The sequence below is a fragment of the Microbacterium sp. CFBP9023 genome (assembly GCF_034045055.1).
GTDB lineage: Bacteria > Actinomycetota > Actinomycetes > Actinomycetales > Microbacteriaceae > Microbacterium.
In genome coordinates this window covers 2,037,509-2,094,001 of the sequence record NZ_JAXCWI010000001.1, presented here as the reverse complement: position 1 = coordinate 2,094,001, position 56,493 = coordinate 2,037,509, and the positions used below count along the sequence as shown (strand labels likewise).

Below are 56,493 nucleotides of genomic sequence, written 5' to 3'. Positions count from 1 at the left end.
GATGCCGTCGTCGCCACGCACGGGATGTCGTCGAACGACATGCTGTACCTCGGCGACTCGAGGGACTCGGTCGAGGTGTCCAGCGCACAGGGAGCGCTGCTGTTCCTCATCGGCGGCGAGCCCTTCGAGGACGAGATCGTGATGTGGTGGAACTTCGCCGGACGCACGCACGAGGAGATCGTCGAGGCTCGCACCGAATGGGAGGCGGCCTCCGCTCGGTTCGGTGTCGTCGAAGGGCACGACGTCCGCATCCCCGCTCCGCCTCTTCCCGACGTGCGGCTGATGCCGCGCGGCCGCAAGATCTGACGGCTCTGACTGCGACACCGCGCCCTGCGCGCGACGCGACGCGGCCTCGACGCGGCCTCGACGATGCGGCGACCGCACGCGACGGCGCCCCGCGCTCCGAAGAGCACGGGGCGCCGGCGCTGATCGCTACTGCGCGTCGACCGTCACGATCGTGCGCACGGCGGACTCGCCGTACTGCACGAGACCGAGGTACCGGGTGCCGGCGGTGAGGCCGGTCCAGCTCAGCTCGTAGCTCGTCGCCTGGCCGCGGACGGCCTCGATCGGGTTCGGGGTCGCGGTGAACGCCCCTTCGCCCTCGGGCTGCACGTTGGCGTAGGTCATGTCCCACGTCATCGGGGCCGAGGTCGAGTAGACGTTCGCGACCACCAGGTAGGTGCCCGCCGTCGGAGCCGGGAGTGTGACCTGCTCATCCGCCGAACCGGTCGCCGACTGCCAGCGCTCGTAGTAGCGCAGGTCGTCGGCGCTCACGACCCGGTAGACGGTCAGGTCGAGGTCGCTGCCCGCGTCATCCGACGAGTCGAGATCGAAGCGCGAGAGCGTCGTGCCCGCCGGCACGTCGACGATCCACGACACGTCCTTGTTCTCGTCGCCCGACGCCTCATCGCCCGAGTGTCCGACGACACGGCCGTCGGGGTCCTCCAGCAGGCTGAACGGCGTGAGTCCCGAGAGCCCGAGCGCCAGAGCGCCGTCGACGCCGGGGGTGATCTCGACCGTGGTCGCCCCCTCGACTCCGGTGCCCTCGACCTCGGCCGGCGCGTCGGCCGTCACGGGGAAGACCGCGATCGGCGAGCGCACCGAGTTGCTCTTGCTCGTCCAGGTGAGCGACCCGGTCGCCCACTGCTCGACGGGAGCGCTCTGGTTGTCGAACGTGACCGTGTAGGTCGCGGTCTGGCCGGGCTTGGTGAACTTCAGCGTCGAGGGCTCGACGGTCACGTCGACGCCGGGCAGATCGACGGATGCCGTGAACGTGCCCTTCTCGGTCGCCGTCACCGTGCGGGTGACGCTCTGCGCGCTCGCGAGCGATCCGATCGAGAACGATGCGATGTTCAGGTCGCTGCCGTCGATCAGCTCGACGCCGTCGAACTCCGCCAGACCCTTGCCCTCGAGGAACGCGGCCCAGTCGGGCACGTCGTTCAGGTAGAGCAGGCCCGGGTTGAAGTAGCGCTTCGGGTCGACCTGGCCCGCACCCTGCTGGAACGGGTCCTTGTTGGCCGAGCCGTCGGGGTTCACCGTGTCGTAGGCGGTCGTCATCATGGCCGACTTGACCTCAGCCGGCTTCGCGTTGGGACGCTCGCCGAGATACAGCGCCGCGAGACCGGCGATGTGCGGTGACGCCATCGACGTGCCCGACAGGATGCCGAAGGTCGGCGCCTCTCCGGGCCCGTTCTGCGTGGCCGCGAGGATCGCGACGCCGGGGGCTGCGATGTCGGGCTTCATGATGTCGCTGCCGTCGGCGAGCATCGGGCCACGGCTCGAGAAGCCGGCGATCTGCGGCACCGGGGTCACGACACCGGTCGTGTTCTCGCCGACGAGCGTGATCGGGCGATCGGCGCCGCCCTGCACATAGGCGAGCACGGCTGCGCGATGCACGGACGAGAGGTGCACGGTGGGCACCGCGTGGAAGTCGTTGTCGAGCGAGTCCGCACCCCCGGGCACGTTCACGAGCACGACGCCCATGCCGCCGGCATCCTTCACGACCTGCGACTTCTCGGCGCGGGCGTTGCCCCCGCGGTCGCAGACCACGATGTGACCCGTGACCTTCGCCGCATCCAGCGTGCCCGGAAGGCACAGCGCGGCATCGGCGGCAGCCTGTCCGGCAGCCGGCGCGTCACCCGCGTAGATCGACGGCCCGGTGACGGTCGTGCCGAACGGCACGCTCACCGATGCGCCGGCCTGGGCGAAGCCGTCGAACTGCACGGTGCCCTCCCACGTCGGGATCGTCGATGCCGCGACCGTGGTGTACCAGGGGGAGGCGTGGTCGGCGGTGACGGAGTCGGGACCGTCGTTGCCGGCGCTCGTGGCGACGAAGACGCCGGCTGCCGCCGCGTTGAAGAACGCGATGTCCTCGGGGGCGAGCACGGTGGATGCCGCTCCGCCGCCGATCGAGTAGTTGATCACGTCGACGCCGTCGGCGACCGCCTGGTCGATGGCGGCGATCAGGTCGCTGCCCGCGCAGATGTCATCGGTGGTGACGGCCTCATCGGGCCCGACGTAGCAGGCCTTGTAGGCGGCGACCTTGGCTCCGGGGGCGACCCCCGAGATCTTGCCGAAGTCGACGTCCTCGATCGAGGCCTTCACGCCGAAGTTGCCGGCCGCCGTGCTCGCGGTGTGCGAACCGTGGCCGTCGCCGTCGCGCGGCGAGAGGTAGTCGTACTGGAAGTCGAATCCGGCCGCCTCGGCGCCGGTGTAGAAGTACTGGGCTCCGATGAGCTTCGACGAGTAGTCGCCCTTGTCCCACTCCTGAGCCTCGACCATCGTGCTCTGGAACTGGCCGCCATCGGACTTGTCGAAGTAGACGAAGGTGCCGTCGGTGTACGGCTGACCGCCCTTGTGGCGCTTGTCGTTCTTCGGCTGCTTCTTGAGCTTCTTGCCCTCGAAGGAGGGGTGCTCGGGAGCGATGCCCGTGTCGATGACACCCACGACCACGCCCTCGCCGGCCTTGTCGACGCCGCCGGTCTGCTGCCAGACGCCGCCACGCCCCTTCTTGTCATCGCCGAGACCGAGGAAGTCCGTCGAGGTCTGCGCGTCGGGGTGACGGATGAAGTCGGGGTAGACGTCGTACACGTCCTTCGACGCACGCAGCTTGTCGACCTGCGCGCCCGTGAGCTCGGCGCTGAAGCCGTTGAGCACGACCTGGTAGCTGATCTCGGGAGTGACTCCCGCCTCCTGCGCGACCGTCTGCTGCTCGGCCTCGAGGTGCTGCACGTAGCGCTGCGAATCCTGCGACTGCGTCTCGAGCTGCTCGCCTTCGGCGGGCTTGGTGGCCTTGAGCCCGTTGACGTCGCCGGTGTAGCTCGCGAGCGGATCGGACTTCAGCACGACGATGTAGTGACCGGGCGTGCCGTCGACCGGAGTGGGGTTTGTCACCTCCTCCGTGCCTGCGTAGCCTGCGGTTGCCGTCGATGCGATGAACAGCGTTGCCAGGGTGGTGGCCGCTGCCATCCGGAGGGGTGTTCGACCCATGTGCTTCTCCCGATGATCACGGTGCGACTGCGGTGCCGCACCGCCGTTCAAGCTACGCCCGGCTTCCGTCCACACACCAGGGTCGGGGATTATTCCTGGACGAACGGCCAGCCGTGTCGCCAATGGTCGACAGTAGGCTGGAGGGGTGGCCCCCTCCCCCGTTCTGACGACCCGCGTGCTGCTGGTCTGCGCCGCGATCGGCGTCGCCACGGGCATCCTCGGGGGGATCGCGGGGCTCATCACGCCGGTCGTCATCGTGGGCGCTCCGTATCTCTACGGACTCGTGCTCGGCTCGCACGTGCTGCCGGGGATCATCGCTCAGGAGGTGCTGCGCCGCCCCTTCGTGGCCCTCGTCACGCACGTGTTCGCCGCCCTCATCTCGAGCGCGTTCAATCCCGCCTGGACGCTGCGCTTCATCGGCACCGCGCTGCTGTTCGGGGCGATCCAGGAGGGCATCGCCGCGCTCACCCGCTACCGCTCCTGGGGCCCTTGGCGCTTCTTCATCTCCGCAGCGATCATCGGGGTCATCGTGGCCGTCGTGGTGTTCTTCGCCGTCGACCTCGCGACCTTCCCGCTGTGGGCGGAGATCTCCTACCTCGTGATCGCGGTGCTCGGTCCGATCGCGTGGACCGCAGCAGGACTCGCGATCGGATCTTCTCTCAGCCGCGCAGGCGTCGCTCGGCGCTGATCACGGCGTCCGACCCTTCCGAGCCGTCCGGCCTGTGCAGATCAGGTAAGGCTCAGCTAAGTTAGAACGGTACCGATCCGCTGAAACCGGGGTTATGCCGTGCGCTCATCTGCGCCTCTCCTCCGCGTGCGTGACCTCTCGATCACCCACGCCGATGCTGTGCACCCCTCGCCGCGGGACGTCACCTTCGACATCGATGCCGGCGAGGTGGTGCTGCTGCTCGGCCCTTCGGGTTCGGGCAAGTCGACGCTCACGCTCGCGCTCAACGGACTGATCCCGCACGCCGTGCCCGCGACCATGACGGGATCGGTCGAGGCCGGCGGAGTCAGCACCGCGGATGCCGACACCGCATCGCTGAGCACCCACGTCGCGATGGTCTTCCAGGACCCGGACGCCCAGATCGTCACCGGCACGGTCTACGACGAGGTCGCCTTCGGCCCCGAGAACCTGCTGCTGTCGCTCGACGAGGTGCGCACGAGAACCGAAGACGCACTGCGCCGTGTCGGCCTGTGGGAGCGGCGCGATGAGAACCCCGATCGCCTGTCCGGCGGCGGGCGTCAGCGTCTCGCGATCGCGTGCGCGCTGGCGATGGGGTCGCCCCTGATCGTGCTCGACGAGCCGACCGCGAACCTCGATCCGCAGGGCATCGACGACGTCTACGCCGCACTGACCGACGTCATCGCAGCGGGCGACCGCGGCATCCTGCTCGTCGAGCACAATCTCGACGCCGCGATGGGGTTCCTGACCCGCACGATCGTGCTCGACCGCGCAGGGCGGGTCGTCTTCGACGGACCGCCGGCCCGGATCATCCGGGAGCACGCGGCGGAGCTCGTCGAGATGGGTGTCTGGCTGCCTGCGGCGACACTCGCGGCGCTGCGGATGCGGGATGCCGGAACACTGCATCTCGACGACCTTCCATTGACACCCGAGGAGCTCGCCGCAGCGCTGGCTGCGGCATCCGCCACTCCTGACCCGTCCGGTGTGCAGGACCACGGCACGGATGCAGGACCGGATACCGCTGTCTCCTCCGGCATCCGTGCGTCGGTCCTGCAGACGCACGAGGGAATGACGGATGCGGCAGACCGTGCAGCCACTCCGATCGTCCGCGCCCGCGGGCTGACGGTTCGTCGTCACCGCACGGAGATCCTGCACGGCATCGACCTCGACATCGAGGCGGGAACCCTGACGGCGATCGTCGGGACCAACGGCGCCGGAAAGACCACCCTTCTGCAGGCGCTCGCCGGTGTCGTCCCGCCGCCCCGGCGGCAGGTCACGGTCGACGGCATGGACCCCGGGTCGGCCTCGCCGCGCGAGCTCTCGAGCCGCATCGGGTTCGTGTTCCAGAACCCGGAGCACCAGTTCATCGCGCACACCGTGTTCGATGAGCTCGCGCACGGACTTCGGCTGCGGCACACCCCGGATGCCGAGACGCGCGAGCGCGTCGACGCCATGCTGATGCGCTTCGGCCTCGAGGCCAAGGCCGATGTGCATCCGTTCCTGCTCTCGGGCGGCGAGAAGCGCCGCCTCTCGGTCGGCACGGCCCTGATCACCCGCCCGCGGGTGCTCGCCCTCGACGAACCGACCTTCGGCCAGGATCGTGCACGGGCGTCCGAGCTCCTCACTCTGCTGCACGACCTGCGTGACGAGGGGACGACGATCGTCATCGTGACCCATGACCTGCAGCTCGTCGCCGAGCACACGTCGCACACGGTGATCCTGAAAGACGGTCGCGTGCACGCCGCCGATCGCACCGACGCGCTCTTCGCCGACGAGACGCCGTTCGTCGAGGCAGGGCTCCGCCTTCCGGCGCTGCAGCGCGTGCTCGCCGCAGCGGGACGGGCGATCGCATGACCGCCCACGCCTTCGACCCGTATGCCGCGATGTCGGCATCGTCTCGGCGCCAGTTCCTGTATGCGCTCAATCCGCTGGCGAAGGTCGCGGGAGTCGCCCCGGCCATGGTGCTGCTGATCTTCGTGCGCGACCTCGCCACGCCCGCCGCCTTCCTGGCACTGTCGCTCGCGCTGATCGTCCTCGGATCGCGGGTGACCTGGCGCATCGCCGCGGTGCTGTTCCTCGCACTCCCGATCGGCATGATCGCCATCGGGCTCGGGTTCTCGCTGTGGGTCGACGCCGAGATCGTCCGCGACACCGCTGCCGTGGTGCAGCTCGGCGACTGGACGCTGCGCGAGGGCGCCCTCGCGATCGGCTTCGCCACGGCTCTGCGGCTCGGCGCGATCGTCTCGCTCGCACTCATCGGCGGCCTGACCACCACCGGCCCCGACCTCGTGCGCGCCAGCGTGCAGCAGCTGCGGGTGCCCTACCGCATCGGCTACACGGCCCTGGCCGCGTTCCGCTTCGTGCCGCGCTTCGGGCACGAGCTCGCGGTGATCAGAGCCGCGCATCGCGTGCGAGGGCACCATGGGGGCAGCAGTCCGTTCGCGCGCATCGCTCGCGGCTGGGGATACATCGTTCCGCTGCTCGCGGGTGCGATCCGCCACGCCGAGCGCGTGGCCCTGGCCATGGACTCGCGGGCCTTCGGCGCGCACTCGACGCGCACCGAGAGGCACCTCGTGCCGTTCCGCATCCGAGACACCGTCTTCATCGTCGCCTCGATCGCCGCATCCGCCGCGATCTTCATGCTCTTCTTCCCCTGGCAGCTGCCCTGAAAGGCGCCCGCATGGCATACAGCAGACTGGTCAAGCCCGAGACCGCCGAACTCCTCCATCTCAGCGTGCTGCGCACCGAGCGCCTCTCCGAGCACTGGATGAGGGTCACGCTCGGAGGCGGTGAGATCGAGAAGTTCCGCCCGATGGGCTTCGACCAGTGGTTCCGCCTGTTCCTGCCGATCGGCGGCGATGCGGGGCTCGACCGCGTTCCCGCGAAGGCGAACAAGATGTTCGGATACCTCAGGTTCCTGCGGATCCCCGACGGCGAGCGCCCGGTCATGCGCAACTACAGCGTGCGCGCGTACCGGGCGGCCACCGCCGAGTCGGGCGCCGAGATCGACGTCGACTTCGTGCTGCACGGGTCTGCGGCCGACGGCACGGCCGGCCCCGCGTCACGCTGGGCGGAGACCTGCGAACCCGGCGAGCACGTGCTCATCATCGACGAGGGCCTCACGTTCAACCCGCAGCGCGGAACGGATCGCGTGGTGCTGGTCGGCGATGAGACGGCGCTCCCCGCGATCGCCTCGATCTGCGCGTCACTGCCTGCGGACGCGACGGGAACGGCGATCATCGAGGTGCCGTCCGAGGCCGACGCTCTGGAGTTCCCGCACCCCGCCGGCGTCGAGATCATCTGGCTCGCGCGGCCGCACGAGTTCGACCCCGGGTCGTTCGCCCTCGCCCGGCTGCGCGAGCTGACACTGCCGGCAGCGCCGTTCCACGCGTACGCCGCGGGCGAGCAGTCGCTGGCCTCGGGTGCACGCAAGCATCTCGTCGGCGAGCGCGGTGTCGACAAGAACGACGTGAGCTTCTGCGGCTACTGGAAGATCGGCGCGGCCTCGCCCACCTCGAAGGCGGCCCGCGAGGCTGCGGCGGAGCCCCTCGCATGAACGGCGCGGATGCTGTGAACGGTGCGGGGTCGGAAACGCACCGCGAATCGGCTTCCGAGGTGCAGAATCGACCCCGCACCGGCGGCGGACGCTCGCGATTCCGCATCCCGACGGCGATCCTGCTGACGTGCGCGGCACTCGGAGTCGCCGGTGGCGCGCTCCTCGCCCCGGCGAACTGGATCTCGACGATCCTCTTCCCCGGGCTGCCCTTCGTGAGCGTGGCGCTGGCCGGCCTCTGGCTGCTCCCCTCGGTGATCGCCCTCCGCCTGCTGCGGCGCCCACTCGTCGGCCTGCTGGTGGGCCTGCTGACCGGTCTCGTGATCGTGCCGTTCTCGGGCTACGGCTTCAGCAGCGTGGCCACCAACCTCTGGTGGGCGGCGTTCACCGAGCTGCCGTTCCTGTTCGTCCTCTGGCGCTACTGGGGAACCTGGCTGCACTACCTCGGGGCACTGATCGTCGGCATCGTCTACCCGATCCTCGCCTGGGCCTCGTTCGATCTCGGCAGCTTCGGGCTTCCCCTTCAGATCACCTTCTTCGCCGTGACCCTCGGCAGCTGCCTCGGCGCCACCGCACTCGGCATCCTCATCGCCGATCGGCTGCGCAAGGCCGGCGTCGGTGGCCGACTGCCCCGCTGACCCGTTGGCTCGTGCCCGCCTGCGCGCCTGCAGGCCCGTTTCCTGCGGTCAGCCGTGCCATCGACAGGAGAAGGGCCCCGGATGCCGGCATCCGGGGCCCTTCTCTGAGATGTTCGTCAGCGCTTGCCGACGATCTGGCGGCCGACGAGGTCGCGCATGATCTCGTTCGTGCCGCCGTAGATGCGGTGCACACGGGCGTCGGTGAAGGCGCGGGCGATCGGGTACTCCATGATGTAGCCGTAGCCGCCGTGCAGCTGCACACCCGTGTCGAGCACCTCCCACTCGCGCTCGGTCGCCCAGAACTTGACCTTCGCAGCGTCCTCGGCGGTGAGGGTGCTGTTCTTGTAGGCGAGCAGCGCACGGTCGATGTACGCCCACATCGCGTCGGTGGTCGCCGCCATGTCGGCGAGCCGGAAGCGGGTGTTCTGGAAGTCGGCGATGCGCTCGCCGAACGCCTCACGATCCTTCGTGTAGGCGACGGTCCAGTCGAGGGCGGCCTGGGCGGCAGCGGCCGCGGCCACGCCGATCGACAGCCGCTCGAGCGGCAGGTTCAGCATCAGCTGGATGAAGCCCTGCCCCTCCTTGCCGCTGATGAGGTTCTCGTCGGGGATGAACACGTCGGTGAAGCTGAGCTCGGCCGTGTCCCAGCCGTGGAAGCCCATCTTGCTGAGCTTCTTGCCCTGATCGAAGCCCTCCATGCCCTTCTCGACGAGCAGCAGGCTGAACGCGTCGGGACGGTTGCCCTCACCGGTCTTGACGAAGGTCACCACGACGTCGGCCGTCGAGCCCGACGAGATGAACGTCTTGGCGCCGTTGAGGATGTAGCCCCCGTCGACCTTCTTCGCGTTGGTCTTGATGCCGCGCAGGTCAGAGCCCGCGCCGGGGTCGGTCATGGCGAGCGCACCGAGCACCTCGCCCGTGGCCATGCGGGGCAGCCACTTCTCCTTCTGCTCCTGCGTGCCCATGTGCACGAGGTAGGGCACGGCGAGGTCGTCCTGGATGCCGAACGCACCGGCGAGCGACCCTGCTCCGGAAGCGATGACCTCCTCCATGACGATGGTGCGGAAGCGGTAGTCCTGCAGCATGCCGGCACCGCCGAACTCCTCGGGGACGGACAGTCCGATCAGACCGGCCTCGCCCGCGGCCAGCATCGTCGCCCGGTCGATCTCACCCGCGGCATCCCACCGCTCGATGGCCTCGTTGTTCACGTGGCGCTTGACGAAGTCCTTGACGAGGTCGCGGAAGGCCTCGTGATCCTCTTCGTAGATGTCGCGTTCCATTGCGTCCTCCCGAACGTTCGTGCGTCATTGCTCCGGCGATTCTATGCCGGGTCGCCGACACCGCGACAGCTCGTTGTGAGAATGCATCCCACAATCCGTGAGACTCGGTACCGCGATTGTCGGATGCCGCAATGCGGTCGCACACGCGCCGCTGTCACTGCGCTCAGTGGGCGTAATCAGGGGCCGCGGGGAGCCCGAAGAACTCCTCCAGCGTGTGATACCCGCCGTGGTGATACGCCGCCGCGAGCTCGCGTCCGAGATATCGCAGGTGCCAGGGCTCGGGCTTGTATCCGGTGATGCCGGAGCCGACCTGCTCGTAGCGCACGATGAAGCCGTACTCCCAGGCGTTCGCCGCGATCCACTGCCCCTGCACCGTCGCGCCGAACGACTCGATGGCTCCGCACGACGAATCGCACGCCACGAGATCGAGCGCCAGCCCCGTCTGATGTTCGCTGTGACCGGCACGCGCCGACGAGGCGTCCGCACCCGCCTGCCCGCTGTTGCGCACATGGGAGGCGTGGGTCACGACCTGCAGCTCATACGATCGGTAGCCGTTGTTCGCTCCGATGCGCCCCGCGCCCTCTGCGGCCGCCGCATCCGCCATCTCTCCGACCGCCGCGGCGACGTCCGTCCGCGCCTGACCGGAGCGGGTGGTCATCTGCAGCGGAAGGTCGGCGAGCGACGACGGCGCGAAGGGGACCGGAGCGAGCGGACGCGCCTTGTTGACGACGACCCAGACGTGAGCCGGGTCGTCGAGCGCGATGCAGGGTGCGTTGCCCGCCACGACAGCGGAACGGAAGCTCTCGCCACCCCCGAAGCCTGCGATGATCGCCGCATCGTCGGCGACGGCTATCGCCTCGAGCACGCTCGGCTCCGAACACGGATCGGCAGCGGTGGTCGCACCGACCTCGACCGCCGGCACCTCCTGCACGACGGACGGCTGCGGCATCGCCAGCTCGTCGGTCGTCTCGGCCACCGGCGCACCGGCCAGCGACAGCAGCACGCCGATCGCCGTCGCCGCGAGACCGATGGGCAGCGCGGGACCGCGGATCGGGGAGCGCGGCGCCGCATGCTGAGGCTGCGGCGGGAAGAACATGCTTCCATTGTCCCTCATGTCCATTCGAACAGAATTCACACGCTCGGTTGACGGAGTATCGTCTTTATGTTCGAATGGAGGACATGCGGTGGCAAGGACAGAAACTCGGTGACGTCGACGCCGCTGCGCTGCCCGGCCTCGAAGATCGCTCCAGCGTGCTCCGCACGGTGACCACGCCGGAGTTCGCAGGCATGACGTTCCATGAGGTGCTGTCGAAGTCGGCCCTCAACCATGTGCCCGGTGCATCGCGCATGCCGTTCGCCTGGACCATCAACCCGTACCGCGGGTGCAGCCATGCCTGCGTCTACTGCTTCGCCCGAGGAACGCACGAGTATCTCGATCTCGACGGCGGATCGGACTTCGATTCGCAGATCGTCGTGAAGGTCAACGTCGTCGAGGTGCTGCAGAAGGAGCTGCGTCGCGGCAGCTGGGAGCACGAGACGGTCGCTCTGGGCACGAACACCGATCCGTATCAGCGCGCCGAGGGCCGGTACAAGCTGATGCCGGGGATCATCGACGCCCTCGCGACGTCGGGCACGCCGATGTCGATCCTCACCAAAGGCACCCTGATCAGGCGCGACATCCCGCTGCTGGTGCGGGCGGCGCAGCGCGTTCCCGTCGACATCCAGATGTCCATCGCGATGTACGACGACGATCTGCAGAAGGCGATCGAACCCGGGACTCCGACGACCCAGGCACGGCTCGACACGGTACGCGCACTGCGGGATGCCGGCTTCCGCGTCACCGTCTTCCTGATGCCGATCATGCCCCACATGACCGACTCGGTCGAGGCGATCGACACCGCCCTGCGGCGCATCAAGGAGGCCGGAGCGAGCCGCGTGATCTACGGCGCCCTGCACCTGCGCGCCGGAGTGAAGCCCTGGTTCATGCAGTGGCTCGAGGGTTTCCGCCCCGACCTCGTGTCGTCGTATCGCGGGTTGTACCCCGGAGTCTCCGCCGAGGCGCCGAAGGGCTACCGCCAATGGCTCGCGAAGCGCGCACGGCCGCTGATCAGACTGCACGGACTCGATGGGCAGCACGAGGACGACTACCCCGTGCGCGGCATCCGGGCTTCTGCACCGCACGGGAGGCCGGCGCCCGCATTCACGCCAGCGCCCGCCCCCGCACAGCCGATGCTGTTCTGAACGCCGGTCCGGTGGAGCGTCGGAGGTCGGGAAGCCACCCCCGGGGCGCGTAGGCTCGAGCGTTATGGCTACCGGCTCCACGATGCACACGTTCGACGTCCAGTTGGCCGACATGGATCGCGGTGTCTACGACGACTACTCGCTGCGCGTGGCGCGGCATCCGTCCGAGACCGACGCCTACATGCTGACCCGCGTGCTCGCCTATGGACTCGAGTTCACCGAGGGCATCGCATTCGGCGGCGGCATCTCGCAGACCGATGAGCCCGCCGTGCTGGTGCGCGACCTCACCGGGAAGACGACGGCGTGGATCGAAGTCGGCGCCCCCGATGCGGAGCGCCTCCACTACGGCAGCCGCCTCGCCGAGCGCACCGTCGTCTATACGCACCGCGACCCCGCGAAGGTCATGGCGCCGTGGGCCGACAAGCGCATCCACCGCTCCGAGGACCTCCGGGTCTACAGCTTCGACCCCGGCTTCATCGACTCCGCGGCACCGCTCATCGCACGCCGCAACACGATGACGCTCACCGTGACGGAGCAGGTGCTCTACCTCGACCTCAACGGCACGACACTGACGACAGCGATCCACGAGCACCAGCTCAGCTGAGCCGCACGCTCTGAAGGAGATCACCCGCTCCGTAGGAGCGATCCGACGCGTCAGCCCTTCGGAGTGAGAGATCTCCTTCGCTGGGCGCGCACCCGACCGCACCGCGCATCCCTGTAGCGCAAATCGGCCGAGCAAACGACGAAGGCCCCGCCGCCGCGAATGCGGGAGCGAGGCCTTCGAACGTGACGGATCAGGCCGTGAGGTCGGCGGCGGTCGGCACGCGACCGGCGATCTCCTCGATCAGGTCGTCGTCGATGCGCGCGTTCTCGAACGGCGCGTCGATCTCCGCACGCTCCAGCAGCTCGGTCATGCGACGCTGGCGCTGACGCGTGATGAGCGTGACGACGCGTCCCGAGCGACCGGCGCGGCCGGTGCGGCCTGAACGGTGCAGGTACGTCTTGTACTCGTCAGGAGCGTCTGCCTGCACGACCAGGTCGATGTCGTCGACGTGGATTCCGCGGGCGGCGACGTCGGTGGCGACGAGCACGTTCACGCGACCCGACGTCAGGCGCTCCAGGTTGCGCGTGCGCTTGGCCTGGTTGAGGTCACCGTGCAGCGAGACCGCGGGGATGCCGGCGTCGTCGAACTGCTCGGCGAGCATGTCGGCGTAGGCGCGGGTGCGGGCGAAGACCAGGGTCTTGCCGTCGCGGTCGACGAGCGAGGTGAGGATCTCGGCCTTGTCGCGGTGCTCGATCACGAGCACACGGTGCTCGATGGTGCTCGAGTCCTGATCTTCACCGGCGACCTCGTAGACGGCCGGGTCGACGAGGAACTCGTCGACGAGTGCCGCGACCTCACGGTCGAGCGTGGCCGAGAAGAGGAGCTTCTGGCTGCCGTCGGCCGTGTGACGCAGGATGCGCTGCACGGGCTCGACGAATCCAAGCTCGCACATGTGGTCGGCCTCGTCAAGCACCGCGATGCGGCAGTCGGAGAGGTCGAGCTTGCCCTGGTTGATGAGGTCCTCGACACGACCGGGGGTGCCGATGACGATGTCGACGCCCTTCTTCAGCGCACCCACCTGACGGCCCTGCGGGACGCCACCGTAGATCTGCGTGGTGAACAGGCCGACGCTGCGGGCGATCGGCTGGATGGTCCGGTCGATCTGCAGTGCGAGCTCGCGCGTGGGAGCGAGGATGATCGCGCGCGGCGAGCGGCCGAACTCACGGCGCTTGCCCGCCTGCGACTGCAGCACGCGCTCGACGAGCGGTGCGCCGAAGGCGATGGTCTTGCCTGAGCCGGTGCGGCCACGGGCGAGGACGTCGCGCCCCTCGAGCACGGCCGGGATGCTGGCCGCCTGGATGGGGAACGGAGTCGCCGCTCCCATGCCGACGAGGGTCTCGACGATGTTGGATCCGAGACCCAGGTCGCCGAAGGTCACACCGTCGACCTCGACCGCCGCGACGGACTTGGCCTCGAGGCGCTCGTGCACGACGTCGTCCGTCGGCTCGAACTTCTTGGCGGGTGCCGCGCTCGATGTGGCGTTCCAGTCGTTACGGCTGGGTCGCTCATTGCGCGACGGCCGCCCGCGGGTGTCTGACGTCAGCGGGCGGGGACGATCGGTGCGGTACGCACCACCGGTCGAGGGACGCGAACGCTCGTCACGCCCACCCTCGATCGACCGCTGCGTGCGGTCGCGGTCGAAGGCACGGCGTGCGCGGTCGGCGTCGTAGGAACGCTCGGCGCCGCGGTCATCGCGACGCGGGCCCGCGCCACGGTCGTCACGACGCGGGCGGTCGTCACGGTCGAAGCGGGGACGCTCGGATGCCGCGCGGTCGAAGCGCGGACGCTCGCCACGGTCGTCACGACGCGGGCGGTCGTCGCGGTTGAAGCGCGGACGCTCGGATGCGCCGCGGTCATCGCGCTGCGGGCGCTCGTCACGGGAGAAGCGCTGACCACCGCGATCGTCGCGGAAGCCGCCGGAGCGCTGGTCACGGCCCGGACGTCCGCCATCGCGGTGATCGTTGTCGCGGAAGCCCTGGCGCTGCGTGCCCGCACCGCGGTCGTCGCGGCGCGGACGCTCGTCGCGCTGGCCGCCGCGCTCATCGCGGTACGTACCGGGACCGGTCGGACGCTGGCCGCCGCGGTCATCGCGACGCGGACGGTCGAAGCCCGTGGAGGAACGGTCGTTGTAGCGGGGGCGCTCGGCACGATCGTCGAAGCGCGGACGCTCGGAACCGCCGCGGTGCGGTGCCTCGCGGCGACCCGACTCCGCACGGTTGCGGATGCCACGGGCCTCATCGCGACCCGCGCGCTCCTGCGAGGACCAGCGCTGCTTGGGTGCGCCCTCTTCTGCGGGACGGTAGCCGCGGTGGCTGGCGCTGCGGCTGCCGGGACGACGGTCGACGCCGGCCGCCGGGGTGCGCCGCTCGCCGGCATCCGCTCGTCCGCCCCGCACGTCGCGGGAATCGCGGGTGTCGCGAGCGCTGTCGCGCCCACCGGCGTGGCGGTCGTGGAACGAGGTCTTGTTCGCGCCGTAGCGCGGCTCGAAGTTGGCGGAGGGGCGTCCGCCGCGGGGCTTCTTGTTCTTGGGCATGGGTGTGTCCTTCTGAGTTCTCGCACGAGAACAGCGCCGCGCACACGCGCGAGCACCCAGCGCCGGATCGGATGCGATCGGACGGGGTTCCGGACTGTCAGCGGCCGGGGCCATTCATGTGATGGTTGATTAGCGTCGAGCGACGCTCACCATCGGCCCCTGGACTCACACTTCTTACACAAAAACGTCCGCGCCATGCGCGGGTGTCCGAAGCCGACCCATCAAGTGTAGCGGTCGCACCTGAAAAACCGCCCAGCCCCATCGCGGATGCTGCTCGCCATACGATTGCGGAGTGAACTCCGCATCCCCCACCGGCACACAGGTGCACCTCCAGCTCGGCGACGTCAGCGCTCAGATCGCGCAGGTCGGCGCCTCCCTCCGCTCGCTCCGCATCGGATCCGTCGATCTGATCGCCCCGTATCCGCTCGACTCGCCGACCCCCTCCTGCTCGGGCGTCGTGCTCACGCCCTGGCCGAATCGCGTCAGGGATGGAGCCTGGAACGACGAGGGCACCGAGCGGCAGCTCGCGATCACCGAGCCGAAGTTCATGAACGCCAGCCACGGGCTGCTGCGATTCACGGCCTACGCGATCGAGGAGACGGCGTCGGCGACGACGCTGAGCGCCACGATCGTGCCGCAGACGGGCTACCCCTATCTCGTCGAGACCAGTGTCACCTACGTGCTGCGTGCCGACGGGATCGACGTCACGCACGCGCTGACCAACCGTTCCGCCACTGCGGCACCGGTGGCACTCGGCACGCATCCGTTCGTGACGATCGGCGACGTCGACCCGCACGAGCTCGTGCTGCGGGTGCCGGCGCAGACCGCGTTCGACACCGACGAGCGCATGCTCCCCACGGGCACGCACCCGGCGGATGCCGCGCTGCGCGACGGAGTGCGCATCGGCGATGTGAGCCTCGACACCGGATTCACCGACCTCGACCGTGATGCCGACGGGCTGGTCCGGCACTCGCTGACCGCCCCCGACGGTCGGCGACTCACCCTCTGGCAGGGCGCCGGGTTCGACTTCGTGCAGGTCTACACGACCGACAAGTACCCGGGCCAGTCCCTCGCGGTGGCGATCGAGCCCATGACCGCGCCCGCCGACGCGCTGAACAGCGGTGTCGGCCTGCGCCGCCTCGCCCCCGGTGAGACCTGGACCCTCGACTGGGGCATCACGCTCGACTGAGCTCGGCGGCGCCCGCTCCACAACTCCGCCGGAAACGGCTGACGCCCGCCCGGAATGAAGTTCCGGGCGGGCGTCAGACTCCGTCGTGCGGAGGACGGGACGGCGAGGGCGACTACTCGCCGCGCTCGCGCAGCTCCCGGCGCGTCAGCTGATTCGCGTGCGGCAGCGACGAACCCGATTCCGCCGAGCCCGATTCCGACGTGCCCGCGCCGGCCAGCGCCAGATCGCCCGAAGGACGAGGGCCGTCCGAGGGGTCCGAGTCGCCGTTCGGTGCAGAGCCGTCGTCGCCCGACCCCGCCTTGCGGGCGCGTCGCCGCTCCTTCGCACCCTCGACCAGGTTGTAGAGCGTCGGCAGAACGATCAGCGTCAGAACGGTCGATGAGATGAGTCCACCGATCACGACGATGGCGAGCGGCTGCGAGATGAACCCGCCGTGCCCGGTGATGCCGAGTGCCATCGGGGTGAGCGCGAAGATCGTCGCCAGCGCCGTCATGAGGATCGGACGCAGACGCTTCTCGCCACCGGCCTTCACCGCATCGATCGTCGACAGCCCCTTCTCGCGATACTGGTTGACGAGGTCGATGAGCACGATCGCGTTGGTCACGACGATGCCGATGAGCATCAGCACACCGATCAGCGAGGCGACGCCGAGCGGCACACCCGTGACGATCTGCAGCAGGATCGCGCCCGTGGCCGCGAACGGCACAGAGACGAGCAGCAGCAGCGGCTGACGCAGCGACTTGAACGTCGCGACCATCACGACGTAGACGATCAGGATCGCGGCGAGCATGGCGAGCCCGAGCTGCGAGAACGAGTCGGCCTGCTGCGAGGCGACACCGCCCACCTCGGCCGACGCGCCGTCAGGCAGGTCGACCGCGGCCAGCGCCTCGGTGACCGACTGGGTCGCCACGGCGAGGTTGTCGGATGCCGGGGGCACCGTGATCGTGGCGGTGCGGCGTCCCTGCTCGGTGGTGATGGAGGTCGGGCCGTTGCGCTCCTCGACGGTCGCGATGTCCTGCAGCTGCACCACACCGGTGGCACTCGGGATGGTGAGCTCACGAAGCGCCTGCGCGGTGGCGGGCGGCTCGGATGCGGCGAGGTAGATCGTCAGCGCGGTGTCGTCGATCTCGACCGTGCCCACCTGCTGGGGGCGCATCGTGTTCGAGACGATGGATCCGACGGCGACCTCCGACAGTCCACGCTGCGCGGCGGCGTCGCGGTCGACGACCACGGCCAGGTACGGCAGAGCCGCGGCGAGGTTGTCGGTGACCTGTCCGATGCCGTCCCGACCGTCGAGCTCGTCCACCACGGCGGTGGTGGCGGTCTGCAGGTCTTCGGAGTCGGATGCCGAGACGGTGATCTCGATGTCGCTCGAGCCGAGTCCGGCGGAGGCGGCGACCGACACCTCGCCGACATCGGTCAGCCCCTCGATCGCGTCCTGGACGTCGGCTCGGAGCTTCTCCTGGTCGGCATCCGCGTCGGTGAGCACCGAGTAGGTCACGCCCGCTCCGCCCGAGAACGCGTCACGCAGGGCGGATCCGCTCGAGCCGATCGAGGCCTGCACGTGGGTGATGCCGTCGATGTCGAGCAGTGCGTCCTCGACGGCGATCGCCGCCTCCGACTTGGTCTCCAGGCTCGCGGTCGGGCCGAGGTCCTGCGTCACCGTCATGGTGTTCTGACCGGAGTCGCTGAGGAAGTTGATCTTCATGAGCGGTGCTGCGGCGAGCGTCGCACCGAGCACCACGACGGCGAGCACGACGGTCAGGCCGGAGTGCTTCAGCGTCCAGCCGAGGATCGGACGGTAGCCCTTCTGCAGTCGCGTCGGCGGAGCGTCCGGGTCCTCCGGGTCGATCTGCACGCCGTTCTCATCGAGCAGCGGCTTGCCCGGGCGGAGGAACCAGTACGCGAGCACCGGCACGATGGTCAGCGAGACCAGCAGCGACGCCACCATCGCGATCGACACGGTCATGGCGAACGGCCGGAACAGCTCGCCGACCATGTCGCCGACGAACACGATGGGCAGGAAGACGGCGACCGTCGTGATGGTCGAGGATGTGACTGCCATCGCCACCTCGCGCACCGCCAGACGGATGGCGTCTCCCTTGTCGGCATCCCCCACATAGTGCCGTTTGATGTTCTCGATCACGACGATCGAGTCGTCGACCACACGGCCGATCGCGATCGTGAGCGCGCCGAGGGTGAGGATGTTCAGCGAGTATCCGAACGCCTGCAGCCCGATGAAGGTGATGAGCACGCTGGTGGGGATCGAGATCGCCGTGACGAGCGTCGAGCGGATCGACAGCAGGAACACGAGGATGACAATCACGGCGAAGACGAGTCCGAGCAGGCCTTCGGTGGCGAGCGTCTCGATGGACTGCTGGATGAACGGAGCCTGGTCGAAGATGATCGTGAACTCGGCGTCGGGGAAGGCCTCGCCGATCGTGTCGAGCGCGGCGATGACACCCTGCGACACCTCGACGGTGTTCGCGGCCGGCAGCTTGGTGATCGAGATCGAGAGGGCGTCCTTGCCGTCGACGCGCGAGATCGACGAGATGGGGTCGCTCTCCTGCACCACCGTGGCGACGTCGCCGATGCTCTCGGTGGTGCCGACGAGCGGCAGCGCCGCGAGTTCATCGACCGAGGTGATCTTCGCACCGGTCTGGACGGTGAGCGTCTGGCCGTTCTCGGTGATGTCGCCGCCGGGGAACAGCGTGCCGTTCTGCTGCAGCGCCGTGGTGATGGCCTGCGTGCTCTGACCGATCGCCGCCAGCTTCGCGACGTCGGGTGTGATCGTGATGCGCTGGCCGACGCCGCCGATGATCTCCGCGGCGTTGACCCCGTCGACGTCTTCGAGTTCGGGGATCGCGACGCTCTGCAGCTCGGCCTGTGCGTTCTCGGCGTCCTCGAAGCCGGTCACGGCGACCTGGATCACCGGGAAGTCATCGATCGACACCGTCAGCACCTGCGGGCTCACGTCTTCCGGCAGCTGCCCCGAGATGCGGTTGATCGCCTGCTGGATCTTCTGCTCGGCGGTCGCGAGGTTGGTGCCGTAGGCGAAGGTGGCCTGCACGATCGAGGCGTTCGTCGTGCTCGTGGCGGTCGTGCCCTCGAGGCCGGGGACACCCTGGATCGCCGACTCGATGGGGGTCGAGACGTCGTTCTCGACGACCTCGGGCGAGGCGCCGGGGTAGGTCGTCATGACCATCAGGTTGGGCAGCTCGAGCGACGGGATGAGCTCCTGCTTGAGGTTCGTCAGAGCGAGCCCGCCGAACACGGCGGCGACGATCGTGATCAACGCGATCAGTGCGCGGTTCTTCAGACTCAGGACGGCGAGGTTCGACAAGGCGGATTCTCTCTCTGCGGGTCAGGCGGATGCTGCGGCGGTGGGTGCGGAGGTGGACGCCTGAGGAGTGAGGATCCCGGCGAGGGCGTCGCGGATGAGCTCTTCGTCGAGCGGCTCGTCGTGGATCTGAGAGTGCCAGAGTACGCCGTCGATGAAGACGGCTGCGGCCCTGGCTCTGTCGACCCCGTGAACGGGCGCGATGAAGCCGACGATCTCGTCGGACCACAGTCGCGCGAACTGCCGGACGCGCGGGTCATGCACCGCGGCGGTCACGACGGCGCGGTCGGCCTGGACGGCGCGTGCGTCCTCGAGCCCGCGGCGCACGAGGCGCGCGAGCCCCTCCGGGGTCACTCCCTCGATCACGACGGCCCGGCGTGTCGCGTCGATGCGCGCCTCGATCTCGGCGGCCAGCGCTCCGATCGCCGCTTCACGCAGATCGTCGAGCGTGGCGAAGTACTGCGTCGTCGATCCCAGCGGCACTCCCGCCCGGGCTGCGACCTTGCGGTGGGTGAGTGCGTCGACGCCGATCTCGACGATCAGCTCGGCTGCCGCGGTGATGATCTCGCGACGGCGCGCTTCAGGATCGCGGCGGCGGCGCGTGCCATCGCTCATCCTGACCCCCAGCGCGATCACCCCTGTACGGGCGTACATGTACGTTTGTACATTCTGCATCGCGGAGCTGTGGGTTCGCCCGGATCCCGGCGTCGACGGTCAGAGCGTCGACCCGAGCGCCAGCCCGAGACCAGCGGCGATCAGCCCGAGCAGCAGCATCCCGATGGCGTTGACCGCGGATGCTCTGCGCTGACCGTCTCGCCACAGCACGACGGTGTCGAGCATGGCGGTGCTGAACGTCGTGTATCCGCCGAGAAGACCGGCCCCGACCACGAACGACTCGGACGGCAGTGCCGTGGTCATCAGGCCCAACGCGAACGATCCCGTGAGATTGACGACGAGGATGCCCCAAGGGAGGCGGCGTCCGACGACCTTCGAGACACCGAGGTCGATGACGTACCGGAGGAGGGCTCCCACCCCTCCGGCGAGCGCGGCCGCGACGAACAGCAGCGGAGTCATGCGCTCCCTCCCGCAGGAAGCGTCGGTCGACGCGGGCGTCCGAGTCGCAGGCCCGCCGCGGCGGCGGCGAGTCCCAGGACCAGACTGCCGGCCGCATATGCGAATGCGAGCACCGGGGCGTCGCCCCAGAGCGCGACCGTTCCGGTCATGAACGCGCTGTAGGTCGTGAAGCCGCCGAGCACGCCCGTGCCGAGCAGCAGTCTGAGCTCCGTGGCGCCGGGCAGGCGTGCGGCGAGAAGGCCGATCAGAAGCGATCCGAGCACGTTCACGACGATGGTCGCGAGAGGCACGCCCCCGACATCCGGCAGCAGCAGACCGATCGCGAGCCGAGCGGCGGTGCCGATGCTCCCGCCGACGAAGACGAGGAGCAGGCGGCGAAAGGTCACGCGGCAACTCTATCCGCGCCATTGCAACGCATCCCTCGAATGTCAACCCGTTGGGCGAAGCCGGTCGGCAGGCGAAGACTGAGGCCATGAAGCCACTGTGGAAGCTCGACCGGACCCCGCCCATCGGCACACCGTTCGACCCCGGCGCACGACACGACGTGATCATCGTGGGTGCGGGCCTCACCGGCCTCAGCACGGCGGTCATGCTCACGCGCGCCGGTCTCGACGTCGCCGTGATCGAGGCGGGATCCGTCGCCGAGCTCGCGACCGGCGGCAACACCGGCAAGCTCACCCTGCTGCAGGGGAAGCGTCTCGCCGAGATCCGCAAGCACCACTCCGCGGCGCTCGTGCAGGCCTACGTCGAGGGAAATCGCGAGGGCATGGACTGGCTGGTCGGCTTCGCCGATCACGCGGGAGTCAGCTACGAGCGGCGGATAGACCACTCGTACGCGCAGGACGCCGGCGGCATCGACTCGGTGCGCGAAGTGCACGAGGCGGCGCGGGAGGCGGGCCTCGAGACCAGGATGCTCACGCGAGGAGAGCTGGCCGGTGCGGCCTTCCCTGCGGCGGGAGCCGTGGCGCTCGACGACCAGGTGACCATCGATCCGGCACTCGTCACCCACGCGCTCGCGGACGAGCTTCTCTCCGCCGGAGGAACCCTGCACACCGGCGTCCGGGTCACGGCGACGCATGCGCTGCCCGACCCTCGAGTCGAGACGCTGCTGGGCCCGATGTTCGCCGATCACATCGTGATCGCGACCGGGTACCCGATCCTCGACCGGGGACTCTACTTCGCGAAGATGCGCGCCTTCCGCTCGTACTGCGTCTCGTTCCGCCTCCCCGGCGGCGTGCCGGACAGCACGTTCATCTCGGTCGACAGCCCCACGCGCTCGATCCGCCCGGTGTCGGATGCGGACGGCCCCGGCGGTCCTGCGCGACTGGTGGTCGGCGGAAACGGCCATTCCGTCGGCCGCTCGGACGGCGAGACCGCCGCGATCGACGATCTGGTCGAGTGGACGAGGCGGTACTTCCCGGATGCCGAGGAGACCCACCGCTGGTCTGCCCAGGACTATCAGTCGAACAACCAGATCCCCTTCGTCGGCGCCATGCCCCGGGGTCTCGGCCGCATCCGCTTCGCGACCGGGTACGCCAAGTGGGGTCTGTCGAACGCCCCCGCCGCCGCTCTGCGTCTCACCGCGGAGATCCTCGGTGCGAACTGGCACGACCGACCGTCGTGGATGGTCAAGATCGGCACGAGGCTCACCGTGCCGGCCGATCTTGCCCGCGGGGCCATCGAGGGCGCCAAGGTCGCCGCCGCAGCGACGACCGGGTGGGTCGACGCCGAGCGTCGGCCCGTGCCGGTCCCGAAGCCGGCAGAGGGCGAGGGCGTGGTCGCGAACCGCAGCGGCCGACCCGTGGGCATCTCGACGGTCGACGGCGTCACTCGGGCCGTCTCGGCCGTGTGCCCGCACCTCGGAGGCGTGCTCGACTGGAACGACGCCGAGTGCACGTGGGACTGCCCGCTGCACGCCTCGCGCTTCACGGCGGACGGCACGCGCATCGAGGGGCCGGCGCTGCAGGACCTCAAGCCCCTGCCCCGCAAGGTCGGCGGCTGAGGCTCAGCCCGCCGTCGGCGCTCCGGCGCCCGGCGGCGGCGCGTCCCATCCCTGCTGCGGCTGGTCGCAGTTCTCGCGGAACACATACTGCGAGGCGAGCTTGCGCTGATGGCTCGACCAGTCGATGGCCGGGCGGCGCTGCTCGGGCGGCAGATAGCCGAGGCGGTACACCGCCATGAGCTCGAGGTCGTCCGGCACGCGCAGCAGCTTGACGATCTCGTCCCACTGCCCAGGGACCTCCATCGGGAACGAGATGAACTGGATGCCCATGCCGAGCTCGACCGTGGTGAGCCAGACGTTCTCCATCGCCGCGCCCATGCTGAACACCGAGTAGAACGACGACAGCTGGCCCGGTCGGTATTCGCTGCGATCGAGCATCACGCCGAGCAGCAGCGGCGATCCCGCGACGAGCTTGTGATTCTCCTCCCCGAGGGTCTTCGGCACCCCGAACGTGTTCATCAGCTTCTGGCCGCGCTTGGTGAACACCTGACTCGTGAACGGGCGGAGGGCCGCGGGGAGCTTGTCGAACAGCATCCCGCTGCGCTTCTCCTCCATCTCGGCCTGGCTGAAGCGGAAGTACGGCTTGTAGCGTTCGAAGAACGTGCCGTTCGACATCGCCTCGGTCATGCTGTCGCCCGAGATGCGGGCGATCTTGTCGATCGTGTCGCGGTTCTCGACGACCACGAACCGCCACGGCTGGCTGTTCAGCTGCGACGGCGCCCGACCTGCCGCCTCCAGCAGGATGCGCTGATGCTCCTCCGATACCGGGTCGGGCAGGAAGGGCCCGTTCGTGGTCTTGCGGCGGCGGATGGCGTCGAGCAGTTCCATGCGTTCACTTCCGGTCGGTGGCGAGGCGCGAGCAGACGAGGCCCGCGACGATGAAGGGGGCTGCGGCGAGCGCGACGAGCGGATGCCGTCGGCTGTGCGTGCCGAGATACGGGATGGCGGCGAGCGGTGCGGCGGCGGGCGCGAGCGCCAGGGCCGCGCGACGGCTCGCGTGCTTCGGCCGGCCCCAGAGGATCGCCGAGAACGCGGCGGCCGAAGTGGCGCACGTCGCGATGTAGATCGCATGATGCAGCCAGCGGAAGCTGCTCGTGTCGATGAGTCTCGCGGCGACGGCCGAACCGAGGGCGACGTTCGCGGTGTAGGCGACGGCCGCCGCCGCGAACAGCGGCGCGGCATCCGTGCGTCTGCGTCGGTGGCCCATGCCTTGACCCTACGCCCACCTCCGGCATCCGCTCCCGGCCTTGATCCGGTGTCCGCACCTGTGCAATGCCGTGACTCCCGTGCGGGGTCGAGAACGCATCGGAATCGGGTGATTCGGATGCGCTCTCGACCCCGCGGCGACCGACGAAGGCGGTGCAGCGGGTCACAGGTTGCCGTCCGCGTAGATGCGGAGCGCGTCGCGGACGAACTCGGCGCCCTGCGTTCCGCCGGCGGACGTCGCGTAGTTCGCGCCGAAGCGCGGGTCGGCGACGTACATCTCACCGAGGCCGATGACGTACGCCTTGACGTCGCCGCCGGGCACGGCCGCGGGAGTGCCCGGGATGCCGGTCAGCCACTCGACGTGACGACGGGCGATGTCCTGAGCCTCGGCGGATGCCGGATCGATGCCGCTCTCGGCGGCAGCTGTCCAGTCCCGGCCGAGGTCGGAGACGCGCTGCTGCCAGTCGGCGCGCTCGGCGTCGGTCATCCCGCGCCACCAGCGGTCGCTGTCGGCGTAGGCCTTCCGACCCCAGCGCTGCTCGACCTCCTCCTTGTAACGGGTGTGGTCGAAACCGTCGAACATGTTCTCTGCCATGAGTTCTTCACCTCCTCTCAATGCGTTGATGGTGTTCTCGACCGACGCGATCTGCCGCGCCAGTCGGTTCTGTTTCTCGCGCAGCAGCTCGAGGTGCGTCTCCAGCGCGGATTCCTCGCTCTGCCGCGCGTTCACCGGATCGAGCACCTCGGCGATCTGCGGCAGACCGAGTCCGAGCTCGCGGAGCAGCAGAATGCGCTGCAGGCGCACGAGCGCCGCCTCGTCGTAGTGCCGGTAGCCGTTGTGCGCGATGCGTGAGGGCGGCAGCAGGCCCACGTCGTCGTAGTGACGCAGGGTTCTGCTCGTGGTGCCCGCGAAACGGGCGATGTCCTGGATCGACCATTCGCGACCGGCCATCTCGTCCTCCTTCCCTGGAACTGATGATGACTCCACGGTAGAAGTTGACGCTGCGTCAATGTCAAGTGAATCCACGCATGTCAGCATTCTGCACTCGAATGACTAGCTTTCGTGACGCAGCGATGACAGCCTCCGTGTGTAACGACAAAACGGAGGTGGACAGATGTCCCTAATGGCGGCAATGGAGCCGACGCTGATGAAGCGCCGCGCACAGGACGCACTGGATGAGGCGATCATGCGTCTCGATGCCTGGTGGCTGGTGGTGATCGCGGCGATTCTCGTGTTCGGCGTCGCGTTCCTGGCAGCGCTGGCGCTGTGGTGCTTCTTCAAAGCGGGTGGCAGGCGCTTCACCGGCAACTGGCAGTGGGGCAAGAGCGGCGTCTCAGTGTGGATCGAATGCGTCTAACCCCTCGTCGCTTCCGGACATCGACCCCGATGTCCGGAAGCGGCGGCTTCGCACCGGACCCGCACGTCCTCCTCGACGTCTCATCGGTCTCGTTCGCCTACTCGAAGCGCGCTCCGGCGCTCCGTGATGTGTCGTTCGCGATCGAGCGCGGCGAGAAGGTGGGTCTCGTCGGACCCAACGGATCGGGCAAGTCGACGCTCATCCGCCTCACCGCCGATCTGCTGCAGCTCGGCCAGGGGAGCATCCGCATCACCGGGCGCCCTCATCAGGACCGCGCATCGCGCGAGCAGCTGGCTTTCATCGCGAGCAACGACTACCTGCCGCAGTTCCTGACCGGGCGCGAGTACCTCGATCTGATGCTCCGCCTCTATCGCCACCGTGCCGACCCGACCAGGGCCGACGAACTCCTCAGCCGCTATCAGATGGAGGCGCGTCAGTTCGACCTCATCGAGGACTACTCGCACGGCATGCGCAAGAAGATCCAGCTCATCTCGACGCTTCTGCTCGAGCGCCCGCTCACGATCATCGACGAGACGCTCAACGGCGTCGACGTCGATGCGCTCTTCGAATTCGAGACGGATGCATCCCGGATCGGAGGGGCGAAGGGGCTGCTGCTGTGCAGCCATGACTTCCGCCTTCTCGAGGCCGTGTGCGACCGCATCATCGTGCTGCGTCGCGGAGAGATCGCCTTCGACCTCCCACTCCCCCGCATCCTGCGCGAATTCGGCTCGGTCGACTCCCTCGTCAAGACCGCGATCGCGCAGCCGTCGAGGGCGGTGGAATGACTCCCGCCCTGCAGCTCGCCGGCTTCCTCTCGGTGTTCCTCGTGAGGCGCATCGCTCGTCGGGGCGTGCTGCGCCTGCCGTCCGTGCGCTGGACGATCGCTCTCGCCGGTCTCGCCGCTTTCGTCGGCTTCTGCGCGTTCGGGGTGGTGATCCTCCGCCAGCTGATCAGCGAGCCCGAGCAGCTCTCCCCGCTTCTGCGCGTCGTCGGCGTGTCCACCCCGCTGTGGATCCTGACGGTCTTCACGGTCGTGCGCGTGCTCTTCATGAAGGCGAGCGATCTGGTCGAGCTCACGTTCTCGTTCCCCCTGACCAATCGGGCGCGAACGCTGGGATTCATGCTCTTCGAGTCGCTGGTCATGGGCCTCGGCGTGGTGCTCATGCTCGGCGCATTGGTCACCGGCACGATCTCGATCGGCGGATTCGGGATCCTCGATCAGGTCATCACCTGCCTGGTCATGCCCTCGACCGTCGCCTATCTCGTCGCGAGCGTCTACTACCTGGGCCTCGAGCGACTGCTGCTGCGTCTGCGGCTGGCGAGGCTCCGGGCGTTCCTCGTGCCGGTGGTGCTGGCGGCGACCCTCGTCGCCCTCTACCTCGGCGTGTCGACGCAGTCGGAATCCGTGCTCTTCGCGGCGGTCGGCCAGGGCGACGACTACTTCGCGGTGCAGCTGCTCTTCGCCGACATCGCCGCGAGTCACGGGACCATGGCGGCCACGGGCATCTGGCTGGCCATGCTGGCGCTGCTGGTCTGCGCCGTCTTCGCGATCGCGCCTCGGCAGTTCGATCCGACCCGTCGCTTCGCGATCGTGCCCCGCCTGTTCGGCCCCACGGAGTTCGGCGCGTACTTCGCCGCCCACATCAGGGGAATCGAGACGGTGACGGTCTGCGGCATCTCCCTCGCAGGCTCCTACGCGCTCTTCCTCGCCGACATCCGACTCCCGCCGATCCTGCTGCTGGCCGTCACCGTGCAGTCCGTGTACGCCTACGTCTCGACGGAGCCCCTGCGGGCGTGCGGTCCGCGCCGCCACGGTCCAGGCATGCGGTACGTGCTCGTGATCGGACCCCAGCTGGCGACCCTCGCGATCATCGCATCTCCGATCAGCATCCTGTCCGCTCTCACCGGGGCGAGGCTCGACGAGATCCTCTCCGTCGTCGGCTTCGCGGTGTCGAACGTCATCGTGCTCACCCTCGCCGGCATCGCCTTCCCGCCCGAGAAGGGCAACCCCTTCTCGGTCATCGCGGGAGCCGCCGTCGCTGGCCTCGTGACGGGCACGATCATGCTCGGCACCAACCTCCTGGGTCTTCCCCCACAGTTCACGGTCGGAGTGATGCTCGCGCTCACCCTGATCGCCGCCGCACTCTCCATCGCAGGGATGGACAGGATAGAAAGGACCTCTCGTCATGAAGTGGTTGTTTAGGGCCGCCATCAGCGTCGTCGGAGCGCTCGTCGTCATCGCAGGATCCGCCGTCACCGCCGCGATCTGGCTGATGTTCACCGGAGGATCCGCCGAGGGTCGACGCCTGGGATTCTTCGACTCGGTCTTCGTCGACGTCCGGCAGAGCGCCGAGGGCGCGGTCCAGCTCGGTACCGGCGTCAACGATCCCCTTCCGCTGATCCTCTGCGTGATCGTGGTCGCCGTGTTCATCCTCGCCGTGTTCGTCGTGCACGACGGCCTTCTCGAACGGAAGAGGCAGCTCCTCGCCGAGGCCGACTGACATGTGGTCGGTCAGTGCATCGCGCATCGATGGGGTTCTGGTCTGCCGATGGCTGCTGCTCGCCGCCTGGCCGATGAACACCGTGTTCGCGGTTCTGCTGACCGCGACCGTCGCTCTGGGCGCGATCACCGGGCAGTCCGCGATCGTCGGGGCTGCACTGATGATCGCGGTCCACTACGCCGCCGGCCTCGGCGGGTCGTTCGCGCTGCATGAACTCGGGCACCTCGCCGTGCTGTCCCGGGCGACCGGCGTCACGGCGATCACGCTCGAGCGCTCGCTGTGGAGGACGTCGATCAGTCCGCACGGCCGGGTCGGCGACCGGGACGCCGTGCTCGCCGCCCTCGCGGGTCCTGGCGCGTGCGTCGTCGTCGGAGCCGCCCTGTGGCTGCTCGCGTCGGGACTCCAGCTGCACGGGTGGTACCTGGCGCATGCCGTGTTCCTCATTCCGGTCTTCAACGACGGCCGGATCCTGTGGTCCGTCAGTCGGGCTCGCCGCACCGCCTCCTCGCGGGCGGTCGAATGACGCCAACCGATATTCTTCATCCGCTCGTCACACGTTGTGGCCCCACCATCGCTACGGTCGACACGTGCCCGAATCACACTCCGCCATGCATCCGCTCGCCCTCGCTCCGGTGATCGCTCCCCCGAGCACCGTCGACGAGTTCGTGAAGCGATTTCTGCACAACCTCAATCTCGAGCGCGGTGTCGCGCTGTCGGCATCGAGCGCGAACGACCGCTATCTCGCCCTCGCGCACACGGTGCGCGACTACCTGATGGCTCGCTGGCTCGAGGATCTGCGTCACCAGAAGGAGACGCAGGCGAAGGGCGTCTGCTATCTCTCGGCGGAGTACCTGCTCGGTCGCCAGCTCGACAACAATCTGCTCGCGGCCGGTCTCACCGACATCGCCGATGAGGCCCTCGCCGCGTGCGGCGTCTCGCTCGACGACCTGCGCGCGCACGAGGTCGAGCCCGGTCTCGGCAACGGTGGGCTCGGGCGCCTCGCGGCCTGCTTCGTCGACTCGCTCGCCACGATGGGCGTGCCCAGCATCGGATACGGCATCCGCTACGAGTACGGGATCTTCCGACAGACGTTCGTCGACGGCCAGCAGGTCGAACAGCCCGACTCCTGGCTCACGCTCGGTTCGCCGTGGGAGTTCGCCCGTCCCGAAGACGCACAGACCATCGCGTTCGGCGGCCACACCGAGAAGTACGACGACGACGGCATCACGCGCAGCCGCTGGGTGCCGGCGTGGAACGTGCAGGCGGTGCCGTACAACTACATGGTCCCTGGGTTCCGCAACGGGCGGGTCAACACCCTGCGCCTGTGGAGCGCCGTCGCCACCAGCGCGTTCGACCTGCGCATCTTCAACTCCGGCGACTACGAAGAGGCGGTGCGCGCGCAGACCTACGCCGAGACCATCTCGAAGGTGCTCTACCCCGAGGACTCCACGCCGCAGGGCAAGGAACTGCGTCTGCAGCAGCAGTACTTCTTCGTCGCCGCGTCGATCCACGACTTCCTCGACAACATGCTCGCCGACGGCTTCGAGCTCGCGAACCTCCCCGACCGCGTGATCTTCCAGCTCAACGACACGCACCCGGTGATCGCTGTGCCCGAGTTCATGCGGGTGCTCGTCGACGAGAGGCATCTCGAGTGGGATGCCGCGTGGGCCATCACGCAGCAGTGCTTCGCCTACACGTGCCACACACTGCTTCCGGAGGCGCTGGAGGTGTGGCCGGTCGAGCTGCTCGGACGCCTGCTGCCCCGCCACCTCGAGATCATCTATCGCATCAACGACGAGTTCCTCGTCGCGGTGCGCGAGCGGTTCGGCGATGACGAGATGCTCGTGCGCAACATGTCGATCATCGCGGAGCACCCGGTCCGCTCGGTGCGCATGGCATACCTCGCGACCGTCGCGGGCGCCAAGGTCAACGGCGTCGCCGAACTGCACTCGCAGCTGCTGCGCGACAAGGTGCTGAGCGACTTCGATGCGTTCTTCCCCGACAAGTTCACGAACGTGACCAACGGCGTGACGCCGCGGCGCTTCCTCCGCCTCGCCAATCCCGAGCTCTCGTCGCTCATCACCGCGGCGATCGGCGAGGGCTGGACCACCGATCTGGAACGCCTGCACGAACTCGAGCCCTTCGCCGATGATGCCGAGTTCCGCGCCGCGTTCGCCTCGGTGAAGGCCGCCAACAAGCGCCGCCTGAGCGACGTGCTGCGCGAACGCGACGGTGTCGAGATCAGCGACGGCCACATGCTGGATGTGATGGTCAAGCGCCTGCACGAGTACAAGCGTCAGCTGCTCAAGGTGCTGCACATCGTCACCACCTACGAGGGGGTGATCTCCGGACGCCTCGCAGTGTCGGATGTCGTGCCGCGCACCGCGATCTTCGGGGCGAAGGCGGCGCCCGGCTACGCGATGGCGAAGCGCATCATCCACCTCATCAACGCGGTCGGCGAGGTCGTGAACACCGACCCTCGGCTGGAAGGCCGCCTCACGGTCGTCTTCCCCCCGAACTACAACGTGACGCTGGCCGAGCGGGTCATCCCCGGCGCCGACCTGTCGGAGCAGATCTCGCTCGCCGGCAAGGAGGCGTCGGGCACCGGCAACATGAAGTTCGCGCTGAACGGCGCGCTCACGATCGGGACGGACGACGGGGCGAACGTCGAGATCCGCGAGCTCGTCGGAGACGACCATTTCTATCTGTTCGGCATGAGCGAGCCCGAGGTCGAGGCGCTCAGCATCCGCGGTTACCGGCCGCAGGAGTTCTACCAGCACGACGAGGGACTCCGCCGGGCGATCGACCTGATCGCATCCGGGGCCTTCTCCCGCGGCGACCGCTCGGTGTTCGAGCCGGTCGTCTCGAATCTCCTCTACGAAGACCGCTTCATGGTGCTCGCCGACTATGCGTCGTACATCGAGGCACAGAGCAGAGTGGATGCCGCGTACGCCGACCAAGACGCGTGGAACCGCTCAGCGATCCTCAACGTCGCCCGCACCGGTTTCTTCTCGTCCGACCGTTCGATCCGCGATTACATCGACCGGATCTGGCACACCCCGCCTCTCGTCTGAGGCATCCTCCTGGGCTGTCTCCTGTGTTTCAGGCCCGGTCGTCCAGACCGTGTGCAGGCCGGATCGTCCAGACCGTGTGGAGGCCGGATCGTCCAGACCGTGTGGAGGCCGGATCGTCCAGACCGTGTGCAGGACCGAAGCACGTCTGCAGGAACATCCCACGCGGATTCTCCTGCAGACGTGCCGCGATCCTGCAGACGGGATGCTCCACCCCCCCTTGACAGAGTCGAGATATATCGTGTTACTCTGTGCAGACACGATATATCGTGATCCCTCGAACCAGGAGAAGCAGACATGACCGAGAAGTGGCTCATCGCCCCCGGCGAAGAACGCGTCATCGACATCGAGAACGTCACCCGACTGAAGATCGGCCTGGTCGGCGGTCAGGTCGATGTCATCGCACACGACGAACCCGGCATCCGCATCGAGGTGCACGGCGTCACGACCAAGGACCTCCGCATCGAGGCGAACAACGGCGAGGTCGAGATCGACCACCCGCAGCTCGGCTGGGACAACTTCCTCGAGGTGTTCCGCAACTTCGGATCGGGCGGCCCCAAGGCCGAGGTGAGCGTCGCCGTCCCCCGCTCGATCGCCCTCAACCTCGGCGTCGTGAGCGCCGGAGCGCTCGTCTCGGGCATCCGCAACGACGCCCGCCTCAACACCGTCTCGGGCGACCTCATCGTCGACACCCTCATCGGCGACCTGACCGTCAACTCGGTCTCCGGCGACGTGCAGGTGCGCGGACTCACGGGATCGATCAGCGCGAACAGCGTCTCGGGCGATGTCGCAGTCACGGGCACCATCCGTCGCGCGACCGTCGACATCGTCTCGGGCTCGACACTGGTCGACGCCGCAGGCGACGTGAACACGATCAACGTCAACTCGGTCTCGGGCGGCACCACGGTGCGCCTCGACGAGTCGCTCGCTGCGAACTACGTCATCCGCTCGCTGAGCGGGCGACTGCTGATCGACGGCGTCGAACGCGGCTCCTCCGGCATCAACAACTACACCGGCTCGACGGGCGAGCTCGCAGGACGCTTCGTCGATCTGCGCGCCAACTCGGTCTCCGGCGGCGTGACCGTGCTGCGGCGCACGCCCGAGTCGATCACCGACGATGCGGAGTGGGAAGCATGAGCCCCGCAGTCTTCTCGCACGGCGACCTCAGGCTCTACCTGCTCTCGCTGCTCGCCGAGGCGCCGCAGCACGGCTACGGGATCATCCAGGCACTGACCGATCGCACGGGCGGCACCTACACGCCGAGCGCCGGCACCATCTACCCTCGGCTCGCCAAGCTCGAGGAAGAGGGGCTGGTCACCAAGACGGTCGACGGTCGCACCACGATCTACGCGATCACGGATGCGGGACGCGCCGAGCTGGCATCTCGCGAGGGCGACCTCGCCGGAATCGAGGCCGGCCTGACCGACTCGGTGCGACTGATCGCCAACGAGGTGCGGCAGAGCGTCAAGGAGGCCATGAAGAGCCTCCGCGCCGACCTCGCCACGGCGGAGAAGGACGACCGCGCCGCATCCAAGTCCCGTCCGCGGACCGCAGGCGACGACGAGCGCATCGTCACCCGTGAGGAGCTGCACCGAGCGGATGCCGTCATCAACGCCTTCCGCGCACGCGTGCGCACCGACCTCCGCACGCATGTGGCGAAGGGCGGCACGCTGCCGGCATCCGTCGTCTCGCAGCTGGAGGACGGCCTGGACGCCGCGGCGCGAGGCATCACCACCGCGCTGGCGTCACTCGGCCGCTGAGCTCAGCGGCCGACGCCTGCCGAGACGCTCGAAGCCCCTCCCGTCACACGACGAGAGGGGCTTCGGCCGTTCGCACCCACAGGAGCTCAGCGAGGGATGCCGAGACCTACTCGGTCCAGATCTCGGGCTGCTCGTCGGGCACGGGCTCCTGCAGCGGCACGACGAGCACCGACCGGTGCTGGCGGTGCGCGAGGCGGGCAGCGACGGACCCCGTGAAGAACTCGCGGATCGACTCTCCGATGCCGCGCTTGCGTGTGCCGACCACGATCAGCTGGGCGTCGAGCTTGTTCGCCAGCTGTTTGATGGCGAGCGCCGGATCACCCACGAGCTGCCGGGCCGTCCATGTCAGGCCCGTTCCGTCGAGGGCCGCAGCCGCCTCCGCCTGCACGGCCTCGAACTCGGCCGTACCGGCATCGAAGTTGATGTCGATGGGCGCCGAGTGCACGTAGCCGTCGGGGTCCTCATAGGTGACGAAGCGCGTGACGTCGACGTGTGCGACCACCAGCGGCACGCGGAGGAGCCGTGCGAATCGCGCCGCCTCTTCGATCACCCGTTTCGGCTGACCCGGCTGCATCCCGACGATCACGGCCTTCTGCAGTGTCGCGTTCTGCGCGGCCTCGTCGGAGGGCGTCGAGGTGTTGTCGGTCATGAGGATCGCTCCCTTCACCAGCTGCCAACGGGCCAGTGCGGTCTGGCCGCGTGCTATTCTGAATGCTACTCTTACCGGCCCTCAGCCGGTGTCGTGAATGACTCGGGCCAGTCGTTGCCCGCAGCTTAACTCGTGAGGGGGTCTCAGGCATGGGCCGTGGCCGTCAAAAGGCGAAACACACCAAGATCGCCCGCGAACTGAAGTCGTTCAGTCCGTCGGTGAACTACTCGGCGCTCGAGCGCGAACTCGCGCACCCGAGCGACGCTGAAGACGCATACGTCGACAAGTGGGCCGACGAGTATGCAGACGAAGACGAGGACGAACTCGAAAAGGCCTGACCGCCTCTTCGCTCGTCATCGATTCCCCCGTGCACCGCACGGGGGTTTCGTCGTGTCCGAAATCCCGGAACTCTCGGCGTCCACGCCGGGCTCGTGACGGACGGACACCGCGTGCCCTGAGAGGATCGACCCATGGCCCGCGTCGTCTCCCTCTTCCGTCATCCGATCAAGGGCTTCACGCCCGAGTCGGTCGAGTCCCTCACCGTGCAGCCTGATGGGCGCATCGCCGGCGATCGGGTGCTGGCGTTCCGCTTCGCCGACGCGATCGCGCCGGAGTCTCGTGACGGACTCGACCACTGGCCGAAGGCGAAGGGACTCTCCCTGCAGGACTTCCCGGGCCTCGCGGCGTTGCGCACCGACTACGACGACGATCGGCAGCGCGTGCGGATAGAGCACGAGGGTTCGGTGCTCGTCGAGGCGGGACTCGATGAGTCCGGTCGTGGCGAGCTCGCGGACGCGGTGACCGAGTTCGTGCTCGCGAGCCCGGAAGGCCGGCGGATCCGGCGCCCCGGACGACTGCCGCTCGTACTCGTCGGCGACGGTGTGACGTCGAGGTTCCAGGATCGTGAGCGCGGCTACGTCTCCGTGCACAGTCGTGGCAGTGTCGACGCACTGAGCGACTCTCTCGGCTTCGGCATCGATGACCGCCGGTTCCGCTCCAACGTCGTCATCGACGACGTCGCCCCCTGGTCGGAGCTCGACTGGGCCGGCGAGCTGAGCATCGGCGAGGTGACGTTCCGCACCGCGGGGCCGATCGTGCGCTGCCTCGCGACACACGCCAACCCCGACACGGGCGTTCGCGACGCGAAGGTGCTCACGACCCTCACGAGCGCCCACGGTCAGGACGAGCCGACTCTCGGCCGACTCCTTCTGCCGCCGCAGGACCCGGCCGATGCGTCAGCGCCGTGGGTCGGCGGCACGATCAGCGTCGGCGACCAGGTGCGAGCGCACTGACGGACCTCGGGCCCACGCCGATCCACCGGCGCCGCTTCACCGCCGCGAGTCACCAGCGACCGTGGCGACGCTCCCAGTCCTCTTCGATGGTGCGACGTCGACCGGCGATCCATCCGGCGGGGATCACCGCGATCAGAACCCCCACGAGCACCCACAGGGGAATCTCCCAGCTGTCGGTCATGTCGTGCAGCAGGCCGATCAGCAGCGGGAACACCGCGGCGACCGCGTAGCCGATGCTCTGCACGAAACCGCTGAGCGCCACCGCGCTCTCGGGCGTGCGGGCCCGGATGCTGAGCAGCACGAGGGCGAGCGGGAAGAGCCCGGGTGCGAGGCCGTAGAAGACCACCCACAGCGGCAGCGCCACCGTGGGCAGGAACAGGAATCCGAACAGCCCGATGAGCCCGCACGCGATCGAGATGAAGAACACAGGACGGGTCGCCTGGAACCGGACGATGAGAATGGGCACGAGCAGAGAGCAGGGCAGGCCCATCAGACCGAACAGCGAGAGCAGCAGCCCCGCATTCGCCGGTGAGACCCCGCCCACGTCGATCATGATCGACGGCAGCCATGCGAAGGAGACGTAGGCCAGCGTCGACGACGACGCGAACACCAACGCGATCGACCAGGCCATCGGCAGCCGCCACAGCCGACCGAAGACCCGCGGGTTGGCGGGCGTCGTCGCGATCGGTCCGGTCGCCACGGATGCTGCGTCGTAGCCGTCGCGCTCGATCTCGGTCGCGGCGGACTCCGTACGCGCGGGGGCCGAGGCGACGGCATCCGCCCGGCTCGTGACGAGCATCGCCACCCAGGGCACGAGCGCGATCGCGGCGAACACGCCCCACAGCCCCAGCGACACCCGCCACCCGGCCGAGTCGGCGAGCGGCACTGCGACCAGCGGCGGCACGAACGTCGACACCGCCATGGTGGTCGAGTAGACCGTCATCATCAGGCCGAGGCGATCGGGGAAGTACTTCTTCACCAGCGGCGGCAGCAGCACGTTCCCCGAGCCGACGCCCGCGAACACCACTGCCGTCGCGGCGAGCAGCGATGTCGAGTCGACGGCGAGGCTGCGCAGCAGCAGTCCGGCGGCGATCAGGGCGATCGCCACGACAGCCACGCGCTCGAGTCCGAATCTCCGCTCGAACAGCGGCGTCAACAGCCCGAACACCGCGAAGCACACCGGCGGCGCGGCTCCGATCAGGCCGACGACGACCGACGAGACCGGGAAGTCGTCGGCGACGTGGTCGAGCACGGGCGACAGCGACGCCACGGCCGAGCGCAACGAGAACGCGACCAGCACGATGCCGACCAGCGCGAGCGCACGGCCACGCCAGAGCGGCTGCGCACCCGAGGTCACGAGGTCTGCGACCCCTCCACCCAGGCCAGGTACTCGTCGGAGACCGTGCCGGTGACGTACCGGCCGTCGAAGCAGCTCATGTCGAGGTCGCTCAGCACGGATCCCTCGGTGATCGCAGCCTTGAGGTCCTCGACCTCCTGATAGACCAGGTGATCACAGCCCAGCTCGGCGGCGATCTCGGGGATCGTCCGGCCGTGGGCGATGAGCTCGTGACGCGACGGCATGTTGATGCCGTAGACATGCGGGTGACGCACCGGCGGAGCCGCGGAGGCGAACGTCACAGAGGTGGCACCGGCATCCCGGGCCATCTGGATGATCTCCTTCGACGTGGTCCCGCGCACGATCGAGTCGTCGATCAGCAGCACGTTCTTGCCCTGGAACTCGGTCGACATCGCGTTCAGCTTCTGACGCACGCTCTTCTTGCGCACGGCCTGCCCGGGCATGATGAAGGTGCGGCCGACGTAGCGGTTCTTGTAGAAGCCCTCGCGGTACTCGATGCCCAGCTTGCGGGCGACCTCCATGGCGGCGGGCCGGGAGGAGTCGGGGATCGGCATGACGACGTCGATCTTGTCCATCGGCACGTGCTTCGCGATCGTGTCGGCGAGACGGTCGCCCATGCGCAGGCGCGACTCGTAGACCGAGACGCCGTTCATGACCGAGTCGGGTCGGGCGAGGTAGACGTACTCGAACGCGCAGGGCGCGAGAGTGGTCTCCTTCGCACACTGCCGGCTGTGCAGCTCGCCCTCGTTGGTGATGAAGATCGCCTCACCGGGCTCGACCTCGCGCACGACCTCGTAGTCGGCGTTCTCGAGCACCAGCGACTCGCTCGCCACGACCCATTCGTCGCGGCCCTCCGCGCCGGGGACGGTCGAAGGACGACGGCCGAGGATCAGGGGACGGATGCCGAACGGGTCGCGGAACGCGAGCAGACCGTAGCCCGCGATCACCGCGATCACGGCGTACGCGCCCTCGATGCGCTCGTGCGTGCGCTCGACGGCCTCGAAGACGCGCTCGGCGTCGAGGTCGACCGTCGACGTCGTGTTCTGCAGCTCGCCGGCGAGGACGTTGAGCAGCAGCTCGGTGTCGCTCGACGAGTTGAGGTGACGGCGGTCGCGCTTGGCCATGTCGGCCGTGAGCTCGCGCGTGTTCGTCAGGTTGCCGTTGTGGATGAGGATGATGCCGTAGGGCGCGTTCACGTAGAACGGCTGCATCTCCTCTTCGTTCGACGCGGTGCCCTTGGTCGCGTAGCGCACATGGCCGAGGCCGACGTTGCCGAGGAGTCCGCGCATGTCACGAGTGCGGAACGCCTCGCGGACCATGCCCTGCGCCTTGGCGTTGTGCATCACGCCGTTCGCCTCGGCGGTCGCGATTCCCGTTGCATCCTGACCGCGGTGCTGCAACAGCAGGAGTGCGTCGTAGATGTCCTGATTGACCGGGGCAGAGCCCACCATTCCGACGATGCCGCACATGGACTCTTACTTCGCTCCGTCCGCGTAGGCGCCGATCAGGCGCACCGCTCCACCGTCGACGCCCTTGGCGCCCTGTTCGAACTCTCCTGCCGGCCGCGCGCCGAAGCCCACGGTTCCGACCTGCCACGCGGGCATGCCGTCGGCCGCGAGCGCTGCGATCGCGGCATCCTTCTTGTCGGCTGCGACGATCGCGAGGAACCCGATTCCGAGGTTCCAGGTGCCCTCGGCGGACTCCAGCGTGGACCCGGCGATGTCGCTGAGCACGCGGAAGACCGGGCTCGGCGACCAGGTGCTGCGGTCGACCTCGGCCCAGCTGCCCTGCGGGAGCACGCGCGCGAGGTTCGCCGCGATGCCGCCGCCGGTGACGTGGCTGAGCGAGTGGACCCCGCCCGAGCCTGTGCCGCCGCCGAGCTGCTCGATGAGGCGCAGCAGCGGGAGCGTGTAGAGACGAGTCGGCTCGAGCAGCGCCTCGCCCCACGTCTTGCCGAAGTCGGCGGCGTTGTCGCCGTAGCCGATGCCCGCGTTCGTGACGATGTGGCGCACGAGCGAATAGCCGTTGGAGTGCAGTCCGCTGGACTCGACGGCGATGACGACGTCGCCGTCCTGCACGCGGTCGGCCCCGAGGATGCCGTCGGCCTCGACGACTCCGGTCGCGGCTCCTGCGACGTCGTAGTCGCGCGGGCCGAGGAGACCGGGGTGCTCGGCGGTCTCGCCGCCGATGAGCGCGGTGCCCGTCGCGGTGCACGCCTCGGCGATGCCGCGCACGATGTCGGCGATGCGCTGCGGGAAGACCTTGCCGCACGCGATGTAGTCGGTCATGAAGAGCGGCTTGGCGCCCACCACGACGATGTCGTCGACGACCATGCCGACCAGGTCCTGGCCGATCGTGTCGTGCTTGTCGATGGCCTGCGCGATGGCGACCTTCGTGCCGACGCCGTCTGTGCTCGTGGCGAGCAGCGGACGACGGAAGTCGCGCAGCGCACTCGCGTCGAACAGTCCGGCGAATCCGCCGACACCGCCGAGCACTTCAGGGCCGTGCGTCGCGCGCACGGAGGACTTCATCAGCTCGACGGCGAGATCGCCTGCAGCGGTATCGACGCCGGCTTCGGAATAGGGATTGGTGGGGGAGGCAGCCACACCTCCAGCCTACCGCCCGCGGAGACCTCCTCTCCCCTCCCTCCATCTCCTACGATGGGGCCATGGCCGACAAGCCGCAGTGGTTGATCCGCGAGGACGCGAGCGTTCCGGTGCTCGTCGCGCTCGCGCTGCGGCAATCGCTCGGCATCCGCGCACCGGAAGATCTTCCGAGCCTGCGCGATCTGCCCGTCCGGGCACCGGATGCCGCCGAGGTGACGCCCGAGCTCGAGAAGCAGTGGCGCGACTACTGGGACATGACCGTCGAGCCCCGAGCGCATCCGTCCGGCGTGCCGCTCGAGCTCGTCGACGGGTTCGACACGCTGGTGGCGCTGCCGGCGACCGGTGCCGAACAGCTCGCCGAGGCGATCGCGCCGCATGCCGCATCGGCGATGCACTACGCCCGCGTCGCACACGATCGCTACGTGTCGTCGATCCACAGCTCGATCGCCAACCGGTCGGGCGGCGGGACGATCGGGGGCGAGTCGTATCGCGCCTATGCCAGCGCGATCGCCGAGTTCGAGCGCGAGATCGGTCGCCGTGCGCACTCGTTCGAACTCAACGTGCAGGTGCTGCCGTTCTCGCAGCGGGGGATCTGGTGGATCGGCGCGCTCACCGTCGCGGTGACCGACGGCCTGCGCCGCGACGTGGTCTCATTCGACGCGGCGATCCGGCCCATCATCGCCGAACTGGCGTGACACCCCGGGGCGTGATCAGTCGTTCGCGATGATCGTCTCGTGCTCGACCCTGACGACGTGGTCGTGGCGACGCGCGACGCGTTCGAGGATCAGCGCGACGACGCTCGCGAGGGCGAAGCCGATCGGCACCGTCCACAGCAGCAGGAATCCGAACACCTGTCCTGGCGGGTAGACGACGTTGACCGCTTCGGACGGCTCGTAGCTGCCCATCATCGTCAGGATGCCGGCGGCGATGATGCCGAGCACGACGCCGATGCCCATGAACACGCCGAAGCGCGGCACGCGGCGGACGGTCGCCTCGACCGTCTGGGAGGAATCGTGGGAGGACATGCATCCATTGTCCCACCGTTGGCTGCGGGTCGCTCCCCCTCCTGCGCACTCAGCCGTGCGACGGGTCAGGGGCGCAGCGGCAGGACGTCCGAGAGATCTGCGCGGGTTCCGGAAGCGCTCACGCGCCCCGAGCCCGCCGCATCCGCCCAGTGCTCCGTGCCCGTCGCGACCGCGATCCAGGTCGCCGGGTCCATCTCGACGACATTCGGAGGGGTGCCGCGGGTGTGACGGGGGCCCTGGATCACCTGCACGGCGCCGAACGGGGGCACCCGCACCTCGACGCTGTTGCCCGGGGCCTTCTCGTCGAGCAGCTGCAGCAGGTAGCGCACGGCGGTCGCGAGGGGAGCGCGTTGCGGCTTCTCACCTGCGGCATCCGCGCGCCTGACCTCGTCGAGCGCGGCGCGTCCGTCGATGATGTCGATCTTCCTGGAGGGCATGGAGAAAGGGTACGCCGAGGCTTGTGCGGCGCAGGCGGGGGTGCCTCGTAGGCGCGGGCGCCTTGGACGGAGATCTGCGCCTCCGAAGGACAGATCACCCGAATCCCTCCTTCGCACGCGGAGATCTCCTTCGCCGGCGACCTGGATCAGACCGATAGTCGCCCGGCGCCCGCGCGCACAGGAATAGGCTCGAGGCGATGAGCCAGAATCCCGATACCCTGCGTGGCGCGCGAGCCGAGCTGATCGCGGCGACGCGGCGCGGTGATGCGTGGGCGAAGCCGTTCCCGGCGGTCGGTGACGGTGCGCATCCGGCATCGGTGCTCGTGCTGTTCGGGCGGTTGGACAGTATCGCGGCCGGGACCGACGAGGCGACTGTCGCCGCCGACCTCGATGTACTGCTGCAGCGTCGGGCCGCGACCCTCTCGTCGCATCCCGGCCAGGTGTCCTTCCCGGGCGGCCGGGCCGAGGACACGGATGCGGATGCCGTCGCCACCGCCCTGCGCGAAGCCGAGGAGGAGACCGGACTCGACCCGGACGGCGTCGAGGTCCTCGCGACCCTGCCCGAGCTTCCTCTCGCCGCCAGCAACCACGTCGTCACCCCCGTGCTCGGGTGGTGGCGCACTCCGTCGCGCGTCGCCGCCGTCGATCACGCCGAGACGGTCGAGGTCTTCCGCGTTCCCGTGGCGCAGCTGCTCGACCCCGCCAATCGGCACACGTCGACCATCCACCGCATGGGACGCACGTGGAAGGGGCCCGCGTTCGACATCGACGGCACGATCGTGTGGGGCTTCACGGCGATGGTTCTCGATGCGCTGTTCGATGCAGCCGGGTGGACTCTGCCGTGGGACCCGTCGATCGAGCGGGCGATCGACGTCTGACCGGGAACCCGCCGAAACCCGCGCCCCCGCCTCGGTAGTCTGGACGGGTGAAGATTCTCGTCCTCGGTTCCGGTGCCCGTGAGCACGCGATCATCCTCGCTCTGCGAGCAGAGACCGCGGAGCACGAGATCTTCGTCGCCCCCGGCAACGCCGGCATCGCCCAGGACGCGACCCCCGTCACCCTCGACATGCTCGACGGCGCCGCGGTGACCTCCTTCGCCAACGAGCATGCGGTCGATCTCGTGGTCGTCGGCCCCGAGGCTCCTCTGGTCGCCGGAGTCGCCGATGTCCTCCGGGCCCACGGAATTCCCGTGTTCGGCCCGGGCAAGGCCGCGGCCCAGCTCGAGGGGTCCAAGTCGTTCGCGAAGCGCATCATGGATGCCGCCGGTGTCCCCACCGGTCGCGCAGTGCGCGCCACCACCACCGCAGAGGTCGAGGCCGCGTTCGACGACCTCGGCGCCCCGCACGTCGTGAAGGCCGACGGCCTCGCTGCCGGCAAGGGTGTCATCGTGACATCCGATCGTGCCGAGGCTCTCGCTCATGCCGAGCACTACCTGCCGTCCGGTCCCGTGCTGATCGAGGAGTTCCTCTCGGGCCCCGAGGTCTCGCTGTTCTTCCTGAGCGACGGCGACACCGTCCGAGCGCTCAGCCCGGCCCAGGACTTCAAGCGCGCGCTCGACGGCGACGAAGGCCCCAACACCGGCGGCATGGGCGCCTACTCGCCGCTGCCCTGGCTCGCCGACCAGTTCGGCAGCGAGCAGGCCTTCGTCGAGGAGGTCACCCGCGACGTCGCCCTGCCCGTGATCCGTCAGCTCGACGAAGAGGGCACGCCGTTCATCGGCCTGCTGTACGCCGGCCTCATCCTTACTCCCGCAGGCGTGCGCGTCATCGAGTTCAACGCCCGCTTCGGCGACCCCGAGACCCAGATCGTGCTGCCGCGTCTCGTGACCCCGCTGTCGGAGCTGCTGCTCGCCGCGGCATCGGGCACACTCGAGGATCAGCCCGAGCCCGTGTTCAGCGACGACGTCGCAATCACCGTGGTGCTCGCGAGCGAGGGCTACCCCGAGGCTCCGCAGACCGGCCGTCCGATCGAGGGCCTCTCCGATGCGGCGGCGGTCGAGGGCGTGCGTCTCGTGCACGCGGCGACCGCGAGCCCCGACGCACCCGGCGGGTCGCTGATCGCCACCGGCGGCCGCGTGCTCAACGTCGTCGCCGTGGGATCGGACTTCCGCACCGCGCGTGACCGGGCATACGAGGCCATCGGTCTCATCACCCTCGAGGGCTCGCACTTCCGCACGGACATCGCTGCCCGCGTCGCGGAGTAGTCCGACCCGTCGTCGCTTTCCTGCCGATTCGCGCAGGTACTCCGCCAACTCGGCCGAGAACTGTTGACACCACCAGCTTTCTTCAAGAAAGTTGGCGGATGCCGCTCCGCTCCGACTGGTCGACAGCCACCTGCCCGATCGCCCGCTCCGCCGATGTGCTCGCCGACCCGTGGGTCCTCCTGATCCTGCGGGAGCTCTTCTCCGGCCGCTCGCGCTTCGACGAGCTGCGCGATGCGACCGGCGCCGCCGACTCCGTGCTCGCCCGGCGCCTCGCCTCGATGGGCGAGGCGGGTCTCGTCGCACACGGTGACCCCGGCTATCGGCTCACGGATGCCGGACGCGAGACCCTCCCGATCCTGCACGCCTACGCGCGCTTCACGAGCACGACCGATCCTGACGGGTCCTGGGGCCTGACCGTCAGCTGCGGTCGCTGCGGCGAGGCGATGACATCCGCCGACTGGTGCGCGACCTGCGCCGCCCCACTCGACGCCGACAGCACGCGATGGACCCGCCGCAGCATGGGCGGCGAGCCGTTCGCCCTGACGTCGGGCGACGCAGCGTGACCGAAGACTCGGTCGAGGAGCCGACCGGCACCCCGACACCCGCACTCCGGCAGCGCCGCATCCATCCCGCCTGGATCGTCGCACTCGTGGCTCTGATCGCACTGATCGGAGCCGCCGGATTCCGCGCCGCGCCCGGGGTGCTGATGCTGCCCCTGCAGGACGAGTTCGGCTGGACCACCGCAGAGCTCTCCCTCGCCGTCACGGTCAACCTGCTGCTGTTCGGCCTCACCGCTCCCTTCGCCGCCGCGCTGATGCAGCGCTTCGGCATCCGCGCGGTGACCGTGACCGCTCTGTTCGTGATCGGCGCCGGCGCCGCGCTGAGCGTCTTCGTGGCCACCCCGGCGCAGCTCATACTCACGTGGGGTGTGCTGATCGGGCTCGGCACCGGGTCCATGGCGCTGGTCTTCGCTGCGACGATCACCGACACCTGGTTCGCAACCAGACGCGGGCTGGTCTCGGGTGTGCTCACCGCGGGCAGCGCGACCGGACAGCTCATCTTCCTGCCCGTGATCGCCGCGGCGGCCGAGGACATCGGATGGCGCGGAGCATCTCTCATCATCGCCGGCGGTGCTCTCGCGGTCGTCCCCCTGGTCTGGATCTTCGTGCGCAACCGACCGAGCGACCTCGGCGTCACCCGCTACGGCGACACCGGCCCCGTCACCGTGGCCGCGCGGCCGAAGGGCAACGCGTGGGGCGCCGCCCGCCTCGCCCTCACGACGCTGCGCGACGCCGCGCGCACCAAGACCTTCTGGGCACTGGCGATCGGCTTCGCGATCTGCGGCGCGACGACGAACGGACTGATCGGCACGCATTTCATCCCCAGCGCGCACGACCACGGGATGCCGACCACCACTGCCGCAGGCCTGCTCGCCGTCGTGGGGATCTTCGACATCGCCGGCACCGTGTTCTCCGGCTGGCTGACCGACCGGGTGAATCCGCGCATCCTGCTCGCCGCGTACTACGCGCTGCGCGGCGTGAGCCTGCTGTTCCTGCCGAGCCTGCTGTCGGCCGAGGTGCAGCCGAGCATCGTCGTCTTCATCGTGATCTACGGCCTCGACTGGGTCGCCACCGTGCCACCCACCATCGCGCTCTGCCGCGAGGTCTTCGGCGACCGCGGGCCGCTCGTGTTCGGCTGGGTGTTCGCGTCGCACCAGATCGGCGCGGGAATCGCCTCGGTGCTCGCCGGGCTGGTGCGCGACCACACCGGCCAGTACACGGTGGCGTGGTTCGCCGCCGCCGGCCTCTGCGCGGTCGCGGCTCTCGTCAGCGCGACGATCCGTCGGCATCCGGCTCCGGTGCAGTCCCAGGTCACCTCCGACTGACTCTCGCCCCTCCCCACCCCATCCCCGTCATCCACCTGCCCCGCGGGCATAGCTTCGGATGCCTCGCACGGCGGGCCGAAGCATCCGCCCTCGATCCCGGCATGCCAGACCCCGCCTCCGAAGTCGTGCCCGGGTCTCCGAAGTTGTGCCCGGGTGTCTGACGAGCGCCGGGCTGCTGCACACGACGAGGGCCCCCACCCGACACCGGGAGGGGGCCTTCGCGAAGGAGATCAGCTCAGAGGACCTTCGAGAGGAAGTCCTTCAGCCGCTCGTTCTTCGGCGCGCCGAACAGCTCGGCGGGCGGCGCCTCCTCGACGACGACTCCGGCGTCCATGAACACCGTGCGGCCCGAGACCTCGCGGGCGAAGCCCATCTCGTGCGTCACGAGCACCATCGTCATGCCGCCGGACGCCAGGTCGCGTATGACCTGCAGCACCTCGCCCACCATCTCGGGGTCGAGGGCGCTGGTCGCCTCGTCGAACAGCATGATCTCGGGGTCCATCGCGAGCGCGCGGGCGATCGCCACGCGCTGCTTCTGACCGCCCGACAGGGATGTCGGCTTGGCATCGGCCTTCTCGGCCAGGCCCACTCGGTCGAGCAGAGCCAGAGCGCGCTCCTTCGCCTGGGCCTTCGAGAGCTTGCCGAGCTCGACGGGAGCGAGAGTGATGTTCTCGAGCACCGTCATGTGCGGGAACAGGTTGAAGTGCTGGAACACCATGCCGATGCGCTGGCGCACCTCGTCGAGCTTGACGCTCTTGTCGGTCAGGTCGACGCCGTCGACGATGACGTGGCCCGACGTGGGCTCCTCGAGCTTGTTGAGGCAGCGCAGCAGGGTCGACTTCCCCGACCCCGACGGGCCGATGACCGCGACGACTTCGCCGTCCTCGACCGTGAGGTCGATGCCCTTGAGCACGTGGTTGTCGCCGAAGGACTTGTGCAGGTCTCTGACCTCGATCTTGCTCATGCGGTGAACTTCCTCTCCAGGCGGTTCGCGAGCAGCGTCAGAAGCGTGATCACGACGAAGTAGATGATGGCGACGATCGTCAGCACCTGCGCCGACAGGTACGTCGAGGCGATGATCTGACGCGACACGAAGGTCAGCTCTGCGAGGCCGATGACGCTGATGAGCGACGTGTCCTTGAGGGTGATGATGCCCTGGTTGACGAACGAGGGGACCATGATGCGGAACGCCTGCGGCAGCACGACCTTCTGCATCGTCTTCCAGTGTCCGAGACCGAGCGAACGCGACGCTTCGGCCTGGCCCGGGTCGACGGCCTGGATGCCACCGCGGATGATCTCCGTCATGTACGCGCCCGTGTTGAGCGAGAGCGTGATGGCTCCGGCGACGAAGGGGTTGAACGTGAGCCCGGGGAAGAGCTGCGGGATGGCGAAGAACACGAAGAACGCCTGCACGAGGATCGGCGTGCCGCGGAAGACGTAGACGTAGGCCGTGGCCACCCAGCGGAACGGCGCGAAGGCTGAGACGCGGCCGAAGCCGAAGATGAGGCCGAGGATGAATGCGGCCACGATCGCGACGAGCGTCGCGAGGATCGTGAGCCAGAGGCCCTCCATGAGAGCGGGCCAGTACTTCACGGCGACGGAGAAGATGTCGGTCGCCTGCGTGGTCTCCTCGCCGCCGGCGAGGTAGCTGTCGACGATCTCGTCGTACTCTCCGGAGGCCTGGAGATTCGCGAGACCCTCGTTGAACATCTTGATCAGCTCGGGGTTCTGCGCCTTGTTGACGGCGAACCCGTACTCGCCGCCGAGCTCCGGCTCACCGATCAGGCGGAAGCCCGACCCCTGCTGGATCCCGTAGGCGAGCACCGGGAAGTCCTCGAAGTAGCCGACGGCCTGGCCTGCCTTGACAGCGTCGACCATGTCGGTGGTGTCCTGGTAGGGCGTGATGCGGAAGCCGTACTCGTCCTGGTTCTCCTCCGCGAAGGTCTGGCCCTGCGTGCCGGTCTTGACCGCCACGGCCTCGCCGTCGAGGTCGTCGAGCGACTGGATGTCGCTCGACTCGAGCACTCCGAGCTGGATGCCGCTGGTGAAGTACGGCTCGCTGAAGTCGAACGTCTCCTGTCTCTCCTCGGTGATCGACATCCCGGCCATGACCGCGTCGACCTGGTTCGCCTGCAAGGCCTGCACGGCGGCGTCGAATCCGAGCTGACGGATCTCGACCTCGAAGCCCTGGTCCTTCGCGATCGCACGCAGCAGGTCCATGTCGATGCCGACGAGCTCACCGTCGGGAGAGGTGAACTCGAACGGCGCGAACGTGGTGTCCGTGCCGATGACGTAGGTCTCGGAGTCATCGGCCGCAGTCGCGGCGGAGGCTCCGCCGAGCAGGGCTCCGACGGCGACGAACGCCGTGAGCGCCATCGCCCCGGCGGTGCGTCCGAGCGCGCGCAGGCGCGCGGAAGCAGAGGTGGGATTTCGGATCACGACGGATGCTCCTCAGAGGGGACGGGCGGCAGGATGCTGCCACCGGGATGGTCGTCGACCATCAACCCTAACCGGCGACGACCGGCACCCCTGTCCCGGAGGCGCTTCGCGGATCGGCGTCAGAGCGTGATCCAGTAGCGCCGGAGCATGGCGTGTCCACGCTCCGACTGGTCGCTGACGTCCTGCAGCACGCCACCGGCGCCCTCGATCGTTCGGTAGGAGCCGACGTTGTCGTCGTCGCACGTGACCAGCACGCGCTCGAGTCCGATCTCGCGGGCACGCTCGAGTCCGAGCCGCAGCGCGGCCGATGCGTAGCCCTGGCGACGACGGGAGGCGCGCACCGAGTAGCCGATGTGACCGCCCGCCTCACGCAGCCATTCGTTGAGCTCGTGACGGAAGGACAGGAACCCGACGACCTCGCCGTCATCCACGATCCAGTACAGATCGTTGTGCACGGCATCCTCGGGCAGCTGCGCGGAGGTGTCGGAGAGAACCGCCGACTTCTCGATCAGCGCGTCCAGCGTCGCCCGATCCGGGGTGACCGGCGCCTGCAGACCCGACCCGTCGACGTGCCCGTCACCGAACTCGGCGACCGCAGCCGCCCAGGAGTCGAACAGGTCGGTGGTGGGCCTCGTGAGCTCGATCGTCATCGCCCGATGAGATCACATCCGCGGTCACGGCCGCAAACCGGGAGAGCCGGGCCCGCTGCACGATCGCGCAGTCGACCCGGCTCGCCGACGGACCGGTCACGCTGCGGGGGCGGGCGCCTCCGCGGGGGCGGATGCCGCGGCATCCGCCTTGTCGTAGCGACCGAGGAAGAGCGACGCCACGAGAGCGATGACCATCACGCACGCCGGCAGCAGGATCGCCTGCGACATGCCGGCGGCGAATCCCTCGGCGACCTGCGGAGGAAGCGATCCTCCGCCTTCGATCCCCGCGGGTGCGTCGGCGAGACCCGGCAGGTTCGCTTCGAGACGCGACTGCATGAACGCGGCGATGGATGCCGAGCCGATGACCGATCCGATGGTGCGGGTCGTGTTGTAGATGCCCGCGCCGGCACCGGCCTGGCGGGGAGGCAGCTTGCGCGTCGCGGTGGTGGCGAGCGGTCCCCACATTCCGGCGTTGCCGACGCCCATGAGCGCCGAGGGCAGCAGGAACATCCAGATCTCGGTGTCCATGTTGATCAGGGCCGAATACCAGACGAGCGCGACGACCACGCAGAGCAGACCGGGGATGAGGATGATCCGCGGGTCGATGCGGTCGAGCAGCTTGCCGGCGAACGGGGCGAGCACGCCCGACAGCACGGCCATCGGGATCAGCAGCAGCGCGGCCTGCGTCGGGGTGAGCCCTCGCGCCGTCTGCAGGAAGAACATCATCGGCAGCGACATGCTCGTCACGGTGAAGCCGACCGCGGCGATCGCGACGTTCGCCCCCGAGAAGTTGCGGTCGCGGAACAGCGCGAGAGGCACCAGGGCCTCGCTGCGCGTGCGCGCCTGCTGCACGATGAAGAGCGCGAGCACGACGAGGCCGGTGATGATGATGCTCCACACCGAGATCGGTCCCCAGATCACGCCCCAATCGAACTTCTCGCCCTCCTGCAGTCCGAAGACGATGAGGAACAGCGCCACCGCGCTGAGGATGACGCCCAGGATGTCGAACCGGTGCGCACTGGTCTGCAGCTTCGGGACGAGCCTCCACGCGAGCACGAAGGCGACGATCCCGACGGGGATGTTCACGAAGAAGATCCACTCCCAGCCGAAGCCATCGACGAGCAGGCCCCCGACGAGCGGTCCCACGAGGGTCGCGACGCCGGCCGTCGCACCCCACAGCCCCATGGCGGCGCCGCGGCGCTCGGGCGGGAACGTGCGGGTGATCACGGCCATGGTCTGCGGCGTCATGAAGGCGGCGCCGAGCCCCTGCACGGCGCGAGCGGCGATCAGCATCTCGAGCGAGTTCGACAGCCCGCACCAGAGCGAGGCGAGCGTGAAGATCGCGAGGCCGATGAGGTAGATGTTCTTCGGGCCGAACCGATCGCCGAGACGGCCCGTGATCAGCAGCGGCACCGCGTAGGCGAGCAGGTAGGCGCTGGTGACCCACACGACGTTGTCGAGGTTGTTGGTGGTCGGGTCGAGCGCCGCCTTGATCGCGGGGTTCGCGACCGAGACGATCGTCGTGTCGACGAGGATCATGAAGAAGCCGATGACGAGCGCCCAGAGCGCGGGCCAGGGGCTCGCGGGTCGATGCCCGGCGGCGAAGGTGCCGGTCGAGGGACCGGATGACCCGGATGCCGTGGGCCGGCCTCCGGTCGAAGGGGAATCGGTCATTGCTGTGCAGCCTTTCGCTGAGCGAGGTAGCGGTCGGTGTTCTCGAAAGCCGTGGGCCCCCAGGGGAACTCCTCGGCCTCGAGACGATCGAGGAGCGAGTCGAGCCAGCGCAGCTCGGCGTCGAGCAGCACCTCCTGGCGCTCGAACTCGACGAGCACCTGCTCGGGGGCGCCCCTTCTGCGAGCGCCGACCAGCCCGTCACGGTGCAGCGCGTGGCCTTCGGCGAGCGCGGAGCGGCGCTCGCGGAGGCGGTCGATGACGTCGGGACGCTCGAGATTGTGAGCCTCGGCGAGTGCGATGCGGAACTCGGCCGGACGCTCGATGATCGACAGCTCGCGACGCAGCCAGGCGATCAGCGCGTCCCGACCGGCATCCGTGAGCGTGTAGGTGGTGCGCTCGGGGCGGTTGCCCTCTCGGTCGATGCCCACCTCGTCGATGAGACCGGCCCGCTGGAGTCGGCCGACCGTGTGATAGAGCGTCCCGTTCGTGACGGCGAGCAGCCGTTCGTCGCGGCGCACGCGCATCAGGCGCACCATCTCGTAGGGGTGCATGTCGCCTTCGCGCAGCAGCGCCAGCACCATGACGCCCATCGGGGTCAATCGCTGCATCGGCCCCTCCCCAGATGGTTCCGCTTGAAATAGTCCATGTGGACTATACGCCTGGCACGCGTCATCGACAAGACGGCGCCCGCGAGCATCAGCTGCTCAGCTTGCGCAGAGCCGATCCCTTGTGCGCCGCGGTGTCGCCGCTCTTCTCCGACTTCACGATGTAGGCGGGATCATCGTCGGAGGCGGTGAAGCTCTGCCCGGCGAACCGGAAGTCCTTCGTCCGCTTCTCCTCGACGGTGCCGTGCGTGCGCCCCTGCGACGTGTTCCAGCTCACCCGGTCCCCCGTGGAGAGATCCTTCGTCATGACTCCTCCGTTCGTCTTCCGTCGAGCCTCGCCGATGCATCGGAGGTCGCACCAGGGCTTGACACGACACCGGCGACGTCGACCCGGGATAATGGGCGGGTGAGCACACCTTCGGACAGCAACGCGCAGACCATCCCCGGCTGGCGCCACATCTACTCGGGCAAGGTCCGTGACCTGTACGCCTCGGACGACGCCGCCGACACCCGCATCCTCGTCGTCGCGTCCGATCGCGTGAGCGCGTTCGACTTCGTGCTCTCGCCCGGCATCCCCGAGAAGGGCGCGCTGCTCACGCGTCTCAGCCGCTGGTGGTTCAGCGAGCTCGACGATGTGCCCAACCACCTCGCCGAGGGTGAGATCCCCGCGAGCGTCGCCGACCGCGCCATGCTCGCGCAGTCGCTGGAGATGCTTCCGGTCGAATGCGTCGTGCGCGGCTACATCACCGGATCCGGATGGGCCGAGTACACCGAGAGCGGCACCGTCTGCGGCATCCCGCTGCCCGCCGGCCTGCAGAACGGCGACCGCCTGCCCGAACCGCTGTTCACCCCGGCCTACAAGGCGCCGATGGGCGAGCACGACGAGAACATCACCTTCGAGCAGACCGTCGAGCTCGTCGGGGCCGATCGCGCGTCCGAGCTGCGCGACGTCTCGATCTCGCTCTACACACGGGCCGCCGCGATCGCCGAGGAGAAGGGCCTGATCCTCGCCGACACCAAGTTCGAGTTCGGGACGGATGCCGACGGCGTCCTGCACCTGGCCGACGAGGTGCTCACGAGCGACTCGTCCCGGTACTGGGATGCCGAGGCCTGGCGCACCGGAACCACGCCGAGCGAGCGCATGGCGAGCTTCGACAAGCAGATCGTGCGCGACTGGCTGGCCGCGAACTGGGACAAGCAGGGTGAACCGCCCGTGCTGCCCGACGACATCGTCGAGCGCACCGCCGCCCGGTATCGCGAGCTCATCGAGCGCCTCGGGGCCTGAGGCCCGGTACCGCCCCCGTCCCTCACTCCATTTCCCACTCGCTGCGAAGGAGATCGCACCCAGCGAAGGGGCGATCTGCGGATGCGGCCCTTCATTGCGCGAGTTCTCCTTCATAGCGCGCGGCGACCCCGCCGCTCCCTCCGTCCCCCGCGCACCCAGCCAACACTCAGGAATCGATAGTGTTGCTCCAGCACTCCCACTCCCCCCGATCCTGAGGAGCCCGCATGCCCCTGTGGAAGACCCACGGAAACGGACGCACCGTCGAACCCGGTGCCGTCGTCAAGCCCGAAGAGCGCCTGAACTGGCCGGCCACGATCGCGATCGGTGCCCAGCACGTCGTCGCCATGTTCGGAGCCACGTTCCTGGTGCCGACGCTGACCGGCTTCCCGGTCTCGACGACGCTGCTGTTCAGCGGCCTCGGCACCCTGATCTTCCTGCTGATCACGAAGAACCAGCTGCCCAGCTACCTCGGCTCGTCGTTCGCGTTCATCGCGCCGATCACCGCCGCGGTCGCAGCCGGCGGCACCGGATCCGCCCTCGCGGGCGTGGTCGCGGTCGGCATCCTGCTCACGGTCGTCGGCCTGGTCGTGCAGTTCGCCGGCCTCCGCTGGGTCGACGCTCTGATGCCCCCGGTGGTCGCCGGCGCGATCGTCGCCCTGATCGGCTTCAACCTCGCCCCCACCGCGTGGAACAACTTCCAGATCGACCCCGTGACCGCGACCATCACGCTCGTCGCGATCATCCTGTTCGCGGTGCTGTTCCGCGGATTCCTCGGACGCATCTCGATCTTCCTCGGCGTCGCCGTCGGCTTCATCTACGCCGCCTTCACCGGCTCGTTCGAGGTCCCCAACGCGCTGCGCGGAGGCAAGACGCCGGCGGAGCTCATCGCCGACGCCCCCTGGGTCGGTCTGCCCGAGTTCCAGCTTCCCGACTTCGTCGCTCCCGGAACCTGGTCGACCATCGCGATGTTCCTGCCGGTCGTCCTGGTGCTCGTCGCTGAGAACGTCGGGCACGTGCGCGGCGTCGCGACGATGACCGAAGACCCCGCGATCAACAAGCACACCGGTCGCGCGCTGATCGCCGACGGTGTCGCCACGACCATCGCCGGTGGTTTCGGCGGATCGGGCACGACGACGTACGGCGAGAACATCGGCGTCATGGCCGCGACCCGCGTCTACTCGACCGCCGTCTACTGGGTCGCCGGTCTCTTCGCGATCCTGCTGGCGTTCTCCCCGAAGGTCGGCGAGGTCTTCAACTCGATCCCCGCCGGTGTGCTCGGCGGTGCGACCACCGCGCTCTACGGTCTCATCGGCATCATCGGCATCAAGATCTGGGTCGACAGCAAGGTCGACTTCTCACGACCGGTCAACCAGTACACCGCGGCCGTCTCGCTCGTGATCGGCGTCGCCGGCTTCTCGATGCAGCTCGGCGACTTCGCCTTCGGCGGCATCGTGCTCGGCACGGTCGCGGCTCTGCTGATCTACCACGTGGGCAACCTCATCGCCCGCGCCCGCAAGACCGGCGCCGACGACCCTCGTCCCCTCGAGGCCGTGGGGCCGCTGGGTGGAGACCCCGCGTAATCACGCTCGACTCGCGAACGCGAAGATCCCGGATGCCGCTGCGGCGGCATCCGGGATCTCTGTGTCAGGGCGCGGTAGCTCTCAGGCGATGACGGCGAGCACCGCGTCGGGCGCGACCGAGGCCGAGAGCTCCACGCGGTGCGACAGCGTGCCGGCACGATGGGCGGTGACCGTGGTCTCCATCTTCATGGCGTCGAGCACCGCGATCGGATCGCCCTCGGCGACGCTCGCCCCGTCGTCTGCGAGCCACCGCACGAGCGTTCCCGGTGCCGGAGCACGCAGCTCGGTCGGATCGGATGCGGCGGGCGCACCTCCGGAATCCGCCAGGCCGCCGAGCCCCGCGAGCAGCGCCATCGGGAGCCCGAGCACGACACGGCGCCCGTCGATCTCGACGGGGAAGCGCTGGAGAGCGGCATCCGGTGCGGGGGCGGGACGCAGTTGCGGCTCGAGGCGCGGCAGCAGGGTGCTCTCGATCCACTGGGTGTGCACCGCGAAGGTCTCGGTGGCGAACGCCTCGTCGTCGAGCGCGAGCATATCGAACGGGATGACCGTGGCCGGCCCCTCGACGACCAGCTCGCGCAGCGCCCGACGCGCCCGCACGAGGGCCGCGTCGCGGTCGTCGGCATGCACGACGAGCTTCGCGATCATCGAGTCGAAGGCGGGCTGAACGACGTCGCCCGCCTCGATGCCGCTGTCCCAGCGCACACCGGGTCCGCCGGGGATCCGCAGGGACTCGACACGACCGGGGCTGGGCAGGAATCCGCGACCCGGATCTTCGGCGTTGATCCGGAACTCGAAGGCGTGCCCGGTCGGCATGGGCGTCTCGGTGAACGAGATCCCCTCGCCGAAGGCGATGCGGAACTGCTCGCGCACGAGATCCGTGCCGGTGACCTCCTCGGTGACGGGGTGCTCCACCTGGAGTCGGGTGTTCACCTCGAGGAAGGAGATCGTGCCGTCGGCCGCGAGGAGGAACTCGACGGTTCCTGCGCCGCGGTACTGCACCTCGGCGCAGATCGCCCTGGCCGCGTCGTGGAACCGCGTGCGCTGATCCCTCGACAGGCCCGGCGCGGGTGCCTCTTCGATGAGCTTCTGGTTGCGTCGCTGCATCGAGCAGTCTCGATCGCCGACGACCACGACGCCGCCGAGTCCGTCACCGAGCACCTGGACCTCGATGTGGCGCGGGCTCTCGAGGAAGCGCTCGACGAAGCACTCCCCCCGCCCGAAGGCGGCGATGGCCTCGCGCGTCGCGGCCTCGAAGGCATCCGCGACCTCCGACAGCTCATGCACCACCTTCAGCCCCCGGCCGCCTCCGCCGAACGCCGCCTTGATCGCGATCGGAAGCCCGTGCTCCTCGGCGAAGGCCACGGCCTCCTCGGGGCCGGCGAGCGGCTGATCGGTGCCGGCGGCCAGGGGGGCCCCGACGCGCTGCGCGATCCGGCGCGCGGTCATCTTGTCGCCGAGCGCATCGATGCTGTCGGGCGACGGGCCGATCCAGATGAGGCCCGCACCCTCGACGGCCCGCGCGAACTCCGCGCTCTCCGAGAGGAATCCGTAGCCCGGGTGCACGGCATCCGCTCCGCTCGTGCGGGCGGCGTCCAGCAGCGCATCGATCGAGAGATACGTCGTCGCAGCGGTGTCTCCCCCCAGTCCGACAGCCTCATCGGCGAGCCGCACGTGCAGAGCATCGGCATCCTGGTCGGCGTAGACCGCGATCGACGTGTACCCGGCTTCGGCGCAGGCGCGGATGACGCGCACGGCGATCTCTCCGCGATTCGCGATCAGCACCTTGGTCATGAGGTCTCCTTGACGATGAAACGGATGCGCACGCCGGGCGGCAGCTGCGCGGCGAGGTCGAGACTGCGATCGGTGAGGGCGCCGATGATCGGATACCCGCCGGTGAGCGGGTGATCCGGGAGGAACAGCACGGGCTGACCGTCAGGCGGCACCTGGATCGCCCCGGTGACCGCCCCTTCGCTGGGCAGCTCGCCCCCGACGGAGCGCGCGAGGGGCCTGTCGCCCTCGAGCCGGATGCCGACGCGGTCCGACCGCGGGGTCACGGTCCACTCCTGGCCGGCGAGCGTCGAGAGCGCTGCGGGGGTGAACCAGTCGTCCCGAGGGCCGAGGGTGATCTCGAGGTCGACGACGTCACCGGATGCCGGCAGTGTGCGCGGGGTGACCTCCGGCTCGACCGGATGCCGTGCGGAATCGCCGATGCGCAGCACGTCTCCTGCAGCCAGCGGATCGGGCCCGAGCCCGGCGAGGGTGTCGCTCGCGCGGCTGTCGAGCGCCGTGTCGACGGCCACTCCGCCACGGACCGCGATGACGTAGCGCAGCCCGCTGGTCGGATGCCCCAGCGTGAGCTCGTCGCCCTCGACGGTGGCGAAGGGCGCGCCATGGGCGATGCGACGCGCCACACCGTCCGCGTCGATCAGGTCGAGCGTCCCGACAGCGCCCGTGACAGCGGCGACCCCGGCGCCCCGGAATCGCAGCACGGCACCGCCGACGCTCTCGAGCACCGCCGCGCCGCTCGCATTGCCCACTGCGCGGTTCGCCTCGCGCATGGCGCGGCGATCGGCGACACCGGACGCTGAGACGCCGAGCGCCGCGAATCCCGGACGACCGGCATCCTGCACCAGCAGCTGCATCGACGGACGCACGACCTCGACGGCCGGGGACGCCGGACAACCCGGGTCCGTCGCGCTCGCCGCGGCGTCTCGCTCGGTGACGCGCCGCGCGTCGGCACGATCGTCTGCGTTGTCCGACATCACGGCCTGCGCCCGCACCTGCTCGAACCGCACCGTCGTGCCGGGCGACAGCAGCGAAGGTGGGTCGCGATCGACGTCCCACATCAGGGCATCCGTGCGTCCGATGAGCTGCCATCCGCCGGGGCTCTCGCGCGGGTACACGCCGGTGAACTGGCCGGCCAGGGCCACGGATCCGGCCGGCACACGGGTGCGGGGCGACGAGCGGCGGGGCACATCAAACAGCGGATCACTGCTCACCACGTACCCGAAGCCGGGGGCGAAGCCCGAGAAGGCGACCGTCCACTCGGCGGCGAGGTGGCGGTTCACGAGCTCGGATGCCGAGACACCCAGCAGGGATGCCGCCTCGTCGAGGTCCTCTCCGTCGTACCGCACCGGAACGGTGACCTCGCCCGTGGCCGGCAGATGAGCGGTGTCGATCTCGGTCGCGGCGAGCGCGCGGGCGAGATCGGCGGCCGACACCGCCAGCGGATCGAACCGCACGAGCACCGTGCGAGCGCCGGGGATGCGCTCGACCACGCCGTGCACGCCGTCCCACGCGAGGTTCAGACGCATCGCCTCGTCGAGGTCGGCCGCCTCGACGAGAAGCGCGTGGTCGGATGCCGTGAGGATGCGCATCAGACCAGGTACTCCGCATCGGGGACATCGGTGATGAACATGTAGCCGGGCGCGTGGGTGATGGCGAACGGCGGCTTCGAGGCCATGATGGCGGCCTGCGGGGTGACGCCGCACGCCCAGAACACCGGCACCTCGCCCTCGCGCACCTCAGGGGCATCGCCGAAGTCGGGGCGGGCGAGGTCTGCGATGCCGAGCGATGCCGGGTCGCCGATGTGCACCGGGGCCCCGTGCACGGCGGGGGTGCGGCCGGAGATCTGCACGGCATCGGCCACACGGTCCGCGGGGATCGGTCGCATCGACACGACCATCTCGCCGCTCAGCCTGCCCGCGGGGGTGCAAGTCACTGCGGTGCGGTACATCGGAACGTTGCGTCCGAGTTCCTGATGGCGGATCGGGATGCCCGCCTGCACGAGCCCGGACTCGAACGTGAAGCTGCATCCGATCAGGAACGAGACGAGGTCGGGATGCTCCTCCCACGCCTCGGTCGCATCGGAGACCTCGTCGACCAGTTCGCCGTCGCGCCAGACGCGGTACCGGCCGATGTCCGTGCGGATGTCGCTGCCCGGGGCGAGCCGCGATTCCACCTCGCCCTGTTCGATGACCTCGAGCACGGGGCACGGCTTCGGGTTGCGCTGCGCGAAGAGCAGCGTCTCGAATGCCCAGTCCGCGGGCACCGAGATGAGGTTCGCCTGCGTCAGTCCGACGGCGACGCCGCTGGTCGGCGCGGCGTGCCCCGCCCGGATGGCGGCTCGCGCTGCCCGCGCGGCGGCGAGCTGGTCGGGGGTGGCGAGAACGGTCATCTCAGACTCCCGCGAACGGTGCGATCGTGATGCCGGCGTCCTGCAGCATCCGCTTGGTCTCGGCGGCCATGGCCACCGAGCCGGGGCTGTCGCCGTGCACGC

Annotated in this window: 54 protein-coding genes (2 of these 54 only partly in view); 27 read left to right on the top strand and 27 right to left on the bottom strand. The window is 69.0% G+C overall.

Annotation, left to right across the window (positions count from 1 at the left end; all coding sequences use genetic code 11):
* Positions 1-306 carry the final stretch of a pirin family protein gene (locus SOM10_RS10225; RefSeq protein WP_320489719.1) on the top strand. It extends 618 nt beyond the left edge of the window, so only the last 306 of its 924 coding nucleotides appear in the window; the start codon falls outside the window, past its left edge; the stop codon is at positions 304-306.
* 126 nt (positions 307-432) lie between these two features.
* Here the strand turns inward: SOM10_RS10225 and SOM10_RS10220 are convergent, their stop codons facing one another.
* A complete protein-coding gene (locus SOM10_RS10220) occupies positions 433-3,489 on the bottom strand; it encodes a S8 family peptidase (RefSeq protein ID WP_320489717.1) in 3,057 nt (1,018 codons plus the stop codon).
* Positions 3,490-3,634: 145 nt separating this feature from the next.
* Between SOM10_RS10220 and SOM10_RS10215 the strand changes: the two genes are divergently transcribed.
* From SOM10_RS10215 to SOM10_RS10195, 5 genes are all read left to right on the top strand, one after another.
* Positions 3,635-4,177 carry an ECF transporter S component gene (locus SOM10_RS10215; protein WP_056276581.1) on the top strand — a complete coding sequence of 181 codons (543 nt, stop codon included), beginning with the start codon at positions 3,635-3,637 and terminating at the stop codon, positions 4,175-4,177.
* Between the two features lie 99 nt (positions 4,178-4,276).
* Entirely contained in the window at positions 4,277-6,028 is a 1,752-nt protein-coding gene (locus SOM10_RS10210; RefSeq protein ID WP_056276576.1) for an ABC transporter ATP-binding protein, read from the top strand.
* Positions 6,025-6,843: an energy-coupling factor transporter transmembrane component T gene (locus tag SOM10_RS10205; protein ID WP_320489711.1), complete on the top strand. Its 819-nt coding sequence runs from the start codon at positions 6,025-6,027 to the stop codon at positions 6,841-6,843. Before SOM10_RS10210 ends, SOM10_RS10205 begins: the two co-directional genes overlap by 4 nt.
* A gap of 11 nt (positions 6,844-6,854) precedes the next feature.
* On the top strand, positions 6,855-7,730 hold the full coding sequence (locus SOM10_RS10200) for a siderophore-interacting protein (RefSeq protein ID WP_053098640.1): 876 nt from the start codon (positions 6,855-6,857) through the stop codon (positions 7,728-7,730).
* Between the two features lie 59 nt (positions 7,731-7,789).
* Positions 7,790-8,365, top strand: a complete 576-nt coding sequence (locus SOM10_RS10195) for an ECF transporter S component (protein WP_320489709.1) — start codon at positions 7,790-7,792, stop codon at positions 8,363-8,365.
* Positions 8,366-8,481: 116 nt separating this feature from the next.
* Here the strand turns inward: SOM10_RS10195 and SOM10_RS10190 are convergent, their stop codons facing one another.
* Entirely contained in the window at positions 8,482-9,645 is a 1,164-nt protein-coding gene (locus SOM10_RS10190; protein WP_053098639.1) for an acyl-CoA dehydrogenase family protein, read from the bottom strand.
* A 163-nt stretch (positions 9,646-9,808) separates the two neighbouring features.
* Positions 9,809-10,741, bottom strand: a complete 933-nt coding sequence (locus SOM10_RS10185) for a M15 family metallopeptidase (protein WP_320489706.1) — start codon at positions 10,739-10,741, stop codon at positions 9,809-9,811.
* 83 nt (positions 10,742-10,824) lie between these two features.
* On the opposite strand from SOM10_RS10185, the gene SOM10_RS10180 reads away from it, so the two are divergent.
* Entirely contained in the window at positions 10,825-11,886 is a 1,062-nt protein-coding gene (locus SOM10_RS10180; protein WP_072592194.1) for an Rv2578c family radical SAM protein, read from the top strand.
* Positions 11,887-11,950: 64 nt separating this feature from the next.
* Entirely contained in the window at positions 11,951-12,490 is a 540-nt protein-coding gene (locus SOM10_RS10175; RefSeq protein WP_320489704.1) for a YaeQ family protein, read from the top strand.
* Between the two features lie 190 nt (positions 12,491-12,680).
* Here SOM10_RS10175 and SOM10_RS10170 read toward each other — a convergent pair whose 3' ends face one another.
* A complete protein-coding gene (locus SOM10_RS10170; protein ID WP_320489702.1) occupies positions 12,681-15,023 on the bottom strand; it encodes a DEAD/DEAH box helicase in 2,343 nt (780 codons plus the stop codon).
* Positions 15,024-15,315: 292 nt separating this feature from the next.
* Between SOM10_RS10170 and SOM10_RS10165 the strand changes: the two genes are divergently transcribed.
* Positions 15,316-16,212, top strand: a complete 897-nt coding sequence (locus SOM10_RS10165) for an aldose 1-epimerase family protein (protein WP_285363844.1) — start codon at positions 15,316-15,318, stop codon at positions 16,210-16,212.
* Positions 16,213-16,324: 112 nt separating this feature from the next.
* On the opposite strand, the gene SOM10_RS10160 is transcribed toward SOM10_RS10165, so the two are convergent.
* From SOM10_RS10160 to SOM10_RS10145, 4 genes are all read right to left on the bottom strand, one after another.
* Positions 16,325-19,555, bottom strand: coding sequence for an efflux RND transporter permease subunit (locus SOM10_RS10160; protein ID WP_320489699.1), 3,231 nt, complete (start codon positions 19,553-19,555; stop codon positions 16,325-16,327).
* A 21-nt stretch (positions 19,556-19,576) separates the two neighbouring features.
* Complete coding sequence (locus SOM10_RS10155; protein ID WP_285363842.1) at positions 19,577-20,167, bottom strand: TetR/AcrR family transcriptional regulator; 591 nt, start codon at positions 20,165-20,167, stop codon at positions 19,577-19,579.
* A gap of 99 nt (positions 20,168-20,266) precedes the next feature.
* Entirely contained in the window at positions 20,267-20,626 is a 360-nt protein-coding gene (locus tag SOM10_RS10150; RefSeq protein WP_320489696.1) for a fluoride efflux transporter FluC, read from the bottom strand.
* On the bottom strand, positions 20,623-21,012 hold the full coding sequence (locus tag SOM10_RS10145; RefSeq protein ID WP_320489695.1) for a CrcB family protein: 390 nt from the start codon (positions 21,010-21,012) through the stop codon (positions 20,623-20,625). The genes SOM10_RS10150 and SOM10_RS10145 overlap by 4 nt, the downstream gene beginning before the upstream one ends.
* 86 nt (positions 21,013-21,098) lie before the next feature.
* Here SOM10_RS10145 and SOM10_RS10140 point away from each other — a divergent pair, with 86 nt between their 5' ends.
* A complete protein-coding gene (locus SOM10_RS10140; RefSeq protein ID WP_056276551.1) occupies positions 21,099-22,628 on the top strand; it encodes an FAD-dependent oxidoreductase in 1,530 nt (509 codons plus the stop codon).
* A 3-nt stretch (positions 22,629-22,631) separates the two neighbouring features.
* Here SOM10_RS10140 and SOM10_RS10135 read toward each other — a convergent pair whose 3' ends face one another.
* The 3 genes from SOM10_RS10135 to SOM10_RS10125 form a co-directional block, all read right to left on the bottom strand.
* The gene (locus tag SOM10_RS10135) at positions 22,632-23,456 is read right to left on the bottom strand and encodes a nitroreductase family protein (RefSeq protein ID WP_053098629.1); all 825 of its coding nucleotides are present in this window, start codon (positions 23,454-23,456) and stop codon (positions 22,632-22,634) included.
* Between the two features lie 4 nt (positions 23,457-23,460).
* Positions 23,461-23,835 (bottom strand): hypothetical protein, encoded by a 375-nt coding sequence (locus tag SOM10_RS10130; RefSeq protein WP_056276548.1) that lies wholly within the window; start codon positions 23,833-23,835, stop codon positions 23,461-23,463.
* Between the two features lie 162 nt (positions 23,836-23,997).
* Positions 23,998-24,786, bottom strand: a complete 789-nt coding sequence (locus SOM10_RS10125) for a MerR family transcriptional regulator (RefSeq protein WP_320489691.1) — start codon at positions 24,784-24,786, stop codon at positions 23,998-24,000.
* 196 nt (positions 24,787-24,982) lie between these two features.
* On the opposite strand from SOM10_RS10125, the gene SOM10_RS10120 reads away from it, so the two are divergent.
* The 8 genes from SOM10_RS10120 to SOM10_RS10085 all read left to right on the top strand — a co-directional run bounded on the left by SOM10_RS10120 (position 24,983) and on the right by SOM10_RS10085 (position 32,524).
* Positions 24,983-25,192 (top strand): hypothetical protein, encoded by a 210-nt coding sequence (locus SOM10_RS10120; RefSeq protein WP_201778466.1) that lies wholly within the window; start codon positions 24,983-24,985, stop codon positions 25,190-25,192.
* A gap of 29 nt (positions 25,193-25,221) precedes the next feature.
* Positions 25,222-25,977 carry an ABC transporter ATP-binding protein gene (locus SOM10_RS10115; protein WP_053098625.1) on the top strand — a complete coding sequence of 252 codons (756 nt, stop codon included), beginning with the start codon at positions 25,222-25,224 and terminating at the stop codon, positions 25,975-25,977.
* Complete coding sequence (locus tag SOM10_RS10110; protein WP_320489687.1) at positions 25,974-27,395, top strand: hypothetical protein; 1,422 nt, start codon at positions 25,974-25,976, stop codon at positions 27,393-27,395. The genes SOM10_RS10115 and SOM10_RS10110 overlap by 4 nt, the downstream gene beginning before the upstream one ends.
* Positions 27,379-27,693 (top strand): hypothetical protein, encoded by a 315-nt coding sequence (locus SOM10_RS10105; protein WP_320489685.1) that lies wholly within the window; start codon positions 27,379-27,381, stop codon positions 27,691-27,693. The genes SOM10_RS10110 and SOM10_RS10105 overlap by 17 nt, the downstream gene beginning before the upstream one ends.
* Before the next feature lies 1 nt (position 27,694).
* Entirely contained in the window at positions 27,695-28,216 is a 522-nt protein-coding gene (locus tag SOM10_RS10100; protein ID WP_320489683.1) for a hypothetical protein, read from the top strand.
* Positions 28,217-28,301: 85 nt separating this feature from the next.
* Entirely contained in the window at positions 28,302-30,767 is a 2,466-nt protein-coding gene (locus SOM10_RS10095; protein WP_320489789.1) for a glycogen/starch/alpha-glucan phosphorylase, read from the top strand.
* A 294-nt stretch (positions 30,768-31,061) separates the two neighbouring features.
* Positions 31,062-31,901, top strand: a complete 840-nt coding sequence (locus SOM10_RS10090) for a DUF4097 family beta strand repeat-containing protein (protein WP_053098620.1) — start codon at positions 31,062-31,064, stop codon at positions 31,899-31,901.
* Positions 31,898-32,524, top strand: coding sequence for a PadR family transcriptional regulator (locus SOM10_RS10085; RefSeq protein ID WP_053098619.1), 627 nt, complete (start codon positions 31,898-31,900; stop codon positions 32,522-32,524). The genes SOM10_RS10090 and SOM10_RS10085 overlap by 4 nt, the downstream gene beginning before the upstream one ends.
* A gap of 106 nt (positions 32,525-32,630) precedes the next feature.
* On the opposite strand, the gene SOM10_RS10080 is transcribed toward SOM10_RS10085, so the two are convergent.
* On the bottom strand, positions 32,631-33,173 hold the full coding sequence (locus tag SOM10_RS10080; RefSeq protein WP_053098618.1) for a universal stress protein: 543 nt from the start codon (positions 33,171-33,173) through the stop codon (positions 32,631-32,633).
* A 149-nt stretch (positions 33,174-33,322) separates the two neighbouring features.
* Between SOM10_RS10080 and SOM10_RS10075 the strand changes: the two genes are divergently transcribed.
* Complete coding sequence (locus SOM10_RS10075; RefSeq protein WP_042537993.1) at positions 33,323-33,511, top strand: DUF3073 domain-containing protein; 189 nt, start codon at positions 33,323-33,325, stop codon at positions 33,509-33,511.
* Positions 33,512-33,643: 132 nt separating this feature from the next.
* Positions 33,644-34,465 carry an MOSC domain-containing protein gene (locus tag SOM10_RS10070; protein ID WP_320489678.1) on the top strand — a complete coding sequence of 274 codons (822 nt, stop codon included), beginning with the start codon at positions 33,644-33,646 and terminating at the stop codon, positions 34,463-34,465.
* A 49-nt stretch (positions 34,466-34,514) separates the two neighbouring features.
* Here SOM10_RS10070 and SOM10_RS10065 read toward each other — a convergent pair whose 3' ends face one another.
* The 3 genes from SOM10_RS10065 to purM are packed head-to-tail and all read right to left on the bottom strand — an operon-like array spanning position 34,515 to position 38,428.
* On the bottom strand, positions 34,515-35,822 hold the full coding sequence (locus tag SOM10_RS10065) for an MFS transporter (RefSeq protein ID WP_056276518.1): 1,308 nt from the start codon (positions 35,820-35,822) through the stop codon (positions 34,515-34,517).
* Positions 35,819-37,291, bottom strand: coding sequence for an amidophosphoribosyltransferase (gene purF, locus SOM10_RS10060; protein WP_053098615.1), 1,473 nt, complete (start codon positions 37,289-37,291; stop codon positions 35,819-35,821). The genes SOM10_RS10065 and purF overlap by 4 nt, the downstream gene beginning before the upstream one ends.
* 6 nt (positions 37,292-37,297) lie before the next feature.
* Positions 37,298-38,428, bottom strand: a complete 1,131-nt coding sequence (gene purM / locus SOM10_RS10055; RefSeq protein WP_053098614.1) for a phosphoribosylformylglycinamidine cyclo-ligase — start codon at positions 38,426-38,428, stop codon at positions 37,298-37,300.
* Positions 38,429-38,490: 62 nt separating this feature from the next.
* Here purM and SOM10_RS10050 point away from each other — a divergent pair, with 62 nt between their 5' ends.
* Positions 38,491-39,123 carry a hypothetical protein gene (locus SOM10_RS10050; RefSeq protein WP_053098613.1) on the top strand — a complete coding sequence of 211 codons (633 nt, stop codon included), beginning with the start codon at positions 38,491-38,493 and terminating at the stop codon, positions 39,121-39,123.
* 15 nt (positions 39,124-39,138) lie between these two features.
* Here the strand turns inward: SOM10_RS10050 and SOM10_RS10045 are convergent, their stop codons facing one another.
* Positions 39,139-39,453, bottom strand: coding sequence for a hypothetical protein (locus tag SOM10_RS10045; RefSeq protein ID WP_053098612.1), 315 nt, complete (start codon positions 39,451-39,453; stop codon positions 39,139-39,141).
* A 65-nt stretch (positions 39,454-39,518) separates the two neighbouring features.
* Positions 39,519-39,890, bottom strand: coding sequence for a sterol carrier family protein (locus SOM10_RS10040; protein ID WP_320489675.1), 372 nt, complete (start codon positions 39,888-39,890; stop codon positions 39,519-39,521).
* Between the two features lie 197 nt (positions 39,891-40,087).
* Between SOM10_RS10040 and SOM10_RS10035 the strand changes: the two genes are divergently transcribed.
* The 4 genes from SOM10_RS10035 (at position 40,088) to SOM10_RS10020 (ending at position 43,978) form a co-directional block, all read left to right on the top strand.
* A complete protein-coding gene (locus tag SOM10_RS10035; protein ID WP_320489674.1) occupies positions 40,088-40,768 on the top strand; it encodes a CoA pyrophosphatase in 681 nt (226 codons plus the stop codon).
* Positions 40,769-40,815: 47 nt separating this feature from the next.
* Positions 40,816-42,093: a phosphoribosylamine--glycine ligase gene (purD, locus tag SOM10_RS10030; protein WP_187248923.1), complete on the top strand. Its 1,278-nt coding sequence runs from the start codon at positions 40,816-40,818 to the stop codon at positions 42,091-42,093.
* A gap of 98 nt (positions 42,094-42,191) precedes the next feature.
* Positions 42,192-42,656, top strand: coding sequence for a helix-turn-helix domain-containing protein (locus SOM10_RS10025; RefSeq protein WP_320489672.1), 465 nt, complete (start codon positions 42,192-42,194; stop codon positions 42,654-42,656).
* On the top strand, positions 42,653-43,978 hold the full coding sequence (locus tag SOM10_RS10020; protein ID WP_320489671.1) for an MFS transporter: 1,326 nt from the start codon (positions 42,653-42,655) through the stop codon (positions 43,976-43,978). The genes SOM10_RS10025 and SOM10_RS10020 overlap by 4 nt, the downstream gene beginning before the upstream one ends.
* Positions 43,979-44,213: 235 nt before the next feature.
* Here SOM10_RS10020 and SOM10_RS10015 read toward each other — a convergent pair whose 3' ends face one another.
* From SOM10_RS10015 to SOM10_RS09990, 6 genes are all read right to left on the bottom strand, one after another.
* A complete protein-coding gene (locus SOM10_RS10015) occupies positions 44,214-44,942 on the bottom strand; it encodes an amino acid ABC transporter ATP-binding protein (RefSeq protein WP_320489670.1) in 729 nt (242 codons plus the stop codon).
* Positions 44,939-46,417, bottom strand: coding sequence for an amino acid ABC transporter substrate-binding protein/permease (locus SOM10_RS10010; RefSeq protein WP_320489668.1), 1,479 nt, complete (start codon positions 46,415-46,417; stop codon positions 44,939-44,941). The genes SOM10_RS10015 and SOM10_RS10010 overlap by 4 nt, the downstream gene beginning before the upstream one ends.
* A 119-nt stretch (positions 46,418-46,536) precedes the next feature.
* Positions 46,537-47,067: a GNAT family N-acetyltransferase gene (locus SOM10_RS10005; RefSeq protein ID WP_072590632.1), complete on the bottom strand. Its 531-nt coding sequence runs from the start codon at positions 47,065-47,067 to the stop codon at positions 46,537-46,539.
* Between the two features lie 96 nt (positions 47,068-47,163).
* Complete coding sequence (locus SOM10_RS10000; protein ID WP_056276494.1) at positions 47,164-48,741, bottom strand: DHA2 family efflux MFS transporter permease subunit; 1,578 nt, start codon at positions 48,739-48,741, stop codon at positions 47,164-47,166.
* Positions 48,738-49,349 carry a PadR family transcriptional regulator gene (locus SOM10_RS09995; RefSeq protein ID WP_053098603.1) on the bottom strand — a complete coding sequence of 204 codons (612 nt, stop codon included), beginning with the start codon at positions 49,347-49,349 and terminating at the stop codon, positions 48,738-48,740. The genes SOM10_RS10000 and SOM10_RS09995 overlap by 4 nt, the downstream gene beginning before the upstream one ends.
* Before the next feature lie 88 nt (positions 49,350-49,437).
* Positions 49,438-49,653 (bottom strand): DUF2945 domain-containing protein, encoded by a 216-nt coding sequence (locus SOM10_RS09990; protein WP_072590630.1) that lies wholly within the window; start codon positions 49,651-49,653, stop codon positions 49,438-49,440.
* Between the two features lie 99 nt (positions 49,654-49,752).
* On the opposite strand from SOM10_RS09990, the gene SOM10_RS09985 reads away from it, so the two are divergent.
* Together SOM10_RS09985 and SOM10_RS09980 are read left to right on the top strand one after the other, a co-directional pair.
* A complete protein-coding gene (locus tag SOM10_RS09985) occupies positions 49,753-50,631 on the top strand; it encodes a phosphoribosylaminoimidazolesuccinocarboxamide synthase (protein WP_320489665.1) in 879 nt (292 codons plus the stop codon).
* 224 nt (positions 50,632-50,855) lie between these two features.
* Positions 50,856-52,211, top strand: a complete 1,356-nt coding sequence (locus SOM10_RS09980) for a uracil-xanthine permease family protein (RefSeq protein ID WP_295103407.1) — start codon at positions 50,856-50,858, stop codon at positions 52,209-52,211.
* 81 nt (positions 52,212-52,292) lie between these two features.
* On the opposite strand, the gene SOM10_RS09975 is transcribed toward SOM10_RS09980, so the two are convergent.
* The 4 genes in view from SOM10_RS09975 to SOM10_RS09960 are tightly spaced (at most 1 nt apart) and all read right to left on the bottom strand, a layout consistent with a single transcriptional unit that may run on beyond the window.
* Positions 52,293-54,005 carry an acetyl/propionyl/methylcrotonyl-CoA carboxylase subunit alpha gene (locus tag SOM10_RS09975; RefSeq protein WP_320489663.1) on the bottom strand — a complete coding sequence of 571 codons (1,713 nt, stop codon included), beginning with the start codon at positions 54,003-54,005 and terminating at the stop codon, positions 52,293-52,295.
* Positions 54,002-55,591, bottom strand: a complete 1,590-nt coding sequence (locus SOM10_RS09970; RefSeq protein ID WP_320489662.1) for an urea amidolyase family protein — start codon at positions 55,589-55,591, stop codon at positions 54,002-54,004. Before SOM10_RS09970 ends, SOM10_RS09975 begins: the two co-directional genes overlap by 4 nt.
* Entirely contained in the window at positions 55,591-56,391 is an 801-nt protein-coding gene (locus SOM10_RS09965) for a putative hydro-lyase (protein ID WP_320489661.1), read from the bottom strand. The genes SOM10_RS09970 and SOM10_RS09965 overlap by 1 nt, the downstream gene beginning before the upstream one ends.
* 1 nt (position 56,392) lies before the next feature.
* Positions 56,393-56,493, bottom strand: partial view of a LamB/YcsF family protein gene (locus SOM10_RS09960; protein ID WP_053098596.1) — the end only. Its footprint extends 664 nt past the window's final position; only the last 101 of its 765 coding nucleotides appear in the window; the start codon falls outside the window, past its right edge — the gene reads right to left on this strand; the stop codon is at positions 56,393-56,395.

Bases quoted from the DNA above. Each gene is read 5' to 3' on its own strand.
- SOM10_RS10220 (WP_320489717.1), bottom strand. From the start codon at position 3,489: ATGGGTCGAACACCCCTCCGGATGGCAGCGGCCACCACCCTGGCAACG.
- SOM10_RS10205 (WP_320489711.1), top strand. From the start codon at position 6,025: ATGACCGCCCACGCCTTCGACCCGTATGCCGCGATGTCGGCATCGTCT.
- SOM10_RS10200 (WP_053098640.1), top strand. From the start codon at position 6,855: ATGGCATACAGCAGACTGGTCAAGCCCGAGACCGCCGAACTCCTCCAT.
- SOM10_RS10190 (WP_053098639.1), bottom strand. From the start codon at position 9,645: ATGGAACGCGACATCTACGAAGAGGATCACGAGGCCTTCCGCGACCTC.
- SOM10_RS10185 (WP_320489706.1), bottom strand. From the start codon at position 10,741: ATGTTCTTCCCGCCGCAGCCTCAGCATGCGGCGCCGCGCTCCCCGATC.
- SOM10_RS10180 (WP_072592194.1), top strand. From the start codon at position 10,825: ATGCGGTGGCAAGGACAGAAACTCGGTGACGTCGACGCCGCTGCGCTG.
- SOM10_RS10175 (WP_320489704.1), top strand. From the start codon at position 11,951: ATGGCTACCGGCTCCACGATGCACACGTTCGACGTCCAGTTGGCCGAC.
- SOM10_RS10170 (WP_320489702.1), bottom strand. From the start codon at position 15,023: ATGCCCAAGAACAAGAAGCCCCGCGGCGGACGCCCCTCCGCCAACTTC.
- SOM10_RS10155 (WP_285363842.1), bottom strand. From the start codon at position 20,167: ATGAGCGATGGCACGCGCCGCCGCCGCGATCCTGAAGCGCGCCGTCGC.
- SOM10_RS10150 (WP_320489696.1), bottom strand. From the start codon at position 20,626: ATGACTCCGCTGCTGTTCGTCGCGGCCGCGCTCGCCGGAGGGGTGGGA.
- SOM10_RS10140 (WP_056276551.1), top strand. From the start codon at position 21,099: ATGAAGCCACTGTGGAAGCTCGACCGGACCCCGCCCATCGGCACACCG.
- SOM10_RS10135 (WP_053098629.1), bottom strand. From the start codon at position 23,456: ATGGAACTGCTCGACGCCATCCGCCGCCGCAAGACCACGAACGGGCCC.
- SOM10_RS10130 (WP_056276548.1), bottom strand. From the start codon at position 23,835: ATGGGCCACCGACGCAGACGCACGGATGCCGCGCCGCTGTTCGCGGCG.
- SOM10_RS10125 (WP_320489691.1), bottom strand. From the start codon at position 24,786: ATGGCCGGTCGCGAATGGTCGATCCAGGACATCGCCCGTTTCGCGGGC.
- SOM10_RS10120 (WP_201778466.1), top strand. From the start codon at position 24,983: ATGAAGCGCCGCGCACAGGACGCACTGGATGAGGCGATCATGCGTCTC.
- SOM10_RS10115 (WP_053098625.1), top strand. From the start codon at position 25,222: ATGTCCGGAAGCGGCGGCTTCGCACCGGACCCGCACGTCCTCCTCGAC.
- SOM10_RS10110 (WP_320489687.1), top strand. From the start codon at position 25,974: ATGACTCCCGCCCTGCAGCTCGCCGGCTTCCTCTCGGTGTTCCTCGTG.
- SOM10_RS10105 (WP_320489685.1), top strand. From the start codon at position 27,379: ATGAAGTGGTTGTTTAGGGCCGCCATCAGCGTCGTCGGAGCGCTCGTC.
- SOM10_RS10100 (WP_320489683.1), top strand. From the start codon at position 27,695: ATGTGGTCGGTCAGTGCATCGCGCATCGATGGGGTTCTGGTCTGCCGA.
- SOM10_RS10095 (WP_320489789.1), top strand. From the start codon at position 28,302: ATGCATCCGCTCGCCCTCGCTCCGGTGATCGCTCCCCCGAGCACCGTC.
- SOM10_RS10090 (WP_053098620.1), top strand. From the start codon at position 31,062: ATGACCGAGAAGTGGCTCATCGCCCCCGGCGAAGAACGCGTCATCGAC.
- SOM10_RS10085 (WP_053098619.1), top strand. From the start codon at position 31,898: ATGAGCCCCGCAGTCTTCTCGCACGGCGACCTCAGGCTCTACCTGCTC.
- SOM10_RS10080 (WP_053098618.1), bottom strand. From the start codon at position 33,173: ATGACCGACAACACCTCGACGCCCTCCGACGAGGCCGCGCAGAACGCG.
- SOM10_RS10075 (WP_042537993.1), top strand. From the start codon at position 33,323: ATGGGCCGTGGCCGTCAAAAGGCGAAACACACCAAGATCGCCCGCGAA.
- SOM10_RS10070 (WP_320489678.1), top strand. From the start codon at position 33,644: ATGGCCCGCGTCGTCTCCCTCTTCCGTCATCCGATCAAGGGCTTCACG.
- purF (WP_053098615.1), bottom strand. From the start codon at position 37,291: ATGTGCGGCATCGTCGGAATGGTGGGCTCTGCCCCGGTCAATCAGGAC.
- SOM10_RS10050 (WP_053098613.1), top strand. From the start codon at position 38,491: ATGGCCGACAAGCCGCAGTGGTTGATCCGCGAGGACGCGAGCGTTCCG.
- SOM10_RS10045 (WP_053098612.1), bottom strand. From the start codon at position 39,453: ATGTCCTCCCACGATTCCTCCCAGACGGTCGAGGCGACCGTCCGCCGC.
- SOM10_RS10040 (WP_320489675.1), bottom strand. From the start codon at position 39,890: ATGCCCTCCAGGAAGATCGACATCATCGACGGACGCGCCGCGCTCGAC.
- SOM10_RS10035 (WP_320489674.1), top strand. From the start codon at position 40,088: ATGAGCCAGAATCCCGATACCCTGCGTGGCGCGCGAGCCGAGCTGATC.
- SOM10_RS10025 (WP_320489672.1), top strand. From the start codon at position 42,192: ATGCCGCTCCGCTCCGACTGGTCGACAGCCACCTGCCCGATCGCCCGC.
- SOM10_RS10015 (WP_320489670.1), bottom strand. From the start codon at position 44,942: ATGAGCAAGATCGAGGTCAGAGACCTGCACAAGTCCTTCGGCGACAAC.
- SOM10_RS10005 (WP_072590632.1), bottom strand. From the start codon at position 47,067: ATGACGATCGAGCTCACGAGGCCCACCACCGACCTGTTCGACTCCTGG.
- SOM10_RS10000 (WP_056276494.1), bottom strand. From the start codon at position 48,741: ATGACCGATTCCCCTTCGACCGGAGGCCGGCCCACGGCATCCGGGTCA.
- SOM10_RS09995 (WP_053098603.1), bottom strand. From the start codon at position 49,349: ATGCAGCGATTGACCCCGATGGGCGTCATGGTGCTGGCGCTGCTGCGC.
- SOM10_RS09990 (WP_072590630.1), bottom strand. From the start codon at position 49,653: ATGACGAAGGATCTCTCCACGGGGGACCGGGTGAGCTGGAACACGTCG.
- SOM10_RS09980 (WP_295103407.1), top strand. From the start codon at position 50,856: ATGCCCCTGTGGAAGACCCACGGAAACGGACGCACCGTCGAACCCGGT.
- SOM10_RS09975 (WP_320489663.1), bottom strand. From the start codon at position 54,005: ATGACCAAGGTGCTGATCGCGAATCGCGGAGAGATCGCCGTGCGCGTC.
- SOM10_RS09970 (WP_320489662.1), bottom strand. From the start codon at position 55,591: ATGCGCATCCTCACGGCATCCGACCACGCGCTTCTCGTCGAGGCGGCC.
- SOM10_RS09965 (WP_320489661.1), bottom strand. From the start codon at position 56,391: ATGACCGTTCTCGCCACCCCCGACCAGCTCGCCGCCGCGCGGGCAGCG.